The organism is Ensifer adhaerens (assembly GCF_002940685.1).
Classification (GTDB): Bacteria; Pseudomonadota; Alphaproteobacteria; order Rhizobiales; family Rhizobiaceae; genus Ensifer; species Ensifer adhaerens_E.
This window is the reverse complement of the sequence record NZ_PNFP01000027.1, coordinates 1-55,937: the sequence shown is the minus strand read 5'-3', so window position 1 is coordinate 55,937 and position 55,937 is coordinate 1. Positions and strand designations below refer to the sequence as shown.

Sequence of the window (55,937 nt, the reverse complement as noted above, 5' to 3'; positions counted from 1 at the left end):
CCTGATTGCCCGGAAGGTACAGGCGAACGTCGACTTCTATGTCGGCTTCCTGGGCCTGCGCCTCGTCAAGCGCACGGGCGGCTACGAGGACGCCAATCAGTTGCATCTTTTCTACGGCGACGCCGAGGGCTCGCCCGGATCGCTCGTCACCTTCCTGATGTGGGAGGATGGCGGCCGCGGCCGCGTGGGCCATGGCCAGCCGAGCGAGATCGCCTTTGCCATCCGGCCGGAGAGTATCGGCTTCTGGCTGACCCGCGCGCTGCAATTCAACATCGCGACATCAGGTCCGTCGCAGGAATTCGGCGAACCGGTGCTGCGGCTGAAGGATCCGGACGGTGTCATCGTCAAGCTCGTCGGCACCGAAGCGGTTTCGGGTGCGGCCCCCTGGAGCACGCGCGATATCCCAGAGGAAGACGCGATCCGCCGCCTGCGTGGCGCCACGATCCTCACGGAAAAGCCGGAGGAATCCGTTCGCTTCCTGACGTCCCATTTCGGCTATACGGAAACCGGCGCGACCGATGCGATCCGGCGGCTCACCTCCACCTCCGGCGATATCATCGACGTGCGCAATGCCAGTGGCTTCTGGACGTCTGCGCCCGGAACCGGAACGATCGATCACATCGCCTTCCGCGCTCCGGACCGGGCCGGCGTGGAACGGGTTCACGAAGACCTGCAACGGGATGGCGCGGGCGCGATCAATGCGCATGACCGCAAGTACTTCTATTCGCTCTACGTCCGCGAACCCGGTGGGTCGCTCTACGAACTGGCCAGCGATGTGCCCGGCTTCACCGTCGACGAACCGAAGGAAACACTCGGCACCGAACTCTTCGTGCCGGCGCATTTCAGCGCCGCGCGCGAAGAAATGCTGCTGGCCATGCCGCAGTTCGCTCTGCCGGGAGAACCGCGGCTGACCGAGCGCGACCTGCCTTTCGTGCACCGCTTCTATCACCCTGACGTGCTGGATGAACGCACCTTCATGCTCTTGCACGGCAGCGGCGCCAACGAGACCCAGCTTCTTCATCTCGCGCACCAGGTTGACCGCGAAGCAACGCTCGTCGGCATTCGTGGGCGATCGAACGAGGAAGGAACGCCACGCTGGTTCCGCCGCTATTCGCCGACGACCTTCGACCAGAAGGATGTGCGCTCAGAGGCCGAGGCCTTCGCCGCCTTCGTTGAGGGAGCAAGGGACGGCTATCGCATCGATCTCGAAAAGACCGTCTTCATCGGCTACTCCAACGGCGCCAACCTCTTGGTCGCCCTGATGCTCCTGCATCCGGGCCTGATCCGCAACGTCGTGGCGATGCGCTCGATGCTCGTTCTCGACGACGTGCCGCCGCCGGATCTTTCGGGCACCAAGGTGCTGCTCTTGACCGGTGCGCACGACAGCTACGGCGAGTTTTCGCCGCGACTGCAGTCGGAACTGTCGCGCACCGGTGTGGATCTGGCGGCTGTCGAACTCGACATGGGCCACGAGATCGGCGCGCCGGATGCTGCGGCCATCCGGCAATGGTTGGCCGACAAGGGGCTCTGAGAGATCAAGTTGGTGGCCCGGTCAAAGGCGTGCCGGGCCCAGGTCCTCATGCGGCTCGCCGGTCGCCTCAGCCCTTCTTCTCCGCCTCGGCATAATCCGCGAACGCCTTCACGAAGGCGGCAAGCCGGTCGCGGGCGTCCGTATCCGTCAGCGTTCCCGCCTCATCGAAAAGCGTCTCCGCCTTGGGCAGCATCAGCCGCTTGCCGGACCAGAGTTCGGCACCGAGCGTGCGCATGACGGGCAGCCAGGCGTTCTGGCTGAGGATGGTGCCGAAATTGCCGGGCGATGTGCCGGCAAGCGCGAAGGGACGCGCGCGAAACACCTTGGCGATATCGGCGGAGGGCCTGCTCATCCAGTCGATCGCGTTCTTGAACACACCGGGGATGGAATTGTTGTATTCCGGTGTGAACAGGATGACGCCATCGGCTGCGATAACCTTCTGCTTGAGCGCCGTCACGGCGTCGGGAATGCCGCTCTCCTTCTCGACATCGCCGTCATAGAGCGGAATGCCGTGCAGCGTAGCGGTGTCGAATTCGACCCCACCAGGCAGATTCTCCGCGGCCGCCCGCATCAGTCCGGTGTTGAACGATGCCTTGCGCAGGCTCCCGGAAATGCCGAGGATTTTCGTCATGAGTTCTGGTCCTTCCTGCTCCAAACGGTCTTCGCGCGCGCCTTGACAAACGAGGGCGGCATGCGGTTGCCGCGATATAACGCAACAGCGGGCATGATGGGTCCGCCTGAAGCCGATGTCTAATGGGATCAGAGGGATAGAGACAAAAAAACCGGGGACGAATCCCCGGCTTTTGCTTCGGACTTGATCGTTAGACCAGCGGCTTCAGCCGCGCCTCGATTTGGGCGCGCTTGGGCTCCAGGAACGGCGGCAGCGACAGGCTCTCGCCGAGCGTTTCCATCGGCTCGTCGACCGCGAAACCCGGCCCGTCGGTCGCGATCTCGAAGAGAACGCCGTTCGGCTCGCGGAAATAGAGCGAGCGGAAGTAGTAGCGTTCGACCTCACCGCTCGACGGCAGGCGGAAGCCGTTGAGCCGTTCCGTCCATTCCGTCAGCGCCGCATTGTCAGGCGCCCGGAAGGCGACGTGATGGACCGCACCGGCACCCTGCCGGGCAATCGGCAGGCCGGGCTGGACGGCAACATGCAGTTCGGCCGCAGGACCGCCCTCGCCCATCGTGAACACATGGACCTCACCCTCACCGTCCGGTGACGGATAGCTGCGCGCCTTGCTCATGTTCATGACATGCGTCAGGACGAGCTCAGTATTGGTGATATCGGGCACGCTGATCGTAATCGGCCCGAGGCCCTTGATCTGGCGCTCGGCCGGCACCGGGCTTTTCTCCCAGGGATGCGAGGGCTCAAGCCCGCCATCGGCGACCAGCCGGAAGCGCTGGCCCTCACCATCCTCGAAATCAAGCGAGGTGCGGCCATCGATCTCGGTGACCTCTCCTGCCGTGACCTCGAGTTCGTCGAAGCGGTCCTTCCACCAGCGAACGGTTTCAGCACTGCCGACCCGGAGGCCCGTGCGCGAGATGCTGTGCGTGCCGCGGCCTTCGGGGCCGACCGGCCAGTCGAAGAAGGTCAGGTCCGTTCCGGGCGTGGCCCGCCCGTCGGCATAGAAGAGGTGGTAGGCGGTGGTGTCGTCCTGGTTGACGGTCTTCTTGACCAGTCGCAGCCCGAGCGTCTCGGTGTAGAAGCGCAGGTTTTCCGGTGCGTTGGCGGTGATCGCCGTCAGGTGATGGATCCCAGTCAGTTGCAAGCTCATGATTGCCTCCAATGCGTTGGCATTGCTGTTGAGCCCAATATGGGATGGCTCATCGTTTCCGACAGTGGATCAATAAAGAACGGAACGTTCCCGCAGGATGAACAATCGCCAAGCGACATTGTTCCCGTATCTGCACCGATCTCAAAGCGGCCGCGATCAATGCGGCGCGGCCGGCCGGCAAAAGCTCAACGCCTGTTCAGATCGCCGAGATAGGTGTTTTCAAGGCGGGAGATCGCATAGGTCTTGGGGTTGATGTCGACGAGGAGCATCGCTTCCTCCCCCGACCCCGCCTTGGCGAGCAACTGCCCGTCGGGTGCTGCAATGCGCGACAGCCCGGCGAAGGAGAACAGCGGGTCCGAACCACAATGGTTGATATAGGCGACGAACACCTGGTTCTCGAAGGCGCGCGTCTGGATCATGTGCTCGGCTATGAAGGAGCCGGACCAGCCGGCCGGCAGCGCCGTCGGCACCAGCACGGCTTCCGCGCCGGCGAGCGCCAGTCGGCGGACGTTTTCCGGAAACTCGACATCGTAGCAGATCAGCATGCCGCAGGTGACGCCGCGGTGCACGAAGAGGCGGGTCGACGGTTCCGGCGCGCGGAAAATCGAACGCTCATAGTCGCCGTAGAGATGGGATTTGCGGTAGACGACCGGCGCGGCATCGCCGTCGACATACACGGCGCTGTTGTAGACGTCGCTGCCGTCCCGCTCGGCAAAGCCGGCGATAACAGCAATTCCGGTCTCGGACGAAATCGCCTTGAGGCGCTGAACGATCGCGCCATCAGGCGCCTCGGCAAGCGCCGTCAGGGCCTCGCCGGCACCGTAACCGGTGACACCGAGCTCAGGCGTCAAGAGCAGCGTTGCCCCTTGGCCCGCCGCTTCGCTCGCGGCGCGCGCGATCCGGTCGAGATTGGCGGCGACGTCACCCGCCGCCGATTGCATCTGGAGGGCGGCAAGCTTCATCATTTTCCATCCGACGACATGGCGCCCAGCAGCTTCGGCAGGTCGCCGAAACGGGCGACGAGGCTGAAGATGACCGCGGCGGTCGTGACGAAGAGAACCGTCACCGAGGCCATGGTCGGCGTATAGCCGTAGCGCAGCGCGTTGAAGATCTTGATCGGCAGCGTCTCGACCGTGAAGCCGACCGTCATGTAGGCAACGATGTATTCGTTGAGCGACAGCACGAAGGCGAAGGCATAGCCGGAGACGATATAGGGCAGGATCAGCGGCAGCACGACGGTGCGGAAGATCGTGCGCTCGTCAGCCCCCATGGTGGACGCCGCCTCGACCAGCGAACGATCGATGGAGGTGAAGCCGAGCGACAGCGTCACCAGCGGCAGCGTCACGAAGAAGATCGCGTGGCTGACGACGGCCGTCCAGGGCTGGCCGTAGAAGCCGACGGTCGCCCAGAAGGTAAGCATGCCGAGCGCGGTGATAACAGGCGGCAGCGTGAACGGTGCCACGCCCAGAAGCTGGAAGATGTTCGCCCAGGGGGCAATGCGCCGCCAGAGGAACCAGGAGAGCGGCAGCGCGATCGCGACTGCAAGCGCTGCCGAAAGCACGGCCAGCGTCACCGAGGCGAAGAGGGCGTTGCGCCATTCCGGATTGAGGAAGATCTCGCCGTACCAGGAGAGCGAAAAGCCCTGTGGAGGAAAGGCGAGCGTCTGCTTCTGGTTGACCGAGACGCCGGCAACGACGATCAGCGGCAGCGACAGGAACAGCCCGATCAAGAAGAAGTAGGCCTTGCGGAAGATCGAGGTCATGCCGCTTCTCCCTTGCGTCCGGCAATCACGGTGAGCGCGACCAGCCCCAGCGTGACGAGCACGAGGAACACGGCCATGGCAGCGGCAAACGGCATGTTCGACTGGTAGATCGCCTGGTCGGTGATCAGCACCGACAGCGTCCAGTGCTGCGGCCGGCCGAGCAGCTGCGGCAAGAGATACGAGCCGAGCGCGAAGATGAAGACCATGATCAAGGTGGCGGTAATGGTGTTGCGTAGCGCCGGCACGACCACAGTGAAGAAGGCTTTCAGCGGCGAAGCGCCGAGCGTACGGGCGGCCTCCGTCAGCGTCGGATCGAGGCGCACGAGCGCCGGGAAGAGCACGAGCACCGTATAGGGGAAGGCCTGATATACCATGCCGGTCAGAACGGCGCCGAAGCTCGGCGTCAAGGCCTTGGCCTGCTCCATGATCCCGAGTGCGACGAGGATATTGGTGATCCCCGCCGTGCGGGAAAACAGCGTCGACCAGGCAAAGCCGATGATGACTTCAGACAGCGACAGGATCGACAGAAGAGCCACCAGCCAGACCACCTGCACCTTTCGCGCCATGCGCGTCAGCATGTAGGTGAAGGGCAAGGCAAGCATCACGCAGCAGATCGCGACGATGACGGCCAGCATCAGCGAGAAGCCGAGCACGCCGCCGAAGAAGACCGAGAGGAAGCGGGCGTAATTGTCGAAGACGAAGGCCGGCGTGTAGAAGCCGCCCTGCTGGCGCTGGAAGAAGCTGACGGCGATCATCGTGCCGAAGGGCACGACGAAGAAGATCGTCAGCATCGCTGCGGGAAAGAGGAGCGGCAGATAGTCGCCGAGGGTCTGGGGTGGTTCGCGTCTCATTTCTTCAGCACCACGCAGACATCGGGGGTGAGCGCGATGCCGACCTCCTGCCCGACCGAAACGTCAGGCCGGGCGCGCGGCGTGGAGACGGCGACGATCTGATGACCGGCAATGTCGACAAAGGTTTCGATCGTGCCGCCGAGATCGCGCACGAAGGTGACCTTGCCGGTGAGCGAACCGGCGCCGGGCGCCGTCAGATGCACGTCTTCGGGACGCACCGAGAGCGTCCCCTTGTTGGACCCTGCCGGCAGGCTGAGGCCGGGCACCACGTGACCGAGCACCTCGGCGCGGCCGGCGCTGTCGGCCTGAACCTCGAGCAGATTGGTCTGGCCGATGAAGTCGGCGACGAAGCTGTCGGCCGGGCGACGATAGATTTCGATCGGCGAAGCGGCCTGGCGGATTTCGCCGCCGCTCATGACGACGACGGTGTCGGCCATGGTCATGGCTTCGCGCTGATCGTGGGTGACGACGATGGTGGTGATGCCGAGCTTCTGCTGGAGCTGGCGCAGCTCCACCTGCATCGCCTCACGCAGCTTCGCGTCGAGTGCGGACAGCGGCTCGTCGAGCAGGAACAGTTTCGGCGAGATCGACAGCGCCCGGGCAATCGCCACGCGCTGGCGCTGGCCGCCGGAGAGCTTGGCGACCGGACGGTCGGCATAGCCGGAGAGATGGATCATCGCGAGAAGCTCGTCGACGCGCTTCTTCTGCTCTTCCTTGGCGACCCCACGGATGCGCAAGGGATAGGCGATATTCTCGCCGACGGTCAGATGCGGAAACAGCGCCAGCGACTGGAACACCATGCCGAGATTGCGCTTGTGCGTCGGCACGCGGGTGATGTCCTCGCCGTCGAGCCGGATCGCGCCGCCGGTCGGCAGGTCGAGGCCGGCGATCATGCGGAGCAAGGTCGTCTTGCCACAGCCGGATGGTCCGAGCATGCAGACAAAGGTGCCGTGCGGTACCGTCAGGTCGACATTGTTGACGGCCCTGAAGGCTCCGAATTCCTTGACGACGTTTTGAAGGGCAAGTCCGGACATTGTGTCTCCGCAAGGATGATCCCCTCCGCCTCATGGGAGGGTTTTGGGCGGGGAGCGGCCGGCAAGGCCCCTCCCCGTCGTTCGATATAGGGCAGACTGGATCAGCCGACGATCAGCTCGGTCCACTTCTGGTTCAGCCAATCCGACTTGGTCTGGTAGAGATCGTAGCGCGGAATGATCGGCTCGATGTCGGACGATACGGCTGCGAACTCCTTGTCGGTCAGGTCCGTGACCTCGCGCTTGACGGTCGGCGACGTGCCGACCTTGCGCGACAGCGTCGCCTGGATCGAGGGCTGGCACATGTAGTCGATGAAGATGTGGGCCTCCTCGGACTTCTGCGAAGCGCGCGACAGCGCCCAGCAACCGGAATCCTGGATGCCGCCTTCCTTCGGGAAGGTGGAGCGAACCGGGTGGCCGTCAGCGGCGGCAAGGCCGGTCACGTCGTGATAGTACTGACCCATCGGGATTTCGCCCGACTTCAGCGACTGCTCGAACTGGGCCTCGTCGCGATACCACAGGCGCACGTTCGGCTTGACTTCGGCAAGCTTGTCGAACGCCTTCAAGAGCCCCTCTTCCGTGTCGAGTGCATTGGTGCCGCCGAAGAAGGTCTTCGCCGTCACTTCGAGCAGGAACGAGTTGGAGACGAGCGCGAGCAGGCCAAGCTTGTCGGCGTTCGCCGGATCCCAGAAGGCGGTCCAGGAAGTCGGTGCTTCCTTGTAGACGTCGGTGTTGGTCACCAGCGTAATGTACCAGGAGACGGCACCGATGCCGGCGATGCGGCCATCCGGATACTTGTTGACGAAACGGTCGAGCAGGTTCGAGGCGTTCTTGATCTTGGCGGTGTCGAGCGGCGTCCAGAGATCGGTCGACTGACCTTTCAGCATCGCCACCTGCGACATCATCGAGACGTCGGCCGGCGCCTGGCCGGCGCGGGCCGCCTGCTCGAGCTGGACGAGCCAGGCCTCACCGGTCGGCTCGGCGATCGATTCAACCGCGATGCCGGTCGCCTTGGTGAATTCCGGGAAGATGTTCTTGTCGAACGAATCCTTGAAGTAGCCGCCATAGACGCCGACTTTCAGCGACTTGTCCTGCGCGCGCAGGATCGACGGCATTGCCAGCATGGAAGCGCCGGCAAGGCCTGCGCCGAGCAGTGTGCGGCGCTTGATGGACGTGGTGATCATTCGCGTTCTCCTTTGTTTCGGCGGTGATCCGCCTTGTTCCCTGTTCTCTTTGATTTCTTGCACATTTTCAGTCTCAGTGCGCGGGTGATTTGCGCTCCAGCATGCGCGAATATTGCGTCAATGGATAACACAGCACGAAGAAGATCACCGCGACCAGCCCATAGACCGTGAAAGGTTCGAAGGTGGCATTATTGATCGCATTGGCGGTTCTGAGAAGCTCTTCGAAGCCGATGATCGAGGTCAGCGCCGTGCTCTTGATCAGCTGCACGAGGAAGCCGACCGCCGCCGGCCGGGTGATGGCGAAGGCCTGCGGCAGGATGACGAGGCGCAGTTCCTGCAACCGGTGCAGCCCGAGGCTCGCGCCCGCATCCCATTGCCCGCGCGGCAGCGCTTCCACGCCGCCGCGCCAGATCTCGGCGAGATAGGCGCTGGCATAGAAAGTCAGTCCGAGTGCGGCCGCCGTCCAGGGTTCGATCCGGAAACCGAGCATCGGCAGGCCGAAGAACATCAGGAACAGCTGCATCAGGAGCGGCGTGCCCTGGAAGAGCGCGATATAGCCCGAGCCGAAGCGGCGCAGCCAGCGGCGCTCGGAGATGCGCGCCGCAAGGATCGCAAGCCCGACGGCCGCCCCACCGGCAAAGGCGACGGCCGACAGCAGCACCGTCCAGCGGGTGGCGAAGATCAGATTGCGCAGGATGTCCCAGAAGGTGAATTCGATCATGACACGCCGGCTCCAAGCACGCGCCTGCCACCGGCGACGAAGAGCCGGCGCAGGGCCATCGACAGACCGAGATAGATCAGGGTGACGACGAAATAGGTCTCGAACGAACGGAAGGTGCGCGCCTGCAGGAGGTCCGCCTCGTGGGCGAGTTCCCGAACCGCGATCTGCGAGACGACGGCCGATTCCAGCATCATGATGATCACCTGGCTGGTCAGCGCCGGGAAGATCACCTTCAGCGCCTGCGGCAGGATGATCTTGACGAAGACCTGGCGGGGTTTCAGCCCGAGCGCGAATGCCGCCTCGCTCTGTCCTTTCGGCACAGCATCGAGGCCCGCGCCGACGATCTCGGTCGTATAGGCGGCCATGTTGAGGGTCATCGCGACGATCGCGGCGACAATCGGATCGAGCCGGATGCCGAGGCTCGGCAGACCGAAGAAGATGAAGAACAGCTGCACCAGAAACGGCGTGTTGCGGATCACCTCGACGTAGACGGCAACCGCCCTGCGCAACAGGCCGTAGCGGCTGCGGCGGGCGGCGGCAAAGAGAATGCTGATCAGGATGCCGAGCACCGTGGTGCAGGCGATCAGGAACACGGTCATGGCGGCGCCGTGGGCGATCGCGCCCGCAGCGTCCTTGAGCCAACCGAAGCTGAGGCCGTAACCCATCGTTGGAACCTTTCCTCGGCATGTTTCCTTAAATCGGCACGAACAAGGATAAAAACATGCCGTAATTCAGAAGTGCTACAGCGGCCTTCGCGCGCCTGATCAGACGCGCGGCGCTGTAGAGGCAAACGGGGAGCGTCGCTCCCCGTTTGCCATCAGGTGCCTTTAGTCCTTGAGGTTGTCGGGGTTAAGCGGCGTCTTCAGCCAGGCTTCCGAACTCGCGTTGAGCTTCCCGTCGGCGAGCATCTTGGCGACCACATCGTTGACCGCAGTCTTCAGCCCCTCTTCGTTTTTGTTGAGGCCGATATGCGACGGCGAGGTCAGGAGCTGGAACTTCTGCTCCGGCTTCAGGGCCTCCTGGCGCGCCAGCACCTGGGCACCAACGTCGTTGCCAACGACCATCAGCTGGGTCTGGCCGGAGATGAAGGCCTGAATGACCGCATTGTAGTTGTCGAAACGCTGGATGTCGGCATTGGCCGGCGCTGCCTCGGTGAGCGACGTGTCTTCCAGCGTGCCGCGGTTGACGGCGATCGTCTTCTCCGCGAGATCTTCCTTGCCGGCGACCTTCAGCTCGGCCGGGCCGATGACGGCGATGTAGTAAGGTGCATAGGCCGCGGCGAAGTCGATGACTTCGGCGCGCTCCTTGGAGAAGCCGACGCTCATCAGGATGTCGACGCGCTTGTCGTTGAGATAGGGAATGCGGTTCTGGCCCGTGACGCTGACAAGGTTGAGCTTGACGCCGAGGCTGTCGGCGATCTGCTGCGCCACGTCGACGTCGTAGCCCTTGATGCTCATGTCGGCGCTCGCCGAGGAGAAGGGCGGGAAGTCGGAGAAGATGCCGACATTGATCTGGCCGGCGGACTTGATGTCGGCGAGCGCGTCGGCCTTGGCGATGCCGGCGGCGGCACCCAGCATCAGGGCGGCGGCGAAGGCTGTCTTCAGTTTCGAATGGATCGTCATGGTAATTCCCCTACCCGGAAGCTTTGTGATTGTGATGTCTGGTGGTCGGCCGCCGTTTCCGGTCCGGCGGCCGACGAACCCTTAGTCAGGCCTCAAGCCGACTTGCCGGTGATCGCCGGGCTGAAGACCATGAGGCTCAGGATTTCGAAGAGCACCTGCGCGCCGGCGTGCGCCGTGTTGGTGGTCGAGTCATATTGTGGTGCCACTTCCACGACGTCGCCGCCGACGAGGTTGATGCCCTTGAGGCCGCGGATCAGTTCCAGCACCTCGCGGGTGGTGAGGCCGCCGACCTCCGGCGTGCCGGTGCCCGGCGCGAAGCTCGGATCGAGGCTGTCGATGTCGAAGGAGAGATAGGTCGGGCCGTCGCCGACGATCTTCTTCGCCTTCTCGATGATCGCGGGAATGCCGAGACCGGTCACTTCCTCGGCGTGGATGACCGTCATGCCGGACTCGTAGGAGAACTCCCAAAGATATTCGGCCGAGCCGCGAATGCCGATCTGCACCACGCGGGTCGGGTCGAGCACGCCGTCGAGCACGGCGTTGCGGAACGGACCGCCATGGTGGAACTTGGTGAGGTCGTAGGCGCCGCCGGTGTCGCAGTGGGCGTCGATGTGGATCATGCCGACCGGGCGCTTCTTGCCGACGGCCTTGAGGATCGGATGGGTGATCGAATGGTCGCCGCCGACCGACAGCGGCAGCACGCCGGCATCGACGATCTGGTTGATGCGCTTTTCGATATCGTCATGGCTGAGTTCCAGCCGGTAGCGGCTCTGGAACGGCACGTCGCCGATATCGGCGACGCGCAGTTCCTGCACCGGCGTGCAGCCGAGCACGTGGTTGTAGGGGCCGATGCGCTCGATCGTACGCAGCGCCCGCGGTCCGAAGCGCGAGCCCGGACGGTTGGTGACGCCAAGATCCATCGGGATGCCGACGATCGCCACCTGCAGATTGCCGAAATCCGGGTTTTCGGCATCGACGGGCATATGCGGCGCGGTCAGGAAGGTCGGGATGCCGGAATAGGGCGCAAGCCGCGTGCCGCTCTTGTTGAAGATCTTGTCGGCGACCTTGCGAAAGGTCGGGTCGAACAGCTCGCCGCCATGGCTTTCGCCGTATTTCGCCTTGAGTTCGGCAAGCTTGTTATCGTCCCAGGCCATCGGTGGTCCTCCGTCATCCATAGCCTGAGGCATGCGCGCGAGGGCGCCACAGATATCTCTCTGCGGATGAGCCGGCTTGTCCGGCGCGATCATGTTCCCCAGGCGTTTTCGCCTTTGTTGATGAATATTAGGCGGCAATTCCTCTGGAAAATCAATTGACATTGTTATAGCGTTTCGTGTGAGAAAAATTCACATTCTGAACTGCCGCCGGAACCCTCTGATTTGTCCAGCCGCCTGCCGCCCCTGAACCCCTTGCGCGCCTTCGAAGCGACGGCGCGGCGGGGCTCCGTGTCTGCGGCCGCACGCGAATTGAACGTGACCCACGGAGCGATCAGTCACCAGATCCGTGCGCTCGAACTCTCGGTCAACGCCGCCCTGTTCGAGCGCGGCGGCAAGCGGCTGAAACTGACGCCGCAGGGCGCGCTGCTGCTTCCGGCCGTCACCCATGCCTTTGCCGAGATCGCAGCGGCGACCGCGGCGATGACACGGCCGACGACGAGCGGAGAACTCCGGATCACCTGCGTCCCGGCTCTGCTTTCCTTCTGGCTGATCCCGCGGCTGCATCTCTTCACCGAGCAGTATCCAGACGTGCGCCTGACGCTGATCGCCTCCAACGACGAAGCCTATCTGCATTCGCCCGATGTCGACGTCTGCCTGATCTATGGCGACGGCAACTGGTCGGGCGCCTGGGCCAAGCTCTGGAGTCGGCTGGAACTCTTCCCGGTCGTGAGCCCGACCCTGCTCAACATGCGGCCCTTGCGCTCGGTGCGGGATCTGCGCGACCACGTGATGCTGCATGGCGACGACGGGCGCGAGTGGAACACCTGGCTTGCCGCGGCCGACGCCAGCGACCTGCAGCGCGGGCGGCAGCATTTCATGAGCGACGCCAGGCTTTCGACCGAGGCGGCGCTGCACAATCAGGGCGTGGCGCTTGGCGACACCATCACCGCGGGCAGCCTGATCGCGCGCGGCGAACTGATCGCGCCCTTCGACCTGACCGTGCCCGCCAACGATGCCTTCTTCGTTGCCTGCCGCAACGAGGTGCTGGCAGCCCCGATCGTGCGCATCTTCATCGACTGGATGTTCGCCACACTCGAGAGCGACCCCATGCCGGAACTCCAGACGTCGGCACGCACGATTATTCGCAGCCGCACCTCGAAATCCGAGCCGACAGATCGTAAATCGGGCAAGGACAGCTTTCAGCCGGTTTCGGCGCCGAGCCGAGCCCGCCGACCCGATCGCCCGCAAAAGCGTAAAGCCAAAGCCTAACCTACAGGAACGCCGCCATGCCGCATTTCAACCCGCTCGTCGAAAAGCTCTCGCCGCCGCCAGTACCCTCGGTGCTGGCCTGGGCGAAATCCTACGACGGCTCCCGTGGTCCGCTGATCGACCTGTCGCAGGCGGTGCCCGGCTATCCCGCCCATCCGGACATGCTGTCCTGGCTCGGCGAGGCTGCCGCCTCCACCGCCTATACCGGCTATGGCGCGATCGAGGGCGAAGCGGTGCTGCGCGAGGCCTATGCCGCCCATGTCGCAGAACTCTATGGCGCGACGGTTTCGGCCGACAACGTCCACATCACCTCGGGCTGCAACCAGGCCTTCATCTGCACGGCGATGGCGATCGCCGGCGCTGATGATACGATCCTGATGACCAACCCCTATTACTTCAATCAGGAAACGACGCTGTCGATGCTCGGCATCAACGTCGAGCTCGTACCCTGTGATGCCGGCGCCGGCTTCCTGCCGGAGGTCGATGCGATCGCAGCAGCCCTTCGTCCCGGCATCCGGGCGCTGGCGCTCGTCTCGCCCAACAACCCGACCGGCGCCGTCTATCCGCCGGAGCTTCTCTCCCGCATCCACGAGGCCTGCCGTGCCAAGGGCGTCTGGCTGATCCTCGACGAAACCTATCGCGACTTCCTACCGGATGCTTCGGCAGCACCCCATGGGCTGCTTGCGAGCGAAGGCTGGCAGGATAGCTTCATCGGTCTCTACAGCTTCTCCAAGTCCTTCTGCATTCCCGGCCATCGTTTGGGTGCGATCACCGCCGGCCCCAAAGTCATCGAGCAGGTGACGAAGATCATGGACAACCTGCAAATCTGCGCGCCGCGTTCCGCCCAGGCCGCCGTTGCCAGGGCCATTCCAGCACTCGCCGATTGGCGCCAGGCCAACAGCGCCGAGATCTCCGCCCGCGCCGATGCGCTCAGGGATGTGATGAGCCGCTTGCCGAAGTGGAAGCTGCAGGCGGTCGGCGCCTACTTCGCCTATGTCCGCCACCCCTTCCCCGATATCGACTCGCAGTTCATTGCCGAGAAGCTGGCAAAGCTCGCCGGCGTCGTCTGCCTGCCCGGCGATTATTTCGGCGAAGGCCAGGAGAACTACCTGCGCTTTGCCTTTGCAAACGCCGATGCCGACACGATCCGCCAGCTTGAGGAGCGGCTGGCGAACTTCACTCCGCCGGGCCTCTAAACCATTGAAGTAACGTATAAAGCGCGCGGCGTTACCCGCGCCGCGCGATCAGGATACCGAGAAGAACGATCGCTCCGCCGATCGCCTGCATCAGGCCGACCGGTTCGGCCAACAGCATCCAGGCGAGGATCGCCGCCACGACCGGCTGCAACAGCAGGGTCAACGAGGAAAAGGCGGGCGGCAGATACGCCAGTGCATAAGTGATCGCCACCTGCCCGCCGGCATGGCTGATAAAGGCAAGGCCAAACAGCATCGCCCAGCCGAAGGCGGTCGGCGGCAACAGCGTCGGTTCCGATAGAAGCACGATCGGCAGCATGCAGATGGCCGCCGAGGCCGTGCTCCAGACCATGATCCTGATCGTGCTGAACAGGCTGCGCAACCGCCCGATCGCCAGGATGTAGCCGGCATAGAACATCGCCGCGACGATCGCGATGCCGTCACCGACGAGATTGCCCTCGCCCAGCGCCATCGGCCCGCCCTTGAGGGTGACCACACCGACGACTGCCGTCACCAGCCCGATGGCAAAGACAGCGCTGATACGCGAACGGAACAGAAGCCAGCTGGCAAGCGTCACGAAAACGGGCGCAAGGTTGGCAAGCAGCGTCGCATTGGCGACCGAGGTCTTCGTCAGCGCGTAGTGCCAGGCCGCAAGGTCGATGGCGAGAAACACGCCGGGCAGGATCAGAAGCGCATATTCCGAGAGCTTTTCCGGCCGTCGCCCACCGGCACCCTCAGGGCGGAACCATGTCCAGGCGAGAAGCGGGATCAGCGCCAGCGCCACCCGCCAGAAGGCGGTCGCCATCGGCCCCACCTCCGACAGACGCACGAAGATCGGCGAACCACCGATCGCGGCGCCACCGATGAGGAGCGCGGCCATCGCAAGACGATTGTGGGAATGGGAAGCATGGGTCACGGGAGGCATCCGGAAGGAGCTGGCGTCTGAGGCAGGAAGCCGACGAGCTACCAGATGCGAACAGGCCGCAACAGCCCCTGTGCGTCGAGGCCTGCAAGAAAAAACGGCCGCCGCAGGATGCGACGGCCGCTTTCAATCTTTGTTACGGTGTCTTGCGGCTCACGCAGCGTCCGGCACATGCACGGTCTTCACTTCGAGGAAATCCTCGAGACCGAAGATGCCGCCTTCACGACCGTTGCCCGACTGCTTGTAGCCACCGAACGGGCTGCCGTACCGATGCGGTCCGCCGTTGATGTGCACCATGCCGGCGCGAAGGCGGGCGGCGACCCGCTCGGCCCGCTTCGGGTCGCCCGTCTGCACATAGGCCGCAAGACCGTAATTGGTGTCGTTGGCAACGGCGATCGCTTCCTCCTCGGTGTCGAAGGGGATGATTGCAAGCACCGGACCGAAGACCTCCTCGCGGGCGATGCGCATGTCGTTGTTGACGTCGGCAAAGATCGTCGGCTTGACGAAGTAGCCGGTCTCGAAGCCCTCGGGCTTGCCGGCACCGCCGACGATGAGGCGCGCGCCTTCGGCGATACCCGCCTCGATCAGCGCCTGCACCCGGCCGAACTGGATGTGGCTGACGAGCGGACCGATATGGCCGCCTTCCTTGGTCGGGTCACCGACCTTGGCCTCCCGGCCGACGCGCTTGGCGATCTCGACCACCTGGTCGTAGACGCTGCGCTCGACCAGCATGCGGGTCGGTGCGTCGCAGGACTGGCCGGAATTGTTGAAGCATTCGAGCACGCTGCCGGTGACGCGGTCTTCGAGATCGGCATCGGCAAAGACGATGTTGGGCGACTTGCCGCCGAGTTCCAGCGTCACGCGCTTGACGGTCTCGGCTGCATCCTTGCTGACGGCGATGCCGGCGCGGGTCGAGCCGGTAAACGACATCATGTCCACGTCGCGGTGCTTGGAAAGGGCGGCACCGGCGTTGATGCCGTCGCCGTTGACGAGGTTGAAGACGCCGGCCGGGAAGCCAGCCTCGTGCACCATCTCAGCATAGAGCATGGCGTTGAGCGGCGTGAACTCGCTTGGCTTCAGGATGCAGGTCGAACCGGTCGCAAGTGCCGGCACCACCTTCAGCGCGATCTGGTTGATCGGCCAGTTCCAGGGCGTGATCAGGCCGCAGACGCCGATCGGCTCGCGCAGGATGACGTCGCCGTTCGGCAGCCGGTCGCGGCTCTTCAGCCGCTTCAACGCGTCGATGAAACCCTGCAGGTGACCGACGCCGACATCGGCCTGCTGCTCACGGGTCATGGTCTTCGGAGCGCCGAGCTCCATGGTGATGGTGTCGACCATCTCGTCATAGCGGCGCTTGTAGACGGCAAGCAGTTTTTCAAGCAGCGCCAGGCGCTCCTCGACGCTGGTCTGGCTATAGCTGGCAAAGGCCTTCTTGGCGGCGGCAACGGCGCGGTCGATGTCCTCGGCCGTGCCCATCGAGATGACGGCAACGGGCTTTTCCGTTGCCGGGTTCAGCACCTCGAGGTCGTTTGCGACCACGGGATCCACCCAGGCGCCATTGATGTAGAACTTGCGTTTGTCGAGCATACGCTCCTCCTTCCCGTCAGTTTGTCTTCTGTTTTTCCATGAGCCAGTCGCGGATCAGCGTTCGATAACGCTCACCCGAAAAGCTCGGAAAATGTCCGCCGTGAACGATACGCGCGGGGATCGTCAGCAGCCGTTCCATCGACGCCAGGTAGTCGTCGGCGTTGGAATGATAGGTGTCCTCGATCAGCGGCCCGTCATAGAGGATGTCGCCGGAGAACATGATGCCGGTCTTCGCCTCATAGAGCGCGATGCCGCCCGGCGAATGGCCCGGCGTGTGGATCACCTCGAACACCCGGTCGCCGAGGTCGATATGGTCGCCATCTTCCAACAGCCGCGTCGCCGGCGCCGCCTTCACCGCATAGGTGGTGGACGCATAGGGCTCGGGCGGCAGCGCGTCGAAGATCTCGTCGGCGACGTAGGGGTCGGCGAGCGTGTTCCTGCGCGTCGGGTGAGCCAGAAGCTCGGCTTCCGCCGCATGCACGCAGCGGCAGTCGAACTCGTGGTGGCAGCCGATATGGTCGAAATGGGTGTGACTGGCAACGGCGTCCAAGGCACGCTCGGTGACGAGCGGCACCCACTCCCTGAGCGACACCACGCCCATGCCGCTATCGACCAGCATGTCGCGGTCGCGGCCGCGCACGTGCCAGATGTTGCAGCGGTAGAACTCCTGGATATAGGGCTCGTCGATGGCGGTGACGTCGTCGTCGAGCCGCCTGACGCGATACCAGTCCTTGGGCGCAATTCTCTGCATGGTGCTACGCATGTCCACCTGTGGCGGGCAAGGCTACGACGTCGGCTGCGCGCACCGCAAGTGGCACGATTTCGCCTTCGCGCACGCTGGCCGACTGCGGCAGATGCGCCACCAGCGCCCGCGTATCCGGGGCAGAGGGCTGCAGATGGCAGCGATAATGCGTGCCGAAGAAGGCGCTGCCGGCAACGCGCGCCTCGCCAAGCACCACCGTCGGCCCCTCCGCCTTGTCGTCAGCGCGGAAATGCTCCGGCCGGATCGTCAGCGTGATCCGGTCGCCGGCCTTCGGCGCGGATGCCGTGAAGTTCTTCGCCGGCAAAGCCAGGCTGCCGAGTGGCGTTTCGACATGGGCAGAGCTTGCATCGGCCGCCGCAACACGGCCGGAAACGAAATTGACCTCGCCCATGAAGCCCGCCGAAAACAGCGAGCGCGGCCGCATGTAGATCTCCGACGGCGGGCCGAAATCCTCGATCCGTCCCTGGTTCATCACCACGATGCGGTCGGCGATCGCCATCGCTTCTTCCTGGTCGTGGGTCACATGCACGAAGGTGGTGCCGACCCGCTTCTGGATCGCCTTCAGTTCGTCCTGCATCTGGCGGCGGAGCTTGAGATCGAGCGCGCCGAGCGGCTCGTCGAGCAGAAGTACGTCGGGGTCAACCGCAAGCGCGCGGGCGAGCGCCACGCGCTGGCGCTGGCCGCCCGAGAGTTCGTGCGGCCGTTTGTGGGCAGAGGCCTTCAGGCCGACGAGGTCGAGGAAACCGAGCGCCTTTTCGTCGCGCGCGGCCCTGGCAAGGCCGCGCATCCTGAGCCCGAAGCCGACATTGTCGACCAGGCGCATATGCGGAAACAGCGCATAGTCCTGGAACATCGTCGTCGTCGGGCGCTTGGCCGGCGCCACATAGGTCATGTCCTTTCCGGCGATCGACACCCGTCCTGAGCTCGGCGACTGGAAACCGCCGAGGATCGACAGAAGCGTGGTCTTGCCGCAGCCCGAAGGCCCGAGCAGCACGATGAACTCACCCGCCCGGATATCGAGGGAGACGTTGTCCAGCGCGGTGAAGGCGCCGAAGATCTTGCTGACGTTTTCGATCGAGACGCAAGCGGTCATTGTTTTTTCGTCCTTCCGAAAAGGGAAAGCTCAAGGATGAGGAGCACGGCGACCGAGGCGAGGAACACCAGCGAACCGATGGCATTGGTCTTGGGGTTGAGGCCGGAGCGCAGCATGCTCCAGATCTCGACCGGCAGCGTCACGTCGAAGCGCGACAAGAGGAAGGCGATGATGAATTCGTCCCAGCTGAAAGTGACGGAGAGGAAGAAGGCCGCCAGGATCGACGGCATCAGCATCGGTGCCGTCACCAGCGCCATCACCTTGAAATCATTGGCGCCGAGGTCACGCGCCGCGCGCTCGATGTTGATGTGATGATCGCCCATCGAGGCATAGATGATGGCAAAGCAGAGCGGCAGGTTGATCACCACATGACCGATGCCGACCGTCATCAGCGATAGCGGGACATGCAGCGCGTTCATCAGCGAGAGCAGGCCGAGCGCGATGATCAGGTAGCTCACCGTCATCGGCGCGATCAGCAGGCCGCGCTGCAGCGCCGAGCCCGGCAGCTTGTAGCGCGCCAGCGCATAGGCCGCGAGAAAGCCGAGCAGCACCGAGATAACAGAGGAGACGAGCGCCACGACCATCGAATTGCCGAGTGCCGCCATCAGCTTGCGGTCTGCGAACACCGCCTCGTACCATTGCAGCGAGAAGCCGTTGAACGGCGGCACCGGCAGGCGGCCATCCTGGAAGGAAAAGAGCACCAGCACGGCGACCGGAAGGAAGATGAAGGCGTAGACGAGGGCGAGATAGGCCCAGGAGAGCACGCTTGCGGAGATCTGGCGCAGCATCCTCAGGCCCTCTCGATCTTCAGCCAGCGGGCGCAGGCGAGATAGGCAACGGTGACGGCGAGCATCAGCACGATCGACAGCGCCGCCGCCATCGGGAAGTCCGCCCGGCGCCCGAGCTGCAGCATGATGATCTGTGGCAGCACCAGCTCATTGTTGCCGCCGAGGATCTGCGGCGTGACGTAATCGCCGATGCACAGAACGAAGGTGAGGAAGGCGCCGGTCATGATGCCGGGCAGCGTCAAGGGCAGCACCACGTGCCAGAAGGTCTGGAAGGCGTTGGCGCCGAGATCGGCGGCCGCACGGCGATAGTTGGGCGACAGCTGGATGAGGTTTGAATAGATCGTCAGCGTCAGGAGCATGACGAAGAAGTGCACGAAGCCGATCACCGTCGCGGTGCGGGTGCTGGCAAGTTCAAGCGGCTCGGAGATCAGGCCGATGTTCAGGAACAGCTGGTTGATGACGCCGTTCTTCGACAAGACAAGCAGCCAGGAATAGGAGCGCACGACATAGGAGGTCCAGAACGGCAGGATCGCCAGGATCAGCGCCATGCGCTGCAGCCGCTTCGGCACGCGCTCGGCGATGATCCAGGCAAGCGGATACGCAAGCAGCACCGAGATCACGGTGACGATGACGGTGATTTCGAGCGAATTGACCAGCCCCTGGAACAGCGCGTTCTCGGAGAAGAAGCGCGCGTAGTTGTCAAAATTCCAGACGCGAACGAGATCCCGCCCTTCCCGCTTCCAGAGGCTCATCGCCGCCATGAAGGCGAACGGCACGACGAAGAAGGCGATGGTCCACAGAAGCGCCGGGGCGACGAAACCCCAGGCCTTGCGGCGGTCCGCGTCTTCGAGCGCTGTCGCTGTTGAAAGGGTTCCGGCGTCTGCCATGGCTATCCCGGGGCTCAAGGGTTGCGGGCATGGTTTGCCCTTGCGCCGCCGCAGCGGCCCACAACGAAGGTGAGGCGGGCGCAGCATCAGCCGCGCCCGCTCTTGTCGTTACTGCTGCAGCATTTCCGTCCAGGCGTCCTGGAACTGCTGGTCGAGTTCGGCCGACGGGATCGGATAGAGCTGGCTCTTTTTCAGGTATTCGGCCTGCTCGTTGAAGCGCAGCGCCGTCTTCTGCTGGTCCGTCAGGTGGTCGCCCGCCTTGGCATTGGCGGGCATCGCCCAGTAGCAGGACGAGGTCGCAAGCCGCGCCTGGCCCTCGGGGCTCAGGATGTACTGGACGAACTTCAGCGCCAGATCCTGTTTGGTCGAGTCCTTCATGACGCCAATCGACTGGGCCCAACGCACGGCGCCCTGTTCCGGAATGGTCCAGTCGAGGCTCGGCTTGTCGGCCGAAAGAACGGCGGTGATCCACTCGCCGCCGCCGACGAGGATGTCGACTTCGCCGGTCGCAAGCGCCGTCTGCGAGGAGACGACGTCGCTCACCTGCTTCGACATTGCCCGCATCGCTGCGAGCTTTTCCTTGATCGCCGGCATGTCCGCTTCGGTAAGCTCGGAGGTCTTCTTGCCGAGGCCGAGGCCGACGAGACCGATCATCGGCAGGTAATAGTCGTAGAGCGCGATGCGGCCCTTGTACTTGTCCGACCAGATGACCGACAGGTCCTGCATGTCCTTCGGATCGACCTTGGTCTTGTCGTAGGAAATCGTGTTGTAGCCGAACTTCTCGGTGACGGCGTAGGTCTTGCCGTCCTTGGTGTTGTTCGCCTCCATGCGCACTTCCGGGAAGATGTCTGCGGTCGGCAGCGCATCGGCGGGAATTTCGGCGAGCAGATCGAGATCGATGGCGCGGTGCACGTCGACGCCGTCGATGACGAGCACGTCCCAATCGCCCGGCTGCGACTGATCGAGGATCGAGAGCCCTGCCCCGGTGCCCTCATAGACCTTGACGTTCACCTTGACGTCGTTGGCCTTCTCGAAGGGTTCAAGCAGCGCCGGATCGGTGTGGTCGCACCAGACGAGCGCATTGAGCTCTTCCTGGGCGAAAACGGGTGCGGGCGCTGCGACGGTGGACAGCGCGGCGATCGCAACTGCGGCAGTGGAGGAGAAAAAACGGCGCCGGCGCGCACCGTCACGAACGGACTGGATCATGCTGTTGCCCTCTTGTTTTGACGCTCGTTCCGGCGTCTTCAAAAAAAGATTGAATGAATTCATTTTTTAAGTCAATCTCAATTTTGAACCAATTCATAATTCGGGGAAATATCAGATGACGGGACTGCGCGCACGGCAAAAAGCCGATCGGAACCGGCGTATTCTCGACGCCGCCGCCGCGCTCTTTCGCGAAGTGGGCTATGACAGCGCCCGCATCGAGGACATTGCCGAGCGCGCCGAGATCTCGGTCGGGACCTTCTACAACTACTATGAAAACAAGGGCGACATCCTGCTCGCCACCGTCTCGATGGAAGTCGAGGAAGTGCTTGACGCCGGCCGCGCCATCGTCGAGGACCCGCCGGCTTCGGTCATGGGCGCGCTCGACGCCCTGATCGGCGTCTATTACGACCACTCGCTCTACTATCTCAGCAAGGAAATGTGGCGCACGGCGATGGCGATCGCCATCCAGCAGCCGGAAAGCCCGTTCAGCAAGCGCTATACCGAACTCGACGGCCGACTCTGCGAGCAGGTCTCGACCCTGATCCTCAAGCTGAAGGGCAAGGGTGTCGTCGCCATCGACATCGATGCCGAGGCGGTCGGCGAGATGTTCTTCAACAATCTCAACACGATGTTCACCGAGTTCGCCAAGCGCGAGCCGATGACGCTCGACGACCTGAAGGCCCGCGTTTCACGCCAGAACCGGCCGCTGGCGACGCTGATCGCAGCGCGCTGAGCATCACGAAACGCATACGCCACGAACACACCAAGGGAACCTGATGTCAGATCTCGAACAGGCGGTGCTCGCCGCTGCAGACCGACTTGTCGATGCCTTTGCCCGGCACGACCGCGCCGCCTATTTCTCGGCCTTTTCGCCAAATGCCACGTTCATTTTCCACACGCTCGATCGGCCGTTGAAAAGCCGGGCCGAGTACGAGGCGGAATGGGCGCTTTGGGAGGAGCGGGACGGCTTTCGCGTCCGCGCCTGCCGGTCAAGCGAACGCCATGTTCAGGCGGCCGGCGACGTCGCTGTCTTCACCCACCGCGTCAATACCGAGCTCGAATTCAACGGCGAGCCGGCAACGGCAGACGAGCGCGAAACGATCGTTTTCCAGAAGACAGCGTCAGGGGAATGGATGGCCGTGCACGAGCACCTGTCGCGCCACGACTGATATCGAGAGGTCAGAAGGCGCCAAAAACGACGGCGCTGACAAAGGAAAAGGCCGCAACGATCGCAATTGCGTGCGGGACCAGATGGACGAACGATCGACGCTGAGGTGCGGATGCATAAAGCGCGTACCGGGTCTGAATCATCGGTCTCGAAACGTTCATCGCGTCTCTCCGTTTCTCGTTCGCGGACCATAACCCGCTTTCCTCCGTTCTCCTATATTCTCGATTGAGTTTATAGATATTATTTTCCGCTAAATGTGCGTGTCGTGAAAAATCGGTTCGGCGGAACCGTCGTCGTCAATGCCGATTGCGATCGCGGTCCTGCAGGTGTTTCGACCAGCTCTCGCTGAACCAGGGGGTCAGAAGCGAGACGTCGGAGGCGCGGTGGGAACCCTTGAGCGCGCTGTCCACCTCAACGCAGGTCCAGACCGTGAAGGCGGTCAGTTCGTGTTTGCCGAACGTCTGGATCAGCGGAATATCCGCCGCGTCACGCCCTCGGGCGACCGCTATGCGGCCCGCCCGCCGCTGATTGTTCTTGGCATCGAACGTATGCCAGCGGTCGCCGAGAAAGACCTCGAACCAGGCGTTGAAATCCATCGGCGCCGGATTGTCGCTTTTGGGAATGTCGGCCATGTAGCCGTTCACGTAGCGCGCCGGCATGTTCATGCAGCGGCAGAAGGTTATTGCCAGATGGGCGTAGTCGCGGCTGACGCCGACGCGATCCTCGTGCGTCTCGAGCGCCGTGCGCATCGCCTGGGCATAGCCGTAACTGAAGACGAGCCGCTCATGCACATAGTCGCATATCGCCTGCACCCGATCCCAGCCGGCCGGCACGTCTCCGAACAGCCGCCAGGCAAGCGCCCCCAGCCGGTCCGTCTCGCAATAGCGGCTGGCCGCCAGATAGGGCAACCATGCCGGCGGAAGCGCTTCCACCGGCACCGCCTCGGCGAGCGGATCGGAGGCGTCGAGCCTGCCGTCGTCCTCGATCACCGCATCATAGGTGAGCTTGAAATCCCCCTCCGGCGCGGTCATGCGCAGACAGCCATTGCCGTGCGGGTCGGTAATCTCTTCCATCTTCACAAGCGGAGACGGCAAAGGCCCATGCTCGCGGCGAAGCCCCGGCCGCCGCTCCTTCGCCACGGAAAGGTAGGTCATCATCGGCGTTGGTTGCGGACAGCGAATGCCGATTTCATAGCCAAAGCGCACGAACATCTCAGACCTCCAAGTTCAACGGAAAGCACCCCTTCCCGTCTGCCCTGCCCCGCCAGATGACGCGGCACCCCCTTGGTATCCGTAGGCCAGAACCGCGCAGTCGGTCCCATGCCAGCAAACGCCACGAGCCTCCCCTCCAACGGACAGGCCGATGTCAAACCCGATAGTAGCGCATCCGGCAGCGGGGCGATATCGCGATCGTCGCGAAAACGCCCCTACCCGCATGCGCGTTCTCGTAGACTACGACGGCCGCTAAAGGCCGACGGCGTCCTTGAACTGGTACCACCAGGAACCGATCGTCGAATATTGTGCGCGGAACATGCGACCGCCCGGGAACGGATACCAGGGCAGCTTCTCGAAGACGTCGTAGCGGGTCGTGTCGCCGTCGATCGCCTCGGCGAGCGTGCGGCCGAAGAGGTGCGATCCGGTAACGCCGTGGCCGCTATAGCCGTGGGCGAAGTAGGTGTTGCTTCCGATCCGCCCCATCTGCGGCACGCGGGTGAAGGAAAGCGCGAAGTTGCCGCTCCAGGCATAGTCGATCTTCACACCCTTCAGTTCAGGAAACACCTTTTCGAGATTGGGCTTCAGCTTGGCGACGACATCGGCCGGATCGGTGCCGCCATAGACGGTGCCGCCGCCGAAGATCATGCGCTTGTCGGCAGACAGGCGGAAATAGTCGAGGATGTAGCGCACGTCCTCGACGCACATGTCGCTCGGGATCAGCGAGTGGGCCAGTTCTTCGCCGAGCGGAGCCGTCGTGATCATCTGCGTCGACACGGGCATCACCCGCGAGACGAGTTTCGGCACCGCGTCGCCGAGATAGGCATTGCCGCACAGAACGACGATGCGCGCGGAAACCTCGCCGCCCTCGGTATAGACCGTCGGCCGCGCCGCCTCGTGATCGACCCGCGTCACCGGCGACTGTTCGTAGAGCGTGCCGCCGATGCCTTCGAAGGCGCGTGCCTCGCCGAGCACGAGATTGAGCGGATGCATGTGGCCGCCTGTCGTGTCGAGCATGCCGCCGCAGTAGGCGTCGGACTTCACGAGCTTGCCCAGCGCTTCCCGGTCGAGAAGCTGGTGATCATCCATCCCGTACTTGCGCCAGAGCGCCTGCTTGGCTTCGAGTTCGTTCATATGCGCGGGCGTATAGGCGGCGTAGATGTTGCCCGGCTTCAGGTCGCAGTCGATCTGGTACTGGCTGACGAGGCGGCGGATGATCTTGCCGCCCTCCTGCACCAGCCCTCCGATGAAGCGCGCGGCATCATCGCCATAGCGGCGCTGGATCGTCGACAGGCTGGCGTTGAGACCGTTGACGACCTGGCCGCCATTGCGGCCCGAAGCACCCCAACCGACCTGCGCGCCCTCGATGACGACGACCTTGTAGCCCTTTTCGGCAAGATGAATCGCCGTCGACAGGCCGGAATAGCCGGCGCCGACGACGCAGATGTCGGTCTCGACCCGACCCTGAAGCCGGACGGGCGTGCGGATGATGTTGCGCGAGGCGGCGTAGTAACTGGTCGGGTAGCTGCCGTCGCCGGCATAGGATTTCTGTTTGGTAAGCATCAGACGATTTCCAGATAGGCGCTGAATTCGTAGTCCGTGACCTGCTCGGCAAAGCCTGCGATCTCCTGGCGTTTGCAGGCGATCAGCATCGAGCGCAGCACGGGATCGAAGATTTCGGCGGCAATCGGTCCTGCCTCGAAGCTGTCGACCGCTTGCCCCCATTCCGAGGGAATTTTGGGCAGTTTCTCCGCTGCATAGGCCCGACCCGAAACCGGCGCCGGTGGCTTCCACTTGTTGCGGATGCCGACCAATGCGGCACCGAGGATCGCGGCGATGACGAGATAGGGATTGGCGTCGGCACCGGCGACGCGGTGCTCGATACGGCGCGCGGCGGGATTGCCGCCGGGAATGCGGATCGCCGAGGTGCGGTTCTCATAGCCCCAGCAGACGGCCGTCGGCGCATGGGTATCGGGCCTCAGCCGTCGGTAGGAATTGAAATGCGGCGCAAACAGCAGCGTCGTCTCGGCCATGCCGCGCAGCAGTCCGGCAACAGCGTTCTTCAGGATCGATGAGCCCTCGTCGCTGCCATCGTTGAAGACGTTGTTGCCCTCCTCGTCGAGCAGGCTGAAATGGATGTGCAGACCGTTGCCCGACCGGGTGCCGTAGGGCTTGGCCATGAAGGTCGCGGCAAGCCCATGCTTGCGCGCCACGCCCTTGACGATGCGCTTGAAGAAGATGGCGTCGTCCGCCGCCTTCAGCGGATCGTCGGTGTGGAGCAGGTTGATCTCGAACTGGCCGATGCCGTTTTCGGCGATCGCCGCATCCGCCGGCACGTTCTGCCGGGCGCATTCCTTGTAGACGTCGGAGAAGAACTCGCCGAAATCATCAAGCTCGTCGATCGACAGGATCGCGTCGGAGTCGAGCCGTTTACCGGTATAGGGCGAGATCGGCGGCACGGCGCTGTCGGGCTCCGGATCGATCAGGTAAAACTCCAACTCGGTGGCAACGACCGGGCGCAAACCCAGCTCCTTGTATTCACGCACGACGGCCGCCAAGGCCTGGCGCGGATCGGCGAGGAACGGCTTGCCATCTTCGAGCTGCAGCCAGAGCGGTACGAGAGCGCTCGGTCGCGAGGTCCAATTGACCGGCAGCGCGCCGCGCCCGGTGACACCGCAGATGCCGTCACGGTCGCCGCTCGCAAACACCTGCTCGCTGTTGATGATGTCCTCGCCCCAGACGTCGACGCCGACGATCGAGAGCGGCATGCGGATGCCGCCGCCGAGCACTTTGCCGGCCTGCTCCACCGGAACGCGTTTTCCCCGCATGATGCCGTTGAGGTCGCAGACCACCGCCTGGATGCTTTCGATCGGCCCGTTCTGCTCGAGCCATGCCTTGAATGCACTGGGATCTTCCGCGTCGAGCGACATATCGCAAATCTCTTTTTGTGATCACATTTTTAGAAAGTTGACATAATTCAGGAATTGGAGTCAAGCAGCGGCAGTGCTATCACGCGTTTGACGTAGAGCGGGACGCGGAAAAGTGTATGCGGGCGTTTGCCAAACGCCCCCTCGCTGTGAGAAAGCCATCCCAATCCGGGCAGAAGGACATGCGCTCTTGAAACCCCTTGCCTTACCGCCACTCGGCCGACCCGACGGCATGACCACGCATGACTACGCCTTCAACCGGCTGCGCCAGGCGATCATGGTCGGCGCCTTTCGACCCGGCACATCCGTCACCATCCGCGGCCTTGCCGAGGCGCTTGAAAGCAGCCCGACACCGGTGCGCGAGGCGTTGCGCCAGCTCACCTCCATCGGCGCGCTGCAGTTTCTCGAAAACCGCCGCATCGTCGTGCCGCACATCACCCCTGCCCGCTTCGCGGAGCTGATCTCGCTGCGCATCGCGCTCGAAAGCCATGCCGCCCGCCGGGCCGTCGCGCACCTGTCCGAGCGTCAGATCGAGCAGATCGTAGCGATCGACGACAGCATCGAGACGGAGATACGCAAGGGCGACAAGGTCGCGGCGCTGATCGCCAACCAGGCGTTCCACCGGATGATCTACACAGCGAATCCCGATGCAGTCGCCATGCCGCTGATCGAAAGCGTCTGGCTGCAGCTCGGCCCGATCCTCGGCATTGCGATGGAACACGTCACCGAACTCTACGTCGTCGATCGCCACCGCGAAGCGATCGAGGCCTTGAGGCGGCGTGACGAAGAGGCCGCCGCCGACGCGATCGCCGCCGATATCCGCGAAGGCATCGGCGGCTTCGACCAGCAGGCCGTCGCGCGCCTGCTTCGGCTGGCGGCTTGAGCAATCGTCGGCTCACAAATTTTAGTGTGACTAAAATTCCGTATTGACAAGTCCGAGGCTCGACACCAAAGTCGTTGAAATACAGATGCATAGCAACGGGAAGCAACAGGCTCCCGAGGCCTACGCTCGCGCATTTCGAGGGGGAGGAGTCCGCTTGAAGAGCCACAAATCCGCATCCCGAAACATCGTCCATACCGGACGCAGACATTCCCCGTAGGCGCGCCTTCACGCCCACACGGATCCGTCCCTGTCCGCAGCGGCCCGCCTGAAGCGCGGCCGTCTCCGACCTTTCAAATCCTCAAGCCAGAACTGGAAACACCATGACGGAACTCTCGAAGAGCCGTTTTGCAGCGCTCCGCCGCAAGATGGCCGAAAGCAATGTCGGCCTCGTCGCGCTCGCGCCGGGATCGCACATGGATTGGCTGATCGGCTATCATCCGCACCCGGACGAGCGCCCCTGCCTGCTTTTGATCGGCCCGGAAAAGGAAGCCTTCCTGATGCCGGCGCTCAACGCCGAAGGCACGCGCGAGCACACCGACATCGCCTTTCACAACTGGGCCGATGACCTAGGCCCGGCGGAAGCACTGGACGCAGCGCTTGCCGACGTTGGCGCCGCTTCCCCGGTCCGTATCGTTCTCGATGAAACCATGCGCGCCGATTTCGCGCTGCTTTTGATCGATGCGCTGCCAGCCGATACCGCCCGTGAATTCACCCCGGCAACACTTGGCGCGCTGCGCATGCGCAAGGACAAGAGCGAATACGACCTCTTGAAGATGAACGCCGGTATCGCCGACCGCGCCATGCAGGCAGCGTTTGCGAAGATCCGTCCGGGCATGACCGAGAAGGAACTGGCCGCCGAGATCCGTGGGCACTTTTCCTCCGAGGGTGCGGCACCGGCCTTCTGGATCGTCGGCGCCGGCGGCAATGGCGCCTTCCCGCACCATTCCGCCAGCGAGCGGGTGATCGAGGAAGGCGACGCCGTCGTCATCGATATCGGCGGCCGCAAGCAGGGCTTCCCGAGCGACATCACCCGCATGGCGATCGTCGGCCCCGCGCCCGAAGGCTACGGCCAGATCCACACCATCGTCGAAAAAGCCGTGCAGGCAGCGCTGAAGGCGGCCCGCCCGGGCGTGCTTGCAAAGGAGGTCGACGCTGCTGCCCGCAAGGTGATTTCGGATGCCGGCTACGGCGAGTACTTCGTCCACCGCACCGGCCACGGCATGGGCATCGACGGCCACGAGCCGCCCTACATCACCGCGACCTCGGAAACCGTGCTGGAAGAGGGCATGGTGTTCTCGATCGAACCCGGCATCTACCTTCCCGGCCGCTTCGGCATCCGCCTCGAAGACATCGTCATCCTGCGCGAGGACGGGCCGGAGGTTCTCTCCTCGCTCCCCCGCGACGTTCACGTCGCCAAGGTTTGATAAAACAAGGTCTGAATGAAGTTGCGGCGCCCTCGGGCGCCGCTTCTCCTTGTCGCTTCGCGTATGGGCGCGTCTACAGTGCCGACGGCTTGCGCGGCCTCGGCGTCTGCTCGACCTTTCCCTTCTTGCCAGGTTGCCTCTTGTAGGACGGCTCCCGTTGCTCGACCGGCGGCCAGATCCAGTAGTGGCCATAGGGCTTGCGCTGGATCCCCTCGTAGTATTCGCCCTTTCTGGTGCGCATCTGCGCTTCCACATCGCTGGCGACAGCCGCCACGGCGAAGAACGCGCCGACCATCGCGGCTGCAAACACATATCCCGATTTCAACATCTTCAAGCTCCTTGTCTCCTGTCTACGCCTGAAGCGCGCCAGGTCAATGGCCGCCATCGTTCATCAGTTCCTGCTTGACGACCCCTGCCACCTTATCCATAGTGCTCAGATGTCAGACCAATTTGGCCTCTGGGGAGGGCGCCGAATGAGTGAACCGGCAAGAGCGGCGCTGATGCCCCTGCCCCCGGCCGACCGGGCCCGGCAGGTGATTGCCGCGTTGGCTGACTACATCGATCAATCGGGCCTCAAGCCGGGCGAACGCCTGCCGGCCGAACGCGAGCTGATGACGGCACTTGCCGTCGGTCGCTCCACCATCCGCGAGGTCATCCGCCACTTCCAGGCGCTGGGCGTGGTCGAAGCGCGCAAGGGCAGCGGCACCTATCTTCTGCGCACGATCTCGGGCGCAACCGTCCATATGCCGCTCACGCTTGACGCCGCGCACTTACGCGATGTGCTGCTGATGACGCTCGAGGTTCGCCGCGGCATCGAGGTCGAGGCCAACATGGTCGCGGCGCGCCGACGGACCGACGAAGACCTTGAGATCATCGAGGTCAAGCTCAACGAGATGGAGCGGGTGCATATCGCCAAGGGCACGTCGGGCCCGGAAGACCTCGCCTTCCACCTGGCGATCTACGACGCCACGCACAATCCACTCTTTCGCCAGCTGCTCGAACAAATGCGCGAGGCCTTCGAGCGCTTCTGGGACCATCCTTTCGATCGCACGGATTTCGCCCGCCGCTCCTTCCCGTTCCACCGCACCCTCTTCAACGCGATCGCGGCAAAGGACCCTGAAATCGCGCGCGAAGAAACACTGAAAATCCTCGCGATCGTCGAGGAAGACATCAAGGAAATGTCCAAATGACCAACGGCCTCGATCCGTTCGACCATGCCTCGCTGATCGTCGCGCATGACGAGGGCCACGCCTTCGACGCCGTCGTGCCGCCGATCGTGCAGACCTCGCTCTTCACCTTCAAGGACTATGACGACATGGTCGCCTCCTACCGGGGCGAGCGCGTGCGGCCGATCTATACCCGCGGCCTCAACCCGACGGTACGCATGTTCGAGGAGATGCTGGCGAAGCTCGAAGGCGGCGAGGACGCGATCGGTTTTGCGAGCGGCATGTCGGCGATCTCGTCGACCGTGCTCTCCTTCGTCGAACCCGGCGACCGCATCGTCGCCGTCAACCACGTCTACCCCGATGCTTTCCGCCTGTTCGGCACGCACCTGAAGCGCATGAAGATCGAGGTGACCTATGTCGACGGCCGCGACGAGGAAGCGGTTGCCAAGGCCCTGCCCGGCGCCAAGCTCTTCTACATGGAAAGCCCGACGAGCTGGGTGATGGACACCCACGACGTCGCTTCCCTTGCCCGCCTGGCCAAGGACCAGGGCATCATCACCGCGATCGACAACAGCTGGGCAAGCCCGATCTTCCAGCAGCCGATCTCGCTCGGCGTCGATCTCGTCATCCATTCGGCCTCGAAGTATCTCGGCGGCCACTCGGACGTCGTCGCCGGCGTCGTCGCCGGATCGAAGGAGCTCATCGGCCGCATCCGTTCCGAAGCCTATCCCTATCTCGGCGGCAAGCTTTCGCCCTTCGATGCCTGGCTCCTGATCCGCGGCCTGCGCACCCTGCCGATCCGTATGAAATCGCATGAGCGCTCGGCGCTTGAAGTGGCGCGTCGCCTGCAGGCCCATCCGCTGGTCGAGACCGTCTGCCATCCCGGCCTCGGCAACACCCTGCCGCCGGGGCTCTCGGGCACATCAGGCCTCTTCTCCTTCATCTTCCGCGAAGGCGTCGACGTCAGGCGCTTCGCGGATCATCTCGAACTCTTCAAGCTCGGCGTTTCCTGGGGCGGACATGAAAGCCTCATCGTGCCGGGTGAAGTCGTGCTGTCGCAGAAAGCCCAGCCCAATTCCGCGGCCGCCTTCGGCATCTCGCCGCGGTCGGTACGGCTCCATGTCGGCCTGGAGGGAACGGAGGCCCTCTGGAGCGATCTCGAAGCGGCGCTCGCCGTCGCTTCGACTGACTGACAGGAGCGGGATGAGGATCCCGTTCCGCCCACTTTGAACCAAAACCAACGAAGAAAAGAGGGAACAGAAATGAAGAAACTGATCACTGCCACGCTTCTCGCCAGCCTCATGGCCGGAAGCGCGCTCGCCGACACCAAGCTGAAGCTCGTCGAGGTTATCACCAGCCCCGAGCGCACCGAGACCCTGAAGTCGATCGTCGCCAAGTTCGAGGCCGCCAACCCCGGCACGACGGTCGAGATCATCTCGCTGCCCTGGGGCGAAGCCTTCCAGAAGTTCGCGACCATGGTTTCGGCCGGCGAACTGCCCGACGTCATGGAAATGCCCGACACCTGGCTGTCGCTCTATGCCAACAACGGCATGCTCGAAAGCCTGGAGCCTTACCTCGCCAAGTGGGAACACACCGGCGGCCTGACGGAACGCGCGCTCGAACTCGGCCGCGACGTCAACGACACCGCCTACATGCTGCCCTACGGCTTCTATCTGCGCGCCATGTTCTACAACAAGAAGCTCTTGTCGGAAGCCGGCGTCAACGAGCCGCCGAAGACCATGGACGATTTCGTCAAGGCGTCCGAAGCCGTCTCGAAGCTTCCGGGTAAATCCGGCTACTGCCTGCGCGGCGGTCCGGGCGGCCTCAACGGCTGGGTAATGTTCGGCGCCACCATGGCCGGCAGCAACACCTTCTTCAACGAGGACGGCACCTCGACCATGAACAGCGAAGGCTGGGTCAAGGGGCTCACCTGGGTGATCGACCTTTACAAGAAGGGGCTGGCACCGAAGGACAGCGTCAACTGGGGCTTCAACGAAATCGTCGCCGGCTTCTATAGCGGCACCTGCGCCTTCCTCGACCAGGATCCGGACGCGCTGATCGCCATTGCCGAGCGCATGAAATCGGAAGACTTCGGCGTCACCACCATGCCGAAGGGCCCGAGCGGCAAGGCCTTTACCACCATCGGCTTCGCCGGCTGGTCGATGCTGTCCGCCAGCCAGAACAAGGACCTATCCTGGAAGCTGATCGAGACGCTCGAAGGGCCGGAAGGCAACATCGAGTGGAACAAGCGCACCGGCGCGCTGCCGGTGCACAAGTCCGCCGAGAAGGATCCCTTCTATGCGAGCGCGCAGTTCAAGGGCTGGTTCGACGAGCTTGCCGACAAGGACGTCGTCCTGACGGTCATGCCGACCTACCTCGAGGAATTCGCCTTCTTCAAGGATTCGCTCGCCATCAAGACGACCCAGGAAGCGCTGCTCGGCGACATCACGCCGGAACAGCTCGCCAACCAGTGGGCGGAATACCTCACCAAGGCGCAGCAGAAGTTCCTCGCCAGCAAGAAGTAAGCCTTGGCCGGTGGCGGTTCGCCGCCACCGGCCCTCTTCGAGCGGAATGACGTCGGCGCGGTCTCCGCCCGCACTCCGCTCCGACTGACGAAAACGAGGCACGTCGAAAAAACCGGCGGCCGCACAGGGGAAATTTTGATCGATGGACCATGTCGCCCGCCAAGGCGGCCTGCCGGCAGGCAGGACACCGCTGAAGAAGCGCATCGCCGACAGCGCAGCGCCCTATCTCTATAGCGCGCCGGCGCTGATCCTGATCGTCACCGTGATGCTGGTGCCGCTGGTGCTCGGCGTTTCCTACGCCTTCCGTGATATCCAGCTTTTAAACCCGTTCTCCGGCGCCTATATCGGGCTCGATCACTTCCGGGCGCTCTCCGAAGACCAGGCCTTCTACCGGGCGCTGCGCAACACGCTCTGGTGGACCGGCGCGTCGGTCTTCTTCCAGTTCGTCTTCGGCCTGATCCTGGCGCTGCTGCTCGACAAGCCCTTCTACGGCCGCGGCCTTGCCCAGGCGCTCGTCTTTCTGCCCTGGGCCGTGCCGAGCTTCTTGGCCGGCCTCAACTGGGCCTGGCTGTTCAATCCGGTCGTCGGCCCCCTGCCGCATTGGCTCTTCGGCCTCGGCATCATGAGCGAGCCGCACAACATCCTCTCCGACCCGCAGCTTGCCATGTGGGGGCCGATCATCGCCAATGTCTGGTGGGGCATTCCCTTCTTCGCGATCACGCTGCTCGCAGCCCTTCAGGCGATCCCGCGCGACCTCTATGAGGCCGCCAGCATCGACGGCGCCGGCCCGGTGCAGCGCTTTTTCTCGATCACGCTCCCCTTCCTCGCGCCGACCATCGCCATCACCATCCTCCTGCGCACCGTCTGGATCTCGAACTTCGCCGACCTGATCATCGTCATGACCAATGGCGGACCGGCCGACCGCACCCAGATCGTCGCCAGCTACATCTTCACCCAGGCCTTCAAGCGGCTGGATTTCGGTTACGCCTCGGCGATCGCGCTCGTGCTCCTGGCACTGCTGCTCGCCTATTCGATGCTGATCGTCATCCTCAGACAATGGCTCTTGAGCAAGGATTGAGACGATGCGCGCCAAACCTCTTCTCCTCTTGATCGCGCACCGGCTGGCAATCCTTGCCTACATCGCGTTTGCGCTCTTCCCGCTCTATTGGCTCCTGAAGGTCGCCGTCACTCCGAACGACCTGCTCTATTCCGAAGGCATTCGGATGTGGCCGTCGCGCGCCAGCCTCGAGCATTTCGACTTCGTGCTGCGCCACAGCGCCTTTCCGGTGTTCTTCAAGAACAGCCTGATCGTTTCGGGTTCCACGGCCGTCATCGTCACCATCCTCGCCTCGCTCTCGGGCTATGCACTGTCGCGCTTCAACTTCCGCGGCAAGTACTGGCTGGTGGCGCTGATGCTCCTGACGCAGATGTTTCCGCTGGTCATGCTGGTGGCGCCGATCTTCAAGATCCTCTCGCCGCTCGGCTTGACCAACAGCCTGACCGGCCTCGTCATCGTCTACACCGCCTTCAACGTGCCCTTCGCCACCTTCCTGATGCAGTCCTTCTTCGACGGCATTCCGAAGGACCTGGAGGAAGCGGCGATGATCGACGGTGCCACCCAGTTCGTCGCCTTCCGCCAGATCATCCTGCCGCTGACGCTGCCCGGCATTGCCGCGACCCTCGGCTTCGTCTTCACCGCCGCCTGGAGCGAACTGCTGTTCTCGCTGATGCTGATTTCCGGCAACGACCAGGCGACCTTCCCCGTTGGACTTCTGTCCTTCGTGTCGAAGTTCTCCGTCGACTTCGGGCAGATGATGGCAGCCGGTGTGCTCGCACTCATCCCCGCCTGCCTCTTCTTCCTGCTCATTCAACGTTATCTCGTCCAGGGCCTCACGGCCGGCGCGGTCAAAGGCTGAGGATCATCCCATGGCTTCCATCGATATCGCCAACATCCAGAAATCCTACGGCATCCACCCGGTCCTGCACGATGTGGATCTCAAGATCGGCGACGGCGAGTTCGTTGTGCTCGTCGGCCCCTCCGGCTGCGGCAAGTCCACCCTTTTGCGCATGATCGCAGGTCTTGAAAGTGTGACCTCGGGCGAAATCCGCATCGCCGGCAAACGTGTGAACGAGCTCGCGCCGAAGGATCGCGACATCGCCATGGTGTTCCAGTCCTATGCGCTCTACCCGCACATGTCGGTCGCCAAGAACATGAGCTACAGCCTCAGGCTCCGCAAGACAGCGAAGGAGAAGATCGCAAGCGTCGTCTCCGGAGCGGCCGCCAAGCTCGGGCTCGATCCGCTGCTCGAGCGCCGGCCCCGCGCGCTTTCGGGCGGACAGCGCCAGCGCGTCGCCATGGGGCGTGCCATCGTGCGCGAACCCAAGGCCTTTCTCTTCGACGAGCCTCTGTCGAACCTCGATGCGCGCCTGCGCGAGCAGATGCGCGCCGAGATCAAGAAGCTGCACAAGGATCTGGGCGCCACCTCGATCTACGTCACCCACGACCAGATCGAGGCGATGACGCTCGCTGATCGCATCGTCGCGATGAACGGCGGCTTCGTCCAGCAGGTTGGCAGCCCGCTCGATCTCTACGACCGGCCAGCCAACCTCTTCGTCGCCGGCTTTATCGGTTCGCCCGGCATGAACTTCTTCGAGGGCACTTACCTGAACGGCACCGCCCCGCGCTTCGAGACCGAAGGCGGCGTCACGATACCCGCGCAGCCGCATCCCGCGTTGGCAGACGGCGCCAAGGCGACGCTCGGCATCCGCCCGGAGCACGTCGAAATCGGCGTCGAAGGACCTGACGCGCTGAAAGCCAATGTCGATCTGGTCGAGCCGACCGGCTTCGGCATCATCCTGCACCTCTCCTTCGGCCGCGCCGGCTTCAAGGCCTTCACCAACGACCGCAAGTTCCTGAACGCTTCGGGCACGCTTCCCGTACGCCTGGCTGTCGAGCGGTTGCACTTCTTCAATGCCGATGGCAATCGCGTCTGATCGCCAGCACCGGCCATGGCGAAAATTTAGGCGGAGAGCCGGCGACAGGCCGGCTCCGCCGGTTGACTTCCTGAGGGCGAGGCGTACCGTTTCGGTGTCGCAAGTATCAACCGCCCGTGGCGCCAACTTAAGAGAAGCAAGCACCGCCAAAAAGACAGATTGACGATAGCCTTCCTTGCCTGCGCCCGGCGATTTTGAGGAAGTGTCATGCGAATTCTTGTTGTTGCCCTTGCCTTTTCGACAACGATGCTCTGTCCGCTCGCAGCCCTTTCGCAAGAGGGCGATGCTAGCGCCGGAGCCACTGTCTTCAAGAAATGCGCCATCTGTCACGTCGCCGACAGCGATACCAACAAGGTTGGGCCATCCCTCAACCATCTGTTCGGGCGAACGGCGGGCACCCATGCCGACTTCAGCTACTCTCCGGCCATGATCGACGCAGGAAAGGCCGGGCTCGTCTGGGATGAGGCGCATCTGCGCGACTATCTGCACAATCCCCGCACCAAGATAAAAGGCACCAAGATGGCCTTCGCCGGGCTGAAGGACGACACCGATATCTCCAACCTCATCGCCTATCTCAAGCAGTATTCGCAGTAGGCTGAAAAGACCAAACGCAACTGCTGCCTGCACGGAGGCGGTGAATTGCGGCTATTCGACGTTCGTGCAATAATTGCAGGTACAGCGCCGCGCGTCTCACCAGACGCGCAAAGGTCGCTGTAGAACTTTGAATCCCTGCATGTTTTTGTCCTTTAATCGGCTGTGATTAAAGGAGACATGCAGCAGGCTCTACGGATTGCGTATTCATGCCCACAGCCGCCAGCGGCGAGGAGGGACAGAAATGGCCGTGGTAGTTGTTCTGGTTTTGGTGGCCGTCGGTTCGGTGTTGTTCCATCTGTTGAGCCCATGGTGGTGGACGCCGATCGCGTCCAACTGGAATTACATAGACAATACGCTCATCATCACCTTCTGGATTACCGGCGTCGTTTTCGTCGCCGTCGTGCTTTTCATGGCCTATTGCGTCCTGCGTTTTCGGCATCGCCCGGGAAACCAGGCGGCCTATGAACCGGAAAACAGGAAACTCGAAGGGTGGCTTGCCGGCGGCACCACGCTCGGCGTCGCCGCCATGCTCACCCCCGGCCTTTTCGTCTGGCACCAGTTCGTGACCGTTCCCGACGGTGCGGCGGAAGTCGAAGTCGTCGGCCAGCAATGGTTGTGGAGCTACCGGCTGCCCGGCGCCGACGGCAAGCTTGGAACGTCGGAAACCCGCGATATCACGCCTGAAAATTCGCTCGGCCTCAACCGCAATGACGCGGCAGCCCTCGACGACGTCGTCATCGAAGGCGGCGAGTTGCATCTGGAAGTCGGCAAGCCGGTGAAGATCCTGTTGCGCTCGGTCGACGTGCTGCATGATTTCTACGTGCCGGAGTTCCGCGCCAAGATGGACATGGTGCCGGGCATGGTCACCTATTTCTGGCTGACGCCGACGCGCACCGGCACGTTCGAGGTGCTGTGCGCCGAACTCTGCGGCACCGGCCACCCACAAATGCGCGGCACCGTCGTCGTCGACAGCGCCGCCGATTACCAGGCCTGGCTTTCGCAGCAGACGACATTCCAGCAATTGCAGGCAAAGGCAGGAACGAAGGAAACGGCGCAGGCAGTGAGTGCCGCCCCGGCGCAATAGGAGGCGCCCCGACGGCGAGAGCAACTCCACGGTTCATCGTCCGGAGTTGCGTGTTTCAAAGCGTTGGATCGAGATGATCCGGTGTTGGGAGGTTCTCGCAGATGGTCGACATCCGGCATGGGACGGGCGAACAGATTGGCCCCGCGGAAGTGGAGGACGTGGAGCTTTATCATCCGCACAGCTGGTGGACACGCTACGTCTTCAGCCAGGATGCCAAGATCATCGCCGTGCAATATGCCTCGACCGCGATCGCCATCGGCATGGTTGCCCTGGTGCTCTCCTGGCTGATGCGGCTGCAGCTCGGCTTTCCCGGCGCCTTCGCCTTCATCGACGCCGAGCGCTACTACCAGTTCATCACCATGCACGGCATGATCATGGTGATCTATCTCCTGACCGCGCTGTTCCTCGGCGGCTTCGGCAACTACCTGATCCCGCTGATGCTCGGCGCGCGCGACATGGTGTTTCCCTACGCCAACATGCTGAGCTACTGGCTCTACTTGCTCGCCGTGCTCGTGCTCGTCGCGAGCTTTTTTGCGCCGGGCGGGCCGACCGGCGCCGGCTGGACGCTTTATCCGCCCCAGGCGGTGCTTTCGGGCACGCCCGGCGGCAAGGACTGGGGCATCATCCTGATGCTGTCGTCGCTCATTCTCTTCGTCATCGGCTTCACCATGGGCGGCCTCAATTATGTCGTCACCGTGCTCCAGGGCCGCACCCGCGGCATGACGCTGATGCGCATGCCGCTCACCGTCTGGGGCATCTTCACCGCGACCGTGATGGCGCTGCTTGCCTTCCCCGCCCTCTTCGTCGCCTGTGTCATGATGCTGTTTGACCGGGTTCTCGGCACCAGTTTCTTCATGCCGGCGATCGTCGAGATGGGCGAACAGCTGCAGCACGGCGGTGGCAGCCCGATCCTGTTCCAGCACCTGTTCTGGTTCTTCGGCCACCCGGAAGTCTACATCGTCGCGCTTCCCGCCTTCGGCATCGTTTCCGATCTCATCAGCACGCATGCCCGCAAGAACATCTTCGGCTACCGCATGATGGTCTGGGCAATCGTCATCATCGGCGCGCTCTCCTTCATCGTCTGGGCGCACCACATGTATGTCAGCGGCATGAACCCCTATTTCGGCTTCTTCTTCGCCACGACCACGCTGATCATCGCCGTGCCGACGGCGATCAAGGTCTATAACTGGGTGCTGACGCTGTGGCGCGGCGACATTCATTTGACGCTGCCGATGCTGTTTGCGCTCGCCTTCATCGTCACCTTCGTCAATGGCGGGCTGACGGGCCTCTTCCTCGGCAATGTCGTCGTCGACGTGCCGCTGTCCGATACGATGTTCGTGGTCGCCCATTTCCACATGGTCATGGGCGTGGCACCGATCCTCGTCATCTTCGGCGCGATCTACCATTGGTATCCGAAGATCACCGGCCGCATGCTCAACGAGGCGATGGGGCAACTCCACTTCTGGGTCACCTTCGTCGGCGCCTATCTGATCTTCTTCCCGATGCACTATCTCGGCCTGATCGGCATGCCGCGCCGCTACTACGAGATGGGCGAGACCGCCTTCGTGCCGGCTTCCGCCCATACGCTCAACGAGTTCATCACCATCATGGCGCTCATCGTCGGCGCGGCGCAGATCGTCTTCCTCTTCAACCTTATCTGGAGCATCCGCCACGGGCGCGAAGCGGGCGGCAACCCCTGGCGGGCAACCACGCTCGAATGGCAGACGCCGGAAACGCCGCCGCGCCACGGCAACTGGGGCAAGGAACTGCCGATCGTCTACCGCTGGCCCTACGACTACAGCGTTCCAGGCGCAGCGGAAGATTTCATTCCGCAAACGCAGCCCGGCACCACAAGCCATGCGCCGGAGGGGGCCTCATGAACGTCACCCTCGCCTTCCTGGCGGTGATCCTCGCGATCGCCGGCTGGTGGCTCAGCCGGCAGCGGCTGTTCTCCAAACCCTGGCTGGAAGTCGGCCACGCCCACGACCAGCGCCCGCTCGATAGGCCCACGATCCCACCAGCGAAGATTGGTCTCGGCGTCTTCCTCGCCGTCGTCGCAGCGCTCTTCTCCCTTTTCATCAGCGCCTATTTCATGCGCATGGCCTCCACCGACTGGTGGTCGACGCCGATGCCGAGGATCCTGTGGCTCAACACCGCCATTCTCGGCCTCGGCAGTCTGCTGCTTCATACGGCGCGGGTGACGGCCGAGCACCACCGCGACGAGGCAAGCCGCACGGCACTGATCGCAGCTCTTGCAACGGGCCTCGCCTTCCTCGTCGGCCAGGTCCTCGCCTGGCGCGAGCTGACCGACGCCGGTTTCCTGCTTGCCGACAATCCGGCCAACAGCTTCTTCTACATGATCTCTGGCATGCATGGCCTGCACATCCTCGGCGGCCTTTTCGCGCTTGCCCGGGTGATCCTGAAAACACGCGCTGGCCCGATGGACGAAAAGGCCGTGCTGTCGATCACGCTCTGCGCCACCTACTGGCACTTCATGCTGGCCGTATGGCTGGTGCTATTCGCGCTCTTTTCCGGCTGGGCGAACGACTTCGTCGAACTCTGCCGGCAACTCTTGACCTGAGGAGCCAAGCATGTCCGCCGAGACACATCCATCTGTCAGAGAGCCGCTCCGCCGCCCCGCGGGTCTTGCCGGTTTCGCCTCCGACTGGGCCTCCGACCAGCGGACGTTCAAGAACGTCTCCTGGGGCAAGGCGATGATGTGGATCTTCCTCTTGAGCGACACCTTCGTCTTCGGCTGCTTCCTCATCGCCTACATGTCGGCGCGCATGTCGACCGCCGTTCCCTGGCCCAATCCGAGCGAGGTCTTCGCGCTGCATATCGGCGGCGCCGACGTTCCGCTGATCCTGATCGCCATCATGACCTTCGTCTTGATCACCTCCAGCGGCACCATGGCGATGGCCGTCAACTACGGCTATCGCCACGACCGCAAGAAAACCGCCTTGCTGATGGTGATAACGGCCCTCTTCGGCGCCACCTTCGTCGGCATGCAGGCTTTCGAATGGACGAAGCTGATCACCGAGGGCGTGCGCCCATGGGGCAATCCCTGGGGCGCTCCCCAATTCGGCTCGACCTTCTTCATGATCACCGGCTTTCACGGCACGCACGTTACCATTGGCGTCATCTTCCTCTTGATCATCGCCCGCAAGGTCTGGCGCGGCGACTTCGAGACCGGCAAGCGTGGCTTCTTCACGAGCCGCAAGGGACAATACGAGATCGTCGAGATCACCGGCCTCTACTGGCACTTCGTCGATCTTGTCTGGGTGTTCATCTTCGCATTCTTCTATCTGTGGTGAGGCACGGCCATGGCAGAAACGACGGCACATACCGACACGATACCGCAAGCAGCGTCGCAAGCTCCGGCGCAGGAACACCAGCAGCACCCGATCGGTCTCTACCTGGTCGTCTGGCTCTTGCTCTTCGTGCTCAGCACCTTCTCCTACCTCGTCGACTATGTCGGGCTGCAGGGCTATCTGAGGTGGTCGCTGATCTTGATCTTCATGCTGCTGAAGGCCGGCCTCATCGTCGCGATCTTCATGCACATGGCCTGGGAGCGGCTGGCGCTGATCTACGCGATCCTGCTGCCACCGCTCCTGGTATTGGTCTTCGTGGCGCTGATGGTCTCGGAATCGCACTACGTGCTCTTAAGCCGTCTGACCTTCTTCGGCGCCGCGCCGTGAGGATGAGGGCGGCGCTGCCTAAGGAGGCGGCACCGCTGGTTGTCTTGTGCCTCAGTGCTGCTGAAGCCCGGTGATCATCGCGATGATCTCGTTCTTGTCGGTCTTCGCCGTCTCGCGGATGCCGATCTGCTTGCCGCGACGCAGGACACAGATGCGATCCGACAGCTTGAAGACCTGGTCGAGGCTATGGCTGATGATCAGCACGCCGATGTTGCGGCTTTTCAGCGATTCCACGATCTCTTCGACCTTGGCGGTTTCGGCAACACCAAGCGCCGCCGTCGGTTCGTCGAGAAGGATCAGCTTGCTCGCCCAATGGGTGGCGCGGGCAATCGCGACGCCCTGACGCTGCCCGCCAGAGAGGTCGCGGATCGTCGCATGAGCCGAGGGGATGCGGACATCCAGTTCCTTCACCAGCGTTTCCGTCTCGGAAATCATCCGGCGACGGTCGAGTAGGCCGAAACGGTTTACCGGCTCGCGGCCGAGAAACATGTTCATATAGACCGTCTGCTGGTCGGCAAGCGCCAGGTCTTGATAGACGACCTCGATGCCATGGGCGCGCGCCATGGTGGCGTTCGACATCGCCACGGTCTGGTTTTCGATGGTGATCGTTCCCGAGGTCGGCGTGTAAACGCCTGAGATGATCTTGATCAGCGTCGACTTGCCGGCGCCGTTGTCGCCGACGAGCGCCACGATCTCGCCCGGACGGACCTCCAGCGAGAAGTTCTCGATCGCGGTGACGCCGCCAAAGGTTTTGCGGATGTCCTTCAGCTTCAGGACCGGCTCTGCTGCAGCACTAACGTTCGCGTTCATGACGTCGCCCCTCATACCGGCCAGGCCGCGGTTTCGCCGAAACCGTTTTCGATCGTTTCCACCTTCGGCGCGCCCTTGGAGATGCCCGACACGCCGACGACATAAGCGCGCGTGACGAAGGCCTGCCCGCGGAAGCCGAACACCGCCGTATCGCCAGGCTTCGGCGCCGCCGCACCGCTGGCGTCGATCATCGCGTAATAGTCGATCGCCGAGGGCGGTGGCACCTCGACGCTCCTGAGCGCCGATGCAGCCGTGGTCGGTTCAGTCGATACGATCGCCTTGACGTCGTAATCCGGAAAGATCGGGTCGATGTAGAAGCCGCCGCCGAAGCAATAGGCCTTGCCGCCCGAGAGATGGGAAACTTCGGTGAGGTAGAGCACCGCCGGCAGTTCCGGCAGATCTTCCATCACGTGCAGTGCGGTGGTGCCGTGCAGACCGTTGCCCGGCTCGCATTGCGTCGCGCCCGCTTCGGCAAGGGCCGGGAGCATGACACTGGAGGTCGTGCCCGGCGCATTCACCTCGATCCCGTTGCGGCCGGCCTTGGCCAGCGCCTCGGCAGCCTTCGACAGCGTCGCGAGATTGTGTGTCGGCTTCACCTTGCGGCTTTCATGGTCGAAGAGCAGCGCCGGAAAGGTGGTGATGCCGGCAAAGCGGCCACCGTCGAGCGCATCGAGACGATCCGCCACCGCGGCAACGTCGCTGGCATCGAACCCGCCTTCATGGCCGCGGTAGAAGGTATCGCCTTCCGCCCGGATACGGGCGAGCAGATCCTGCCGATAGCCGGCGGCATGTGCCCCAGCCGCCGCTTCTGCAGCCTTTTCGTCGTTGAAGACCGTCCAATAGTCCGGCCGGAAGGTTTTCGCTGCGGCAGCCGCCTCATGACGCGCGACCTGCTGCAGGTGACCGAGATGGCCGACCTTCAGACCGGCCTTGTGGGTGGCGCGGGCGCAGGCCATATCGACGGCAACCGAACGGTCGATACCGCCGCGCTGCACGGCATCACAGAAGGAGCTGGAGCGGCCGACCTGCTTGGTCATGGCGAAGATCTTCAGGCCGAGGCGTCGGGCCTCGTCGCTCAAGACCTTGGCGTTGGCTTCGACCGCGTCGAGGTCGAGAACATAGGCGTTTGCTGGGATCTTACCCTGCTGATGCAGAGCCATCGCTGCTTCGATGAAGGCCGGGTTGCGGCGGCGAAGAACGTCGAGAAACATGAAATCCTCCTTCAGCGGGACTTTTCGCGCAGCGACACGGCGACCGCGGCGAGGATGATGAGACCGCGAACGATCATCTGGTCGGAAACGGAAAGGCCCATCAGGATCAGGCCGTTGTTGAGCATGCCCATCATCAGCGAGCCGACGAGCGCGCCGATGATCGTGCCCTTGCCGCCGTTGAGCAGCGTGCCGCCGACGATGACGGCGGCGATCACCGTCATCAGATCGGTCTCACCGAGCGTGTACTTCGCCGCCTGCAGGCGACCGGCATAAAGCAGGCCCGCGAGGCCGGCGAGGCCGCCGCTGATCATCAGCACGGCCAGCCGAATGCGCGGCACGCTGATGCCGGAAACGCTCGCAGCCCGGCTGTTGTCACCGGTCGCCAGCACATGGGCGCCGAAACGGGTCTCGCGGTAGATGATATGGCCGCAGACGACGGCGACCACGGTCCACCAGATCAGCGACGGCACGCCGAGGAACGAGCCTGAGCCGAAGAAGCCGGTAAAGGAGCTGTCGGTCACCGGGATCGAGCGCAGGTTGGTCATCGAACGCGAGACACCGGCGAAAAGCCCGAGTGTCGCGAGCGTCACCAGAAACGACGGCAGCTTGACATAAGCAACGAGCACGCCGTTCAGGAGCCCGATCAGCAGGCCCGCGCCAATGCCGACCACGACACCGGCAGCGAGGCCATAGTCGTTGACGGTTACCGCCGCCGCCAGCGCCGACACGGCAACGGTCGAGCCGATCGACAGATCGATCTCGCCGGCCGACATGACGAAGACGAGGCCGATCGCCATGATCGTCACCGGTGCTGTCTGCAGCATGATGTTCGACAGGTTGCGAACCGTCAGAAAGCCGCTGTCCCGAAGCACGATGGCGAAGAACAGAAAGATCGCCAGGAAGCCAAGATAGACGACGTATTGCTGCAGGTTGAGGCGACTGACGAAGCTCGCCGGCTGGCCGCTCGCGCTGGAATGGGCACTGGACATTATTCTTCCTCCGAAGGCAGGGGGAATGCTCCCCCTGCACTACGGCGCCGCGGGTCTGGTCAGACGCGCAAAGGTCGCCGCAGCACTATAAGAAGCTGCATGTTATGCTCATGCAGCGGGCATCATTTCATCACTTCATCGCATCCGCGATCGTCGCGGGCACATCCTTGTTCAGAGACTTCCTCCAGCCGTCGGCGACCGTCGCCTTGGTGACTGCGAGCGAGTCGACCACCAGGAAAGGCTCGGCCTTCTTGCCGACCAGCGAGCCGGCCGCGGCACGCGCCGCGGTGACGCCGATATTGTAGGCTTCGTCGGCGACCAAGGCTGCGATGTTGCCGCCCTTGACCATGTCGAGCGCTGCCGGCTCGTTGAGGTCGAGCGTCACGATCTTGGTATGGGTGTTGCCGGCGCCGCGCAGCGTCGAAAGAACGCTCAGCGCCGGTTCGGCCCAGGTCACATAGATCCCGTCGAGATCCGGGTTCTGGGTGATCATCCCTTGCGCGATTTCCTCGCTGCGGGCGGGATCCGCCATGCCGGCCTCGGCAACGATCTTCATGTCGGGATAGTCCTGCTCGATCGTCGACTTGAAGGCGCCGTCGCGCTGGTTGGTCACGTAGAAGTCGGCATCGTGATAGATGTAGCCGAGCTTGCCCTTGCCGCCGAGCGCATCCGCCATGGCGACGGCCGCCTTGTTGCCCATCTGGAAAAGGTCGTCCGAGACGATCGTCACATAGTCCTTGCCGTATTCGTAACCGGCCGGCGAATTGTCGACGAAGGCGAGCTTCACACCGGCGCTGCGTGCCGGATCGTAAACCACGGCGGCGGTTGCCGGGTCGACCGGCAGCGACAGGATGATCGAGGGCTTCTTGGCAAGCACCGTCTCGACATCCGCCTTCTGGCGGGCGGCATCAAAGCCGGCATCGGTCTGTGCGACCACCTCGACGCCGAGGCGCTTGAACTCGTCCTGGGCGCCGCTGTTGACCGCGTTGGTGTATTCGCTCATCTCGTGCCAGACGAGCGCTGCGGTAAACTTGCCGTCCTTGATCTGCTGTTCCTGCTCCGCCGTCAGCGTCAGGCTGCCCGCCGGCGTCGGCGTCTCGCCATGCGGCCCTGTAGTCTTGCCGTCAGCCGCATAGCCTGATGTTGCGGCAAATACCGTCGCCAGCAACGCGAAATGTCTCACTGCCCTGTGCATCTCTGCCTCCCTTTGGGATGATGCCGCCGGAAGCGTCCTCTCTCCCGGCGGCCGCCCGATTACTTTGCCGCGTCGAGCACCGACTGCGGCGCATCGCGGTTGAGCGACTGCTTCCAGCCCTCTGCAACGTTTTCCTTGGTGACCGTCAGCGCCGGTGCGACGACAAAGGCCGGCGTCTGCTGGCCGAGCAGCGACTTCAGGCCGGCGGCCGCCATCGCCCTTCCAAGCTCATAGGCCTCGTCGGCCACCAGTGCCGTGACGTTGCCGCCCTTGACCATGTCGAGCGCGACCGGTTCAGCGAGGTCAAGCGTGACGATCTTGGTCTTGGTATTGCCGCTCGAGCGCAGCGCCGAAAGCACGCCGTCGGCCGGCTCGGCCCAGGTCACGTAGATGCCGTCGAGGTCAGGGTTCTGCAGCAGCATGGCACTTGCCAGTTCTTCCGCGCGGGCCGGGTCCGAAATGCCCTGCTCGGCGACGATCTTGATATCCGGATAGTCCTTCTCGATCGTCGACTTGAACGCCTGGTCGCGCTGGTTGGTCACGTAGTAGCTGGCGTCATGGAAGATGTATCCAACCTTGCCCTTGTTACCGATTGCCTTTGCCAGCGCGTCTGCCGCCTGCTTGCCCATCTGGAAGAGATCGTCGGTGACGATCGAGGCATAGTCGGCGCCCTGCTTGTAGCCGCTCGGCAGATTGGAGAGGAACACCAGCTTGCTGCCATCGGTGACGGCCTGACGGAAGGCCTCGGCCGAGGTCACCGGATCGAGCGGCAGCGCGAGGATCACGTTCGGCTTGGCGGCCAGCGCGGTCTCGATGTCGCTGCGCTGGCGGGCAGCATCGAAGCCGGCATCCGTCGTCACGGCGATCTCCACGCCGGCGCGGGCAAACTCGTCCTTGGCGCCGGCCGAAACCGCGTTGGTGAAGTCGGACGAGGTGTGCCAGAGCAGCGCCGCCTTGTAGCCCTTGCCTTTCAGCGCGCCGATATCGGCATCGGTCAGGGCGACATCGGCGCTCGGCGTTGCGCTCTCGCCGGACGGACCGACGGTCTGGGCGGAAGCGGCACCTACGGCAAGCACGAAACCGCTGACGAGCGCAGCAGCCATCAATTTCTTCAGAAGCATTGTCGTTCTCCCTCTTGTTTGGCAGTTCAGTCCATGACGCCGCAGTAGCGGGCCATGAAAGCGGCAAAACCGACGACGCCGGCGAGGTATTCCTCGACCTCGACCCGTTCCTCGTAGGTGTGGCAATTGCGGATATCGCCCGGTGCGCAGTAGACCGCCGGCACGCCGAGGCGATTGACGAAGAATGGCGATTCCGACCAGAAGGGTGCGCCCTCGATCACGCCGCGGCCTGCCATGGCCTCAGCCATCGCGGCCGACAAAGCGCCGACTTCCGCCGCTGTCTCGTCGATCTCGGCAGCCGTGCCCCCGAGTGCGTGGTCGCGACCCGCCGGATAGGAAAACTCAACCGTGATCTCCGGATCGGTGATCGCCGAACGAACCGCCGCTTCGATCTCGGCCGCTGCCATATCCAGCGATTCCCCCGGTAGAAGCTTGCGGATCAGCGACAGGGTGCAGCGCTCGGGAACGGCAATGTAGCCGCCGCCGGCAAGCCCCGTGATCAGCAGAAAACTGCGGCCGATCAGCTTGTGTTCGGCGCGCGCGGCGATTTCGTCGGAATGTTTCCAGAGGGCCGACATTGCCGCGTGGCTCGCGCGCAAAGCGTCCTTGCCGAGCTCAGGCACGCCGAAATAGGCCGACTTTCCTGTAATCGTGATATCGGTGATGAAGAAGCCGATCTGCGCCGGATAGACCGAAAGCCGGGTCGGCTCGACATAGACGACGAAATCTGGCCGCTCGATCTCTCCGGTTTCGATGCGGCCGACCAGATCCTTGATGCCGGCCGAAACGCCGGTACCCGGCTGGCCGCTTTCCTCGTCGCCGATGAACGCAAAGGCCACGTCGCCGGCCAGATCCATGCCAGCCTTGTCGAGCAGCGACAGCGCCGCCAGCGACGCGCAAATGCCGGCCTTCAGATCGCCCGAGCCGCGCCCCCAGACCGCGCCGTCGATGATCGGTGCAGCGAAGGGATCCTCGCGCTCGGTACCGGCCCAATGCTCGCGCCAGCCGTCGACATGCACCGTATCCGTATGGCCAACGAACAGTAGGCGTGGCCCCTTGCCGCGCCCCTTGCGCTCCGCCCAGACGTTCGGCCGCCCCGGCAGGAACTCCGCCGTTTTCAAGCCTTCCAGGCCAAAGCGCTGCATCGTTTCGGCCAGAAAGGCGACGAAATTCGCCTCGTTGCCGGTAATGCTCTCACGCCCGATCGCGCCACGAAAAAGATCAATCGCCGTCTCGCGATCAAGCACCGCGCGCAAACGTTCGACCAAGCCGTCATTCATCGTCATCAAATCGCCTCCCGAAGCGCGTTGACGTTTGCCCGCGGCAGCGAAATCCGGCCATCGGGCGCATCGACCCCGAACAGGGTATTGTGCAGCTGACCGAGCCCGATCGCCGCCGCCCCGATGATCGCTGCGCGCGCGCCGAGTTCACCGGTCTCCACATTGACCGGATAGGGGAAGCACTGCGGCAGGAAGGCTTTTACCCGCTCAAGCATTTCCGGCCGCAGCCCGATGGATCCGCCCAGGATGACCTTCTGCGGGTTGGCGATCGCGGCAATCGCGGCAACGCCGGCTGCCAGATACCGCGCAGTGTCATCCAGCACCGTCAGGGCTGCCGCATCGCCCGCTTCCGCCTTGGCAAAGATGGTGGGAACCGTGACCGTGTTGCCCGAAAGTGCCGCGTAGCGCTCCGCCATGCCGTGCGAGGCGACGGCGCGCTCGAAGGCGCCGGTGCGCAGCGATTCCGCCTCGAACGGATCAGCGCCGAGCGGCAGGAAACCCATTTCACCGGCCGCATTGCTGACGCCGCGCACCAGATGACCGCCGACCATCAGGCCGCTGCCGACGCCGGTCCCCAGCGCCACATAGGCAAGGTTGTCGATCCCCTGCCCCTGCCCCAGCCAGTTCTCGCCGAGGACGGCGAGATTGACGTCGTTCTCAAGCATCGCGCCGAAGCCGAGCACCTCTTCGAAGGCGCCGACGACATCCATCGTGTCGAAGCCGGCAATATTCGGCGCAAGCAGCACACGGCCGGTCTCGCTGCAGGGCGCACCAGGAACGCCGACCACCGCGAGCCGGATCTTCTCGCGGGTGATCTTCTGGCGATCGGCCGCATCAAAGGCCATGGCAGCGATCTGCTCGACGACGAAGCGGCCGCCACGCGGATCGGTCGGCGCCGTGTCTTCGGCAAAGATCTGGCAGGCGAGATCGGTGATCGCCACGCGCACCTTCGTGCCACCGAGGTCGACGGCGATGATGAAGGCGGCATCACACACCAGTTCGTAGGTGACGGCGGTGCGCCCGACATGGCCGCTGGTGCGCCCGGTCTCCTGCACCCAGCCCTCCTCTTCGAGGCCGCGGACGATCTCCGAAATGGTCTGCTTGGAAAGGCCGGTCTGCTTCGAGATCGACGCACGCGAAATCGGGCCGCCCTGGACGATCGCCTCCATGACGGAGCGCTGGGAGAACTTCCGGGAGATGCGCAAGCTGTCGTTCACGGGGGCCTCTTTTAATTCGTTCTGTTACCGAACTTATTAACATCAGGCATCGCTGTCAATCTTACCCGATGGGATTATCTTTCGTGGCCAACGCCGCGACCACTGGAAAGCAGGCAGATCGCCATGACGCATTCGGATGCGTCGCCATTTGCGATATGCTAGATGAAATCAGATTGGCGCTGAGGGGCGCTTTTTCTCACGAAATCAGTGGCATGACCGTCTCTACAGCTCTCGTTCCGCGATCCGCAAAATGCTCGGCTCTGGTCGTGCAGTTTGATGAGAATGTCGTAGACAGGCTCTGGTCGGGGCGGATCAGGCCCTAAAATCCGGCATCCAATCCAACTAGGGTCGCAATCAATGGCAGAGTTTCCGCAAAAGGCGAAAGTCGTAATCATCGGGCTGGGTGGCATCGTCGGTGCTTCGATCGCGCACCACCTGATCGAGCGCGGCTGGGACGATATCGTCGGCATCGACAAGTCGGGCGTGCCGACCGATATCGGGTCGACCGCACACGCCTCGGACTTCTGCTACACCACCAGCCACGACTATCTCTCGGTCTGGACGACGCAGTATTCGATCGATTTCTTCGAGAAAATGGGTCACTACGCCCGCATCGGCGGCCTGGAAGTGGCCCGCACCGGCGACGATGTCTGGATGGAAGAGATCAAGCGCAAGCTGTCCTCCGCCAAGGCCTTCGGCACCCGCGCCCACTATGTCTCGCCGGCTGAAATCAAGAAGATGTTCCCGCTGATCGAAGAAGATCAGGTCATGGGCGGCATGTTCGACCCGGATGCCGGCCTCGTCATCCCGCGCTCGCAGACGGTCGCCGGCAAGCTGGTCGATGCGGCGGAAAAGTCGGGCAAGCTGCAGGTCTTCGGCAACACGCCGGCAAAGTCGCTGATCGTCGAGAACGGCCGCATCAAAGGCGTCGTCACCCATCGCGGCACGATCATGGCCGACCACGTCATCGTCTGCGCCGGCATCTGGGGCCGCCTGATCGCCGAAATGGTCGGCGAAGACCTGCCGGTCATGCCGGTCGACCATCCCCTCACCTTCTTCGGCCCGTACAACGAGTTCGAAGGCACCGGCAAGGAGATCGGCTTCCCGCTTCTGCGCGATCAGGGCAACTCCGCCTATATGCGCGACACCGGCGATCCGAAGACCACCGAAGGCGGCCAGATCGAGTGGGGCTATTACGAGACCACCAATCCGCGCCTCTGCCATCCGCGCAACATTCTGGAAAAGCACGAGGCGCGCCTGTCGCCCTCACAGCGCGACCTCGAGATGGAACAGATCATAGAGCCACTTGAGCGCGCCATGGAACTGACGCCGATCCTCGGCGAACTCGGCTACAACGAGAGCCATTCCTTCAACGGCCTGCTTCAGGTTTCGGCCGCCGGCGGTCCTTCCTGTGGCGAGAGCCAAAAGGTGCGTGGCCTCTGGTACTGCGTGGCCATCTGGGTGAAGGACGGCCCCGGCTACGGCAAGCTGATCGCCGACTGGATGACCGACGGCCGCACCGAGATCGACCATAACTCGATCGACTATTCCCGCTTCTATCCGCACCAGCTCGAGGAAAAGTTCATCGAGGGCCGCTGCTTCGAGGCGGCGCAGAAAATCTACTATCCCGCCGTACACACCCGCGAGCCCTATGCCAGCGGCCGCAACGTCAAGCGCTCGCCCTTCTACGAGCGCGAGAAGGAGCTCGGCGGTTACTTCATGGAACTCGGCGGCTGGGAGCGTGCCCATGGCTACGCCGCCAACGAGCATCTGCTCGAAAAATACGGCGACCGCGTTCCCGTGCGCGAAAACGAGTGGGACAGCCGCCATTTCTGGCGCGTTTCCAACGCCGAGCATCTGGCGATGAGCGAGGACTGCGGGATCGTCAACCTCTCTCATTTCCATATGGTCGACATCGAAGGTCCTGACCATGTCGAGCTGCTCGAATGGCTGTGCGCCGCCAAGGTCGGCGGCGACGGCAACATCGGCAAGGGCATCTACACCCACTTCCTCGATGACGAGGGCATGGTTCGCGCCGACTTCACCGTCTTCCGCATGGCCGACCGCTGCCGCCTCGTCAACGGCGCCGACGCCGGCCCGCGCGACTTCCAGTACATGCGCCGCGTCGCCGAGGACCGTGGCCTCGACGTCACCATCACCGACGTCTCGGAGAAGTTCATCACCATCGGCATCTGGGGTCCCAATGCCCGTGAGAACCTGAAGAAGGTGATTGCCGATCCCTCGGGCCTCGACATCGAGAACTTCGCCTTCGCCGCCATCAAGCCGATCGAGATCGCCGGCAAAAAGGTCACCGCCTTCCGCATCTCCTATGTCGGCGAGCAGGGCTGGGAACTGCACATGAAATACGAGGACGGTCTCGCCGTCTGGGACGCGCTACGCTCGACCGGCGTCATGGCCTTCGGCGTCGAAACCTATGCGAACTCGCGCCGCATGGAAAAGAGCCTGCGCCTGCAGAACGCCGATCTTCTCACCCAGTACAACCTGATCGAGGCCGATCTTGCCCGTCCGAAGGTCAAGGATGTCGATTTCCGCGGCAAGGCCAAGCATCTCGAATACAAGGCGCGCGAGCACCAGCCGGCCATGCTCTGCACGCTGGTCCTGACGGAAAACACCGACAAGAGCGGCGTCAAGCGCTACCCGGTCGGCACGCTGCCGGTGATCGATCCGGAAACCGGCAAGGTGCTGGTCGACGAACTCGGCCGCCGCTCCTACACCACCTCGATCGCCTTTGGCCCGACGATCGGCAAGAACATCGCCCTTGCCTATCTGCCCTGGTCCCATTGCCAGGTCGGCCGCAAGCTCAACGTCGAATACTTCGCCGAGACCTATCCGGTCGAAGTCGTCGGCATCGGCTACAAGCCGCTCTACGACCCGGAAAACCTGAAGCCGCGCAGCTAAGCCAGCGGCATCAGCCCCCAAAACAAAAAAAGGCCCGCTCGGATCCGAGCGGGCCTTTTCTATGGTCTGCAGACCTAACGAGGTCAGGGCAGCACGTGCCCCGCCGCGGTGAAGAGGCGATACCAGTCCTCGCGCGACAGCGTGATATCGGCGCCGGGCGCGATATCGACCAAACGTTCGGGACTTGTCGTTCCAAGCACCACCTGAATGTTGGCCGGATGGCGGGCGATCCAGGCATAGGCGATCGCGGAAGCCGATACCCCATACTTACCCGCGAGTTCGTCCAGCACCCGGTTGAGTTCGGGAAAGTTCTTTTCGTCGCCGACGAAGACGCCGCCGAAGAAACCCTGCTGGAACGGCGACCAGGCCTGCAGCGTCATGCGGTTGATGCGCGAATAGACGACCACTTCGCCGTCGCGATCGATCGATTGCTCGAGGCCAGCCATGTTCGCCGCGATACCAAAGGCGACCGAGGGGGCATGGGCGATGCTGAGCTGGATCTGGTTGGCGACGAGCGGCTGGCGAACCGCCGTTTTCAGGAGATCGATCTGGCGCGGCGTATGGTTCGAAACGCCGAAATGCCGAACCTTGCCCGCCGCCTGCAGCTTGTCGAAGGCCTCCGCCACCTCCTCCGGTTCCACCAGCGCATCCGGACGATGCAGCAGGAGAAGGTCAAGATAGTCGGTCTTCAGCGCCGCAAGTGACCGGTCGACGGACTGCAGGATATGATCCCTGGAAAAATCGAAATAGCCGCGCCGGATCCCGCACTTGCTCTGCACGACGATCTGTTCGCGCTCGGCAGGTTTCAGCCGCAACGCATCGCCGAAGCGGCGCTCGCAGGCGTGCAACTCGCCGCCATAGATATCGGCATGGTCGAAGACATTGATGCCCACGTCCCTCGCCTTGCCATAGAGCCGGGTTATGGCGTCATCGCTGAGATCGGCGATCCGCATCATCCCGAGCACGGCAGAGGAAACGGAAAGGTCGGTTGGTCCCAGGTTGAATCTTTTCATCGGCTCGCACCATCAATATCGTTTCGAAGGAGGATCTTCGCACGCGGACCGGCGCGGCCGGCCCTGCGAATCTTTGATCCTCATTTTCTAGCAGCCCGACGACGCTTGGCAAATGTTTAGGAGCGGGCGCCGATCGCCCGCTCCCGCGCGCGGACGGGTCAGGCCGCCGAGCGATAGCGCGCCGCCGGCAACGACTGCGAAAAATTGGGCAGCATTGCCAGGCGTGCCGCATCGAGCGTGTTCCACTGCTCCGCCTCCGGCAGCGGCGGGATCGTCACGAGTTCGCGCCGGTCGTAGCCTGTAAGAGCCGCATCGACGAGGTCGCCGACTTCCATCACGCCGGCAAGCGTGTCGACATCGACGCCGGCATGATCCCAGATTTCGGTGCGCGTCGCCGCCGGCAGCACCGCCTGAACGTAGACACCCTTCTCAGCCAGCTCGACATTCAAGCCTTGAGAAAGGAACAGCACGAAGGCCTTGGTCGCGCCGTAGACGGTTGCACCCATCTCAGGCGCAAGCCCGACGACCGACGCGATGTTGATGATCGCCCCCTCGCCTCTCTGCGCAAAACCGGGAGCGGCCGCATGCGCAAGCCTGGTGACCGCCGTGACGTTGAGCGCGATCAGCTTCGAGATGTCCTCGTTCTGCTGCTGAAGAAAGCCGCGGGGGATAGACGTGCCGGCATTGTTGACCAGCACGCCGATGCTCCGGTCTTCGCGCAGGCGCTGTTCGACCTTGGCGAGGTCCTGCTCGACCGTCAGGTCGGCCGTCACCACATCCACGGCCACACCGGTTTCGTTCCTGAGGCGCGCGGCGAGAGCGTCGAGCCGCGCCGTGTTGCGTGCGACCAGAATGAGATCATGGCCGCGACGCGCAAACCGCTCCGCATAGACGGCACCAATACCGGTGGAGGCACCGGTTACAAGGACTGCAGGCTTGCTGTTCATCGATCGTGCTCCTTCAGTTATTCATGATAATCATCATGTATTTGTATATATGATTGCTATCATGTATAATGTCAATCGAAATTTCAGGAGACGATGATGCGCGTGAGCCGGAAGCAGGTCGAAGAGAACAAGAGGATAATACTGGAGGCGGCCGGCCGGCTCTTTAGGGAACGCGGCTTCGAGGCTGTCACCGTTACCGATGTCATGAAGGCAGCAGGCCTCACCCATGGCGGCTTTTACGGCTACTTCAAGTCGAAGGAGGAACTGATCGCGCAGACCATCGCCGGCCTGCAGGGAGGGACCGAACCCCTGTCCGTGGACCTCTCATCCGTCGCGCGTCGTTATCTGTCGCCGGAACATCGCGACGATTATGGCCACGGCTGCCCGCTCGCAGCCTTGGCGTCGGAGGTGAGCCGCCAACCGGGGGCCGCACGGTCGGAGATGACAGGCGTGCTCAAGCGCCAGTTCGTCCGCTTCGGCAAGATCGCGCCGGGCGCGGATGACGAAGAGAGGCGCCGCGCCGCGATCGGCAGTTCCGCCGCCATGATCGGCGCGCTCATCCTGGCACGGATGACCGACGATCCCGACCTGTCGGCCGAGATCCTCGACGAGACGCGGGCGTGGCTTTCCGACAGCGACCCCGAAGGCTCCGCAAGCCACAGGCTTTCCGGGAAAAATCCCAGAGTGGAAGACTAAGAGCGCAAAACTGGGCCATGTCGCTCAAAACGTCGCGACGGTTTTGCGATCGCGACTGCGGCAGGCCAAAAACTTGGAACGCTGCGGCAGAACCGAAGCATGGCGACGCGCATGGCGCGCCCTCGCGCAGCCGGAATGTCCTGGCAGGTGCCGACCTGCGCGCCGGAACAATTTCTCAGCAGGAAGCGGGCGTCGTTGCGTGAAGGACGCACAGCGTCCAAGAAACAGACCCTTGAGGCGTTACCCGCCGGAATTGGAAACGCAGTCTGCGCCCGCGGACCGTCGGTCGCGCCTCATCTGTCGATCGAACGGCGTTGTTACTGGTCGTCATCCCAACCGAACTTCTTCTGCCAGAAGCCGTTCCAGTCCTTCACGGACTGCTGCGTTCGCTGGTAAATTCGCTCGGCGTCCTCCTCCGCCTTCAGGGCCGCCGCCAGCGCAGCGTCGCCCTTCGCGTTAAGCCGCGCCGTTCGCGCGATATCTAAACCGATGCGTGCTTCGCTCTCGGCGTCGGCAAGGAACTGGCCGGAGCTATGGCCCTCAGCGTCGGCAACGTAGTGCAACTGGCTGCCTCCGGTTTTCAGCTCATAGCCGAGCACGATCTCGGTTTCGGCAAAGCGGCTGCGATTGCCGCGCACGGTCGCGGTGAGCGCATTGAAGATGGCTTCCTCATGTCTGAGGCCCGGATTGTTGAGCAGTTCCGCTTCGACCCGGCCCGCGAAGGCCTCGCCCTGCTCGGTAAGGATCGCCTTCAGCGTCGCTCCGACATTGGGGTCACTGGCTTTGAAGCGATCGGAATTCACCAGTTCCAGCGCCTGGCCGATAAAGGCATCGGCCCTTGCCTTCAGCTCCAGCATGCTATTGTTGATTGCACCGAGGGCCTGTGTCGTCGCCTTGCCAGGCTCGGCAGAAACGCCATTTGCGGCCTTGAGGATGCTGTCCGCGCTGTCGGTGGAACCGGCTTTCTCCTCGGACTCGGCCGTCGTCCGCCTGAGGATTTCCAATGCAATGTTTGACGTCGGCGATATGGTGGTCACGCGTATTGTCTCCGCAGCAATAGCCGTGCCTTCTGCACCTGCCTGCCGAATGGGTGCGAACAGCCTCATGCTATTGCGGGGATCAGGGATGAAAGCAACTATAGATTGTATATGTTAATAAACGGGTAACGCCGATCATCCGAGGAGGTCGGAGGATCGCAGCCTCTTTTCCAGGCTGCGGCAGCCAATATGATGAACTCTTGGCCGGTGATTTGCGGTGTATGCGCTTTCGCACGGTGACGTTTGCGCCGCCGCTGGCGGGGCTCTTTCCGGCTGGCGCCCTGCCCTGCCCCTGCCGCTTGCGTTGCGCGGTTTGCGGCTGACGTCTCCGGCTTTTGGGTTGTTCTGGTTTATGTTTTGTGTTGTTTGAACGTCAAAAGCCCGCCGGATTTCTCTCGGCGGGCTTTTTTTGATTTGGTTGCGGGGGCAGGATTTGAACCTGCGGCCTTCAGGTTATGAGCCTGACGAGCTACCGGGCTGCTCCACCCC

General features: G+C 63.3%; 53 protein-coding genes (1 of these 53 running past the window's edge). 21 read left to right on the top strand and 32 right to left on the bottom strand.

Translation table 11 applies throughout. The features are described 5' to 3' along the window. Positions 1–1,531, top strand: partial view of a VOC family protein gene (locus tag C1A35_RS33415; RefSeq protein WP_104668525.1) — the 3' portion only. 26 nt of this gene lie to the left of the window's left edge; 1,531 of the gene's 1,557 nt are visible here — the last part of the coding sequence; its start codon lies beyond the left edge, outside the window; the stop codon is at positions 1,529–1,531. 67 nt (positions 1,532–1,598) lie between these two features. Here the strand turns inward: C1A35_RS33415 and C1A35_RS33410 are convergent, their stop codons facing one another. The 11 genes from C1A35_RS33410 to speB all read right to left on the bottom strand — a co-directional run bounded on the left by C1A35_RS33410 (position 1,599) and on the right by speB (position 11,631). Next, positions 1,599–2,162 (bottom strand): NADPH-dependent FMN reductase, encoded by a 564-nt coding sequence (locus tag C1A35_RS33410; protein WP_104668524.1) that lies wholly within the window; start codon positions 2,160–2,162, stop codon positions 1,599–1,601. A 190-nt stretch (positions 2,163–2,352) separates the two neighbouring features. Then, positions 2,353–3,306, bottom strand: coding sequence for a ring-cleaving dioxygenase (locus tag C1A35_RS33405; RefSeq protein WP_104668523.1), 954 nt, complete (start codon positions 3,304–3,306; stop codon positions 2,353–2,355). 185 nt (positions 3,307–3,491) lie between these two features. Beyond that, the gene (locus C1A35_RS33400; RefSeq protein ID WP_199773095.1) at positions 3,492–4,271 is read right to left on the bottom strand and encodes a carbon-nitrogen hydrolase family protein; all 780 of its coding nucleotides are present in this window, start codon (positions 4,269–4,271) and stop codon (positions 3,492–3,494) included. After that, positions 4,268–5,068, bottom strand: a complete 801-nt coding sequence (locus tag C1A35_RS33395) for an ABC transporter permease (protein WP_034798857.1) — start codon at positions 5,066–5,068, stop codon at positions 4,268–4,270. The genes C1A35_RS33400 and C1A35_RS33395 overlap by 4 nt, the downstream gene beginning before the upstream one ends. Next, positions 5,065–5,919, bottom strand: a complete 855-nt coding sequence (locus tag C1A35_RS33390) for an ABC transporter permease (protein WP_104668521.1) — start codon at positions 5,917–5,919, stop codon at positions 5,065–5,067. The genes C1A35_RS33395 and C1A35_RS33390 overlap by 4 nt, the downstream gene beginning before the upstream one ends. Next, positions 5,916–6,953 carry an ABC transporter ATP-binding protein gene (locus tag C1A35_RS33385; protein ID WP_104668520.1) on the bottom strand — a complete coding sequence of 346 codons (1,038 nt, stop codon included), beginning with the start codon at positions 6,951–6,953 and terminating at the stop codon, positions 5,916–5,918. The genes C1A35_RS33390 and C1A35_RS33385 overlap by 4 nt, the downstream gene beginning before the upstream one ends. A 101-nt stretch (positions 6,954–7,054) precedes the next feature. Then, on the bottom strand, positions 7,055–8,134 hold the full coding sequence (locus C1A35_RS33380) for an ABC transporter substrate-binding protein (RefSeq protein ID WP_034798862.1): 1,080 nt from the start codon (positions 8,132–8,134) through the stop codon (positions 7,055–7,057). 73 nt (positions 8,135–8,207) lie between these two features. After that, positions 8,208–8,855 carry an amino acid ABC transporter permease gene (locus C1A35_RS33375; protein ID WP_104668519.1) on the bottom strand — a complete coding sequence of 216 codons (648 nt, stop codon included), beginning with the start codon at positions 8,853–8,855 and terminating at the stop codon, positions 8,208–8,210. Beyond that, a complete protein-coding gene (locus C1A35_RS33370) occupies positions 8,852–9,520 on the bottom strand; it encodes an amino acid ABC transporter permease (RefSeq protein WP_104668518.1) in 669 nt (222 codons plus the stop codon). The genes C1A35_RS33375 and C1A35_RS33370 overlap by 4 nt, the downstream gene beginning before the upstream one ends. Positions 9,521–9,682: 162 nt before the next feature. After that, a complete protein-coding gene (locus C1A35_RS33365; protein ID WP_104668517.1) occupies positions 9,683–10,477 on the bottom strand; it encodes a transporter substrate-binding domain-containing protein in 795 nt (264 codons plus the stop codon). Positions 10,478–10,569: 92 nt separating this feature from the next. Continuing rightward, the gene (gene speB / locus C1A35_RS33360; RefSeq protein WP_104668516.1) at positions 10,570–11,631 is read right to left on the bottom strand and encodes an agmatinase; all 1,062 of its coding nucleotides are present in this window, start codon (positions 11,629–11,631) and stop codon (positions 10,570–10,572) included. Between the two features lie 222 nt (positions 11,632–11,853). On the opposite strand from speB, the gene C1A35_RS33355 reads away from it, so the two are divergent. After that, the gene (locus C1A35_RS33355; protein WP_104668515.1) at positions 11,854–12,900 is read left to right on the top strand and encodes a LysR substrate-binding domain-containing protein; all 1,047 of its coding nucleotides are present in this window, start codon (positions 11,854–11,856) and stop codon (positions 12,898–12,900) included. A gap of 17 nt (positions 12,901–12,917) precedes the next feature. Beyond that, a complete protein-coding gene (locus C1A35_RS33350; RefSeq protein WP_104668514.1) occupies positions 12,918–14,096 on the top strand; it encodes an aminotransferase in 1,179 nt (392 codons plus the stop codon). Between the two features lie 31 nt (positions 14,097–14,127). On the opposite strand, the gene C1A35_RS33345 is transcribed toward C1A35_RS33350, so the two are convergent. The 7 genes from C1A35_RS33345 to C1A35_RS33315 all read right to left on the bottom strand — a co-directional run bounded on the left by C1A35_RS33345 (position 14,128) and on the right by C1A35_RS33315 (position 21,339). Continuing rightward, positions 14,128–15,018 (bottom strand): DMT family transporter, encoded by an 891-nt coding sequence (locus C1A35_RS33345; protein ID WP_369126488.1) that lies wholly within the window; start codon positions 15,016–15,018, stop codon positions 14,128–14,130. Between the two features lie 150 nt (positions 15,019–15,168). Then, positions 15,169–16,602: an aldehyde dehydrogenase family protein gene (locus C1A35_RS33340; protein WP_104668513.1), complete on the bottom strand. Its 1,434-nt coding sequence runs from the start codon at positions 16,600–16,602 to the stop codon at positions 15,169–15,171. A 16-nt stretch (positions 16,603–16,618) separates the two neighbouring features. After that, positions 16,619–17,353: an MBL fold metallo-hydrolase gene (locus C1A35_RS33335; RefSeq protein WP_104668512.1), complete on the bottom strand. Its 735-nt coding sequence runs from the start codon at positions 17,351–17,353 to the stop codon at positions 16,619–16,621. 4 nt (positions 17,354–17,357) lie between these two features. Further along, positions 17,358–18,458, bottom strand: a complete 1,101-nt coding sequence (locus C1A35_RS37285; protein WP_104668511.1) for an ABC transporter ATP-binding protein — start codon at positions 18,456–18,458, stop codon at positions 17,358–17,360. Then, positions 18,455–19,246 carry an ABC transporter permease gene (locus C1A35_RS33325; protein ID WP_104668510.1) on the bottom strand — a complete coding sequence of 264 codons (792 nt, stop codon included), beginning with the start codon at positions 19,244–19,246 and terminating at the stop codon, positions 18,455–18,457. Before C1A35_RS33325 ends, C1A35_RS37285 begins: the two co-directional genes overlap by 4 nt. 2 nt (positions 19,247–19,248) lie before the next feature. Continuing rightward, positions 19,249–20,133 carry an ABC transporter permease gene (locus tag C1A35_RS33320; protein WP_104668509.1) on the bottom strand — a complete coding sequence of 295 codons (885 nt, stop codon included), beginning with the start codon at positions 20,131–20,133 and terminating at the stop codon, positions 19,249–19,251. Between the two features lie 108 nt (positions 20,134–20,241). Further along, complete coding sequence (locus tag C1A35_RS33315) at positions 20,242–21,339, bottom strand: ABC transporter substrate-binding protein (RefSeq protein ID WP_104668542.1); 1,098 nt, start codon at positions 21,337–21,339, stop codon at positions 20,242–20,244. 115 nt (positions 21,340–21,454) lie between these two features. Between C1A35_RS33315 and C1A35_RS33310 the strand changes: the two genes are divergently transcribed. Together C1A35_RS33310 and C1A35_RS33305 are read left to right on the top strand one after the other, a co-directional pair. Continuing rightward, complete coding sequence (locus C1A35_RS33310; protein WP_104668508.1) at positions 21,455–22,072, top strand: TetR/AcrR family transcriptional regulator; 618 nt, start codon at positions 21,455–21,457, stop codon at positions 22,070–22,072. 43 nt (positions 22,073–22,115) lie between these two features. Continuing rightward, a complete protein-coding gene (locus C1A35_RS33305) occupies positions 22,116–22,508 on the top strand; it encodes a YybH family protein (RefSeq protein WP_104668507.1) in 393 nt (130 codons plus the stop codon). Positions 22,509–22,803: 295 nt separating this feature from the next. On the opposite strand, the gene C1A35_RS33300 is transcribed toward C1A35_RS33305, so the two are convergent. The 3 genes from C1A35_RS33300 to C1A35_RS33290 all read right to left on the bottom strand — a co-directional run bounded on the left by C1A35_RS33300 (position 22,804) and on the right by C1A35_RS33290 (position 26,648). After that, a complete protein-coding gene (locus C1A35_RS33300; protein ID WP_104668506.1) occupies positions 22,804–23,718 on the bottom strand; it encodes a transglutaminase-like domain-containing protein in 915 nt (304 codons plus the stop codon). 252 nt (positions 23,719–23,970) lie between these two features. Continuing rightward, entirely contained in the window at positions 23,971–25,284 is a 1,314-nt protein-coding gene (locus tag C1A35_RS33295; RefSeq protein ID WP_210202587.1) for an NAD(P)/FAD-dependent oxidoreductase, read from the bottom strand. Then, positions 25,281–26,648 carry a glutamine synthetase family protein gene (locus C1A35_RS33290; protein WP_104668504.1) on the bottom strand — a complete coding sequence of 456 codons (1,368 nt, stop codon included), beginning with the start codon at positions 26,646–26,648 and terminating at the stop codon, positions 25,281–25,283. Before C1A35_RS33290 ends, C1A35_RS33295 begins: the two co-directional genes overlap by 4 nt. A gap of 187 nt (positions 26,649–26,835) precedes the next feature. Here C1A35_RS33290 and C1A35_RS33285 point away from each other — a divergent pair, with 187 nt between their 5' ends. Continuing rightward, positions 26,836–27,528: a GntR family transcriptional regulator gene (locus C1A35_RS33285; protein WP_104668503.1), complete on the top strand. Its 693-nt coding sequence runs from the start codon at positions 26,836–26,838 to the stop codon at positions 27,526–27,528. Between the two features lie 320 nt (positions 27,529–27,848). Further along, positions 27,849–28,952: a M24 family metallopeptidase gene (locus tag C1A35_RS33280; protein WP_104668502.1), complete on the top strand. Its 1,104-nt coding sequence runs from the start codon at positions 27,849–27,851 to the stop codon at positions 28,950–28,952. Between the two features lie 73 nt (positions 28,953–29,025). Here C1A35_RS33280 and C1A35_RS33275 read toward each other — a convergent pair whose 3' ends face one another. After that, complete coding sequence (locus C1A35_RS33275) at positions 29,026–29,280, bottom strand: hypothetical protein (RefSeq protein WP_158665235.1); 255 nt, start codon at positions 29,278–29,280, stop codon at positions 29,026–29,028. Between the two features lie 145 nt (positions 29,281–29,425). Between C1A35_RS33275 and C1A35_RS33270 the strand changes: the two genes are divergently transcribed. The 12 genes from C1A35_RS33270 (at position 29,426) to C1A35_RS33215 (ending at position 41,013) form a co-directional block, all read left to right on the top strand. Beyond that, positions 29,426–30,142: a FadR/GntR family transcriptional regulator gene (locus C1A35_RS33270; RefSeq protein WP_104668500.1), complete on the top strand. Its 717-nt coding sequence runs from the start codon at positions 29,426–29,428 to the stop codon at positions 30,140–30,142. Further along, positions 30,139–31,311, top strand: coding sequence for a PLP-dependent transferase (locus C1A35_RS33265; protein WP_104668499.1), 1,173 nt, complete (start codon positions 30,139–30,141; stop codon positions 31,309–31,311). Before C1A35_RS33270 ends, C1A35_RS33265 begins: the two co-directional genes overlap by 4 nt. A 69-nt stretch (positions 31,312–31,380) precedes the next feature. Continuing rightward, entirely contained in the window at positions 31,381–32,643 is a 1,263-nt protein-coding gene (locus C1A35_RS33260; protein ID WP_104668498.1) for an ABC transporter substrate-binding protein, read from the top strand. 142 nt (positions 32,644–32,785) lie between these two features. Then, complete coding sequence (locus tag C1A35_RS33255) at positions 32,786–33,721, top strand: carbohydrate ABC transporter permease (protein WP_104668497.1); 936 nt, start codon at positions 32,786–32,788, stop codon at positions 33,719–33,721. 4 nt (positions 33,722–33,725) lie between these two features. After that, positions 33,726–34,559 (top strand): carbohydrate ABC transporter permease, encoded by an 834-nt coding sequence (locus tag C1A35_RS33250; protein WP_104668496.1) that lies wholly within the window; start codon positions 33,726–33,728, stop codon positions 34,557–34,559. A gap of 10 nt (positions 34,560–34,569) precedes the next feature. After that, positions 34,570–35,637 carry an ABC transporter ATP-binding protein gene (locus C1A35_RS33245; RefSeq protein ID WP_104668495.1) on the top strand — a complete coding sequence of 356 codons (1,068 nt, stop codon included), beginning with the start codon at positions 34,570–34,572 and terminating at the stop codon, positions 35,635–35,637. 207 nt (positions 35,638–35,844) lie between these two features. After that, positions 35,845–36,231, top strand: coding sequence for a c-type cytochrome (locus C1A35_RS33240; protein WP_104668494.1), 387 nt, complete (start codon positions 35,845–35,847; stop codon positions 36,229–36,231). A gap of 241 nt (positions 36,232–36,472) precedes the next feature. Continuing rightward, positions 36,473–37,315 carry a cytochrome c oxidase subunit II gene (locus C1A35_RS33235; protein WP_104668493.1) on the top strand — a complete coding sequence of 281 codons (843 nt, stop codon included), beginning with the start codon at positions 36,473–36,475 and terminating at the stop codon, positions 37,313–37,315. Between the two features lie 101 nt (positions 37,316–37,416). After that, positions 37,417–39,195 (top strand): cytochrome c oxidase subunit I, encoded by a 1,779-nt coding sequence (gene ctaD / locus C1A35_RS33230; protein ID WP_104668492.1) that lies wholly within the window; start codon positions 37,417–37,419, stop codon positions 39,193–39,195. Next, complete coding sequence (locus tag C1A35_RS33225; RefSeq protein ID WP_104668491.1) at positions 39,192–39,896, top strand: cytochrome c oxidase subunit 3; 705 nt, start codon at positions 39,192–39,194, stop codon at positions 39,894–39,896. The genes ctaD and C1A35_RS33225 overlap by 4 nt, the downstream gene beginning before the upstream one ends. 10 nt (positions 39,897–39,906) lie before the next feature. Further along, complete coding sequence (locus C1A35_RS33220; protein WP_104668490.1) at positions 39,907–40,629, top strand: heme-copper oxidase subunit III family protein; 723 nt, start codon at positions 39,907–39,909, stop codon at positions 40,627–40,629. A gap of 9 nt (positions 40,630–40,638) precedes the next feature. Continuing rightward, entirely contained in the window at positions 40,639–41,013 is a 375-nt protein-coding gene (locus tag C1A35_RS33215; RefSeq protein WP_104668489.1) for a cytochrome C oxidase subunit IV family protein, read from the top strand. A 51-nt stretch (positions 41,014–41,064) separates the two neighbouring features. Here C1A35_RS33215 and C1A35_RS33210 read toward each other — a convergent pair whose 3' ends face one another. From C1A35_RS33210 to C1A35_RS33180, 7 genes are all read right to left on the bottom strand, one after another. Continuing rightward, the gene (locus tag C1A35_RS33210; RefSeq protein ID WP_104668541.1) at positions 41,065–41,823 is read right to left on the bottom strand and encodes an ATP-binding cassette domain-containing protein; all 759 of its coding nucleotides are present in this window, start codon (positions 41,821–41,823) and stop codon (positions 41,065–41,067) included. Positions 41,824–41,834: 11 nt separating this feature from the next. Further along, the gene (locus C1A35_RS33205) at positions 41,835–43,034 is read right to left on the bottom strand and encodes an alanine racemase (protein WP_104668488.1); all 1,200 of its coding nucleotides are present in this window, start codon (positions 43,032–43,034) and stop codon (positions 41,835–41,837) included. Between the two features lie 11 nt (positions 43,035–43,045). Next, positions 43,046–44,023, bottom strand: coding sequence for an ABC transporter permease (locus C1A35_RS33200; protein WP_104668487.1), 978 nt, complete (start codon positions 44,021–44,023; stop codon positions 43,046–43,048). A 130-nt stretch (positions 44,024–44,153) separates the two neighbouring features. After that, on the bottom strand, positions 44,154–45,218 hold the full coding sequence (locus tag C1A35_RS33195) for a substrate-binding domain-containing protein (RefSeq protein ID WP_104668486.1): 1,065 nt from the start codon (positions 45,216–45,218) through the stop codon (positions 44,154–44,156). Between the two features lie 59 nt (positions 45,219–45,277). Continuing rightward, entirely contained in the window at positions 45,278–46,339 is a 1,062-nt protein-coding gene (locus tag C1A35_RS33190) for a substrate-binding domain-containing protein (RefSeq protein ID WP_104668485.1), read from the bottom strand. Positions 46,340–46,365: 26 nt separating this feature from the next. Beyond that, a complete protein-coding gene (locus C1A35_RS33185; RefSeq protein ID WP_199773094.1) occupies positions 46,366–47,625 on the bottom strand; it encodes a M20 family metallopeptidase in 1,260 nt (419 codons plus the stop codon). Then, complete coding sequence (locus tag C1A35_RS33180; protein WP_104668484.1) at positions 47,625–48,836, bottom strand: ROK family transcriptional regulator; 1,212 nt, start codon at positions 48,834–48,836, stop codon at positions 47,625–47,627. The genes C1A35_RS33185 and C1A35_RS33180 overlap by 1 nt, the downstream gene beginning before the upstream one ends. Positions 48,837–49,193: 357 nt before the next feature. On the opposite strand from C1A35_RS33180, the gene C1A35_RS33175 reads away from it, so the two are divergent. Next, positions 49,194–51,755, top strand: coding sequence for a GcvT family protein (locus C1A35_RS33175; protein WP_104668483.1), 2,562 nt, complete (start codon positions 49,194–49,196; stop codon positions 51,753–51,755). An 83-nt stretch (positions 51,756–51,838) separates the two neighbouring features. Here the strand turns inward: C1A35_RS33175 and C1A35_RS33170 are convergent, their stop codons facing one another. Together C1A35_RS33170 and C1A35_RS33165 are read right to left on the bottom strand one after the other, a co-directional pair. Continuing rightward, a complete protein-coding gene (locus C1A35_RS33170; RefSeq protein ID WP_104668482.1) occupies positions 51,839–52,768 on the bottom strand; it encodes an aldo/keto reductase in 930 nt (309 codons plus the stop codon). Between the two features lie 158 nt (positions 52,769–52,926). Then, on the bottom strand, positions 52,927–53,715 hold the full coding sequence (locus C1A35_RS33165; RefSeq protein WP_104668481.1) for an SDR family NAD(P)-dependent oxidoreductase: 789 nt from the start codon (positions 53,713–53,715) through the stop codon (positions 52,927–52,929). Between the two features lie 96 nt (positions 53,716–53,811). Between C1A35_RS33165 and C1A35_RS33160 the strand changes: the two genes are divergently transcribed. Then, the gene (locus C1A35_RS33160; RefSeq protein ID WP_104668480.1) at positions 53,812–54,411 is read left to right on the top strand and encodes a TetR/AcrR family transcriptional regulator; all 600 of its coding nucleotides are present in this window, start codon (positions 53,812–53,814) and stop codon (positions 54,409–54,411) included. Between the two features lie 317 nt (positions 54,412–54,728). Here C1A35_RS33160 and C1A35_RS33155 read toward each other — a convergent pair whose 3' ends face one another. Then, on the bottom strand, positions 54,729–55,448 hold the full coding sequence (locus C1A35_RS33155) for a hypothetical protein (RefSeq protein ID WP_104668479.1): 720 nt from the start codon (positions 55,446–55,448) through the stop codon (positions 54,729–54,731). Positions 55,449–55,937 lie beyond the last annotated feature (489 nt).

Excerpts from the sequence above, each read along its gene's own strand:
- C1A35_RS33410 (WP_104668524.1), bottom strand. The coding sequence starts at position 2,162 with ATGACGAAAATCCTCGGCATTTCCGGGAGCCTGCGCAAGGCATCGTTC.
- C1A35_RS33405 (WP_104668523.1), bottom strand. The coding sequence starts at position 3,306 with ATGAGCTTGCAACTGACTGGGATCCATCACCTGACGGCGATCACCGCC.
- C1A35_RS33400 (WP_199773095.1), bottom strand. The coding sequence starts at position 4,271 with ATGATGAAGCTTGCCGCCCTCCAGATGCAATCGGCGGCGGGTGACGTC.
- C1A35_RS33395 (WP_034798857.1), bottom strand. The coding sequence starts at position 5,068 with ATGACCTCGATCTTCCGCAAGGCCTACTTCTTCTTGATCGGGCTGTTC.
- C1A35_RS33390 (WP_104668521.1), bottom strand. The coding sequence starts at position 5,919 with ATGAGACGCGAACCACCCCAGACCCTCGGCGACTATCTGCCGCTCCTC.
- C1A35_RS33385 (WP_104668520.1), bottom strand. The coding sequence starts at position 6,953 with ATGTCCGGACTTGCCCTTCAAAACGTCGTCAAGGAATTCGGAGCCTTC.
- C1A35_RS33380 (WP_034798862.1), bottom strand. The coding sequence starts at position 8,134 with ATGATCACCACGTCCATCAAGCGCCGCACACTGCTCGGCGCAGGCCTT.
- C1A35_RS33375 (WP_104668519.1), bottom strand. The coding sequence starts at position 8,855 with ATGATCGAATTCACCTTCTGGGACATCCTGCGCAATCTGATCTTCGCC.
- C1A35_RS33370 (WP_104668518.1), bottom strand. The coding sequence starts at position 9,520 with ATGGGTTACGGCCTCAGCTTCGGTTGGCTCAAGGACGCTGCGGGCGCG.
- C1A35_RS33365 (WP_104668517.1), bottom strand. The coding sequence starts at position 10,477 with ATGACGATCCATTCGAAACTGAAGACAGCCTTCGCCGCCGCCCTGATG.
- speB (WP_104668516.1), bottom strand. The coding sequence starts at position 11,631 with ATGGCCTGGGACGATAACAAGCTTGCCGAACTCAAGGCGAAATACGGC.
- C1A35_RS33350 (WP_104668514.1), top strand. The coding sequence starts at position 12,918 with ATGCCGCATTTCAACCCGCTCGTCGAAAAGCTCTCGCCGCCGCCAGTA.
- C1A35_RS33345 (WP_369126488.1), bottom strand. The coding sequence starts at position 15,018 with ATGCCTCCCGTGACCCATGCTTCCCATTCCCACAATCGTCTTGCGATG.
- C1A35_RS33340 (WP_104668513.1), bottom strand. The coding sequence starts at position 16,602 with ATGCTCGACAAACGCAAGTTCTACATCAATGGCGCCTGGGTGGATCCC.
- C1A35_RS33335 (WP_104668512.1), bottom strand. The coding sequence starts at position 17,353 with ATGCAGAGAATTGCGCCCAAGGACTGGTATCGCGTCAGGCGGCTCGAC.
- C1A35_RS37285 (WP_104668511.1), bottom strand. The coding sequence starts at position 18,458 with ATGACCGCTTGCGTCTCGATCGAAAACGTCAGCAAGATCTTCGGCGCC.
- C1A35_RS33325 (WP_104668510.1), bottom strand. The coding sequence starts at position 19,246 with ATGCTGCGCCAGATCTCCGCAAGCGTGCTCTCCTGGGCCTATCTCGCC.
- C1A35_RS33320 (WP_104668509.1), bottom strand. The coding sequence starts at position 20,133 with ATGGCAGACGCCGGAACCCTTTCAACAGCGACAGCGCTCGAAGACGCG.
- C1A35_RS33315 (WP_104668542.1), bottom strand. The coding sequence starts at position 21,339 with ATGATCCAGTCCGTTCGTGACGGTGCGCGCCGGCGCCGTTTTTTCTCC.
- C1A35_RS33310 (WP_104668508.1), top strand. The coding sequence starts at position 21,455 with ATGACGGGACTGCGCGCACGGCAAAAAGCCGATCGGAACCGGCGTATT.
- C1A35_RS33305 (WP_104668507.1), top strand. The coding sequence starts at position 22,116 with ATGTCAGATCTCGAACAGGCGGTGCTCGCCGCTGCAGACCGACTTGTC.
- C1A35_RS33300 (WP_104668506.1), bottom strand. The coding sequence starts at position 23,718 with ATGTTCGTGCGCTTTGGCTATGAAATCGGCATTCGCTGTCCGCAACCA.
- C1A35_RS33290 (WP_104668504.1), bottom strand. The coding sequence starts at position 26,648 with ATGTCGCTCGACGCGGAAGATCCCAGTGCATTCAAGGCATGGCTCGAG.
- C1A35_RS33280 (WP_104668502.1), top strand. The coding sequence starts at position 27,849 with ATGACGGAACTCTCGAAGAGCCGTTTTGCAGCGCTCCGCCGCAAGATG.
- C1A35_RS33275 (WP_158665235.1), bottom strand. The coding sequence starts at position 29,280 with ATGTTGAAATCGGGATATGTGTTTGCAGCCGCGATGGTCGGCGCGTTC.
- C1A35_RS33270 (WP_104668500.1), top strand. The coding sequence starts at position 29,426 with ATGAGTGAACCGGCAAGAGCGGCGCTGATGCCCCTGCCCCCGGCCGAC.
- C1A35_RS33265 (WP_104668499.1), top strand. The coding sequence starts at position 30,139 with ATGACCAACGGCCTCGATCCGTTCGACCATGCCTCGCTGATCGTCGCG.
- C1A35_RS33260 (WP_104668498.1), top strand. The coding sequence starts at position 31,381 with ATGAAGAAACTGATCACTGCCACGCTTCTCGCCAGCCTCATGGCCGGA.
- C1A35_RS33255 (WP_104668497.1), top strand. The coding sequence starts at position 32,786 with ATGGACCATGTCGCCCGCCAAGGCGGCCTGCCGGCAGGCAGGACACCG.
- C1A35_RS33250 (WP_104668496.1), top strand. The coding sequence starts at position 33,726 with ATGCGCGCCAAACCTCTTCTCCTCTTGATCGCGCACCGGCTGGCAATC.
- C1A35_RS33245 (WP_104668495.1), top strand. The coding sequence starts at position 34,570 with ATGGCTTCCATCGATATCGCCAACATCCAGAAATCCTACGGCATCCAC.
- C1A35_RS33240 (WP_104668494.1), top strand. The coding sequence starts at position 35,845 with ATGCGAATTCTTGTTGTTGCCCTTGCCTTTTCGACAACGATGCTCTGT.
- C1A35_RS33235 (WP_104668493.1), top strand. The coding sequence starts at position 36,473 with ATGGCCGTGGTAGTTGTTCTGGTTTTGGTGGCCGTCGGTTCGGTGTTG.
- ctaD (WP_104668492.1), top strand. The coding sequence starts at position 37,417 with ATGGTCGACATCCGGCATGGGACGGGCGAACAGATTGGCCCCGCGGAA.
- C1A35_RS33225 (WP_104668491.1), top strand. The coding sequence starts at position 39,192 with ATGAACGTCACCCTCGCCTTCCTGGCGGTGATCCTCGCGATCGCCGGC.
- C1A35_RS33220 (WP_104668490.1), top strand. The coding sequence starts at position 39,907 with ATGTCCGCCGAGACACATCCATCTGTCAGAGAGCCGCTCCGCCGCCCC.
- C1A35_RS33215 (WP_104668489.1), top strand. The coding sequence starts at position 40,639 with ATGGCAGAAACGACGGCACATACCGACACGATACCGCAAGCAGCGTCG.
- C1A35_RS33210 (WP_104668541.1), bottom strand. The coding sequence starts at position 41,823 with ATGAACGCGAACGTTAGTGCTGCAGCAGAGCCGGTCCTGAAGCTGAAG.
- C1A35_RS33205 (WP_104668488.1), bottom strand. The coding sequence starts at position 43,034 with ATGTTTCTCGACGTTCTTCGCCGCCGCAACCCGGCCTTCATCGAAGCA.
- C1A35_RS33200 (WP_104668487.1), bottom strand. The coding sequence starts at position 44,023 with ATGTCCAGTGCCCATTCCAGCGCGAGCGGCCAGCCGGCGAGCTTCGTC.
- C1A35_RS33195 (WP_104668486.1), bottom strand. The coding sequence starts at position 45,218 with ATGCACAGGGCAGTGAGACATTTCGCGTTGCTGGCGACGGTATTTGCC.
- C1A35_RS33190 (WP_104668485.1), bottom strand. The coding sequence starts at position 46,339 with ATGCTTCTGAAGAAATTGATGGCTGCTGCGCTCGTCAGCGGTTTCGTG.
- C1A35_RS33185 (WP_199773094.1), bottom strand. The coding sequence starts at position 47,625 with ATGACGATGAATGACGGCTTGGTCGAACGTTTGCGCGCGGTGCTTGAT.
- C1A35_RS33175 (WP_104668483.1), top strand. The coding sequence starts at position 49,194 with ATGGCAGAGTTTCCGCAAAAGGCGAAAGTCGTAATCATCGGGCTGGGT.
- C1A35_RS33170 (WP_104668482.1), bottom strand. The coding sequence starts at position 52,768 with ATGAAAAGATTCAACCTGGGACCAACCGACCTTTCCGTTTCCTCTGCC.
- C1A35_RS33165 (WP_104668481.1), bottom strand. The coding sequence starts at position 53,715 with ATGAACAGCAAGCCTGCAGTCCTTGTAACCGGTGCCTCCACCGGTATT.
- C1A35_RS33160 (WP_104668480.1), top strand. The coding sequence starts at position 53,812 with ATGCGCGTGAGCCGGAAGCAGGTCGAAGAGAACAAGAGGATAATACTG.